A 57671-nucleotide genomic window follows, 5' to 3' on the forward strand; every position below is an offset into this window, starting at 1 on the left:
AACTTTTTACAAAATCACTTATCAAGATCAAAACTTCTACATATTTTACATCTATATCATTACTTCTTATCCTGGAGTACATTAATTTTAATTTATCCATAAATACAAGACTGTCTTTAAGTATCACCTTACTATTTTCTTCTCCGGCATTTTCCAGGTCTTTTATAAGGATTTCTCTAAACATATAACCCCTCATAATATATTCATCTAAATGTTTTTTCCCTTTATTACCTAAAAGGTTTATCATTTCATCTAAAAGGACAACATCATTTTCAATCATTCGAATTAATCTTTTCTTTATGGTTACTCTGCTTCTGTCCTTTAATAAAAATTCTACAATGTACACTATTGTTCCTGCCATAATTGTATATAACATCCTGTGCATATAACTATTTTCCGGTGACAGATATGATAAACTCATGAGTACTGCACTAATTGTTGCAAATATTACAACTGCAACATATGAAACTCTCATCAGACAGAAGGATGGATAAAAAGATAGGATTGCTATAATCAATCTCCCTTCAGTACTTGGAACTGCTAAAATTATAATACTTACAGTGAGTAATCCAAATACTGTCCCTAGTATTCTGTCCCAAATTTTCTTTTTAGAATCCTTTCCATAGGGCTGTGCTATAACTACCATAGCAGTCGGCAGCCAGACTGCTTTAACCATTCCAAATTTTTGAAATATAAATATCCCTATTGTAAAAGTTGTCGCAAGCTGTATAGCATGCCTCATCCTGGTTGTATTCAGAGACAAACTCTCTTTCAGATAATATAGTGTCTTACGATTTTTTTTATACTCCCTTTCAGACTCATTTTCTTTTTTAACCAACAAATTTTTACGATTTTTCAAGATAACTTTTGCTGTATTTACAGGAATTCTCAATGTTTTTATATCTATATCTTTATTATTCTTTACATCTTTTAAAAAAATTTCCAGTTCTAGATATTTATCCTGAGTAAAAGGCTCTTTTTTATTCTTTATTCTAAATCTTTCAATGAGCTGATGGAGAGAAAGGACAAATTCAAAACTTTTTTTCCCCTTTTCATCTCCTAAATATGATCCATAGGAAGTTTTATAAAATTCATCTAAAAATTTTTTATAAAATTTTCGTCCCTCTTCTCTTGCCCTTTGAATATTTTTTCCATTTCTGCAGGATTTCACCTCTTCTATGAGGGAATCCAAATAGTCTTCCACCGCCTGTTCCATCCTATCATTGGGATTATTTCTACAGAATATTCGAATATATAGATAACCTACTAAAATCCCTATTAAAACCCCGAGTAAACTTTTTAGATAATCATTTGGTTCCTTATTAAAAAATGAATAGATATAGATATACATAGCCGGGACATGGGCTAGAAATCCCCCCAGGTACTCCTCCAATGAGAAAAAAGCTGTAACCCCTACAAATATAAAAGTACATGCTACCAGAGCTGTGGTACTTTCCTTAGCAATATATGGTATGAGTACAGCCAGACTAAAAATTATCCATAGATTTATAGTTCTGATGGTTATTCTTTTTTTATCTTACGTTGTCAAATTAAATGCAACACTTTTCAATTTCACCCCAAAATACTTCTTTTGGGGTTTTCCAATTTAAACACTTCCTTGGTCTATTATTAATTTTGTTTACCGCTTTATAAAATTCACATCTCTTTATCTTACTAAAAATAGTCCCTTTAGGGAAAGTTCTCCTTAATAAACCGTTTGTATTCTCATTTGTTCCTCTCTCCCATGAGTGATAAGGGTTAGCAAAATAAGCTTTAATACCTAATGCTTCCTCTAATTCTTTAAATTTAGAGAATTCTTTCCCGTTATCCGATGTAAATGTTTTTATGTATTCTTTAGGTATATATTTAAAATTCTCTATTGTTGCCTCATTAAAAGTATCTGATTTTCTATTAATCATTAGCTCCGCTACAAGATATCTTGATTTCCTATCAACATAAGTCATCATAGCACCTTTTTTTCCTGCGCCAACGATAGTATCGCTTTCAAAATGACCAATCTCACTTCTATCATTCGCTTCTTCAGACCTTTCTTCTATCATCTTTTTATTAGGGATTTTACCCCTTGTTTCTTTCAATCCTCTAGGCTTTTGTTTGCCTTTTCTAGTTAAAAGGTATTTAGTACTCTCCGTAAGAAAATCAAGATATATTGCTCTATAAATTGTTTTAAATGAAATAGAATATTGGTTGTCTAATTTAGCTCTTCCTGATATTTGTTCTGGACTCCAACCTGATTCTAACTTTTCTTGAATATCTACCAAAAGGATCGAATCTCTTAATTTGTGCTTTCTTCCACAAAGTTGTTTTTTTTTTGTATAAAAACTGGGCTTTATTAGGAGTGTACTCACCATCAACTGAATTTCTATTAATTTCTCTATAAATACTAACTCTATTTTTCTTTAATTTAGCTGCAATAAAACTAATTGATTTTTTTTGCGCTAAAAATTTAAATATACTTTCTCTTTCTTCAATGGTAAAATGTTTATGATTCATAAATACTCCTTTAATGTTTGGTCGCACTTACATTATACCAAGGAAATATTTATGAATTTTTTTTGTTGCATTTAATTATACAATTCAAGTATTCAAACCCTTTAAATTAAAAAAATATCCTCCCACTGCTGATACAGCACTTAAAAATGAAGGTATTCCTCCTAAAAGGTAAGAGGCTATCCCATAGGCCGTAACTCCTATAAGTAATATTTTAAATGCCTCCCACAGCATTAATTTTTCATATAATTTTTTTAAAATTTTAATTCCTCCTCTAGCTTTCTACAAAATCTATTTATTATTATAAATCTTTATCCCTTTTGTGTCCATAAAACTTGATAAAGATAAAAAATTAATATCATTAATTTTGAAATATAACTTAAAATCAATAAATTTAATTTCCAATATTCATCGGTAATCCAATGTCCAACTGATTTTAAACTACTAGAAGTAACAGGCTTTCTAGGCACAAAAGAACCTCCTTTCCTGCTAATTTAAGTATAGCATAATAAAAAATTGTATGATATACTTGTGAGAAATATGTTATAGAACGTGGAGGTAAGTCATGAAAAAAGAGGTCCTAAGATATTTAAAATTATTTTTAGGTTTATTTATTTGTTCCTTAGGAGTAATTATTATTATTAAATCTAATTTAGGATTTTCTCCATGGGATGTCTTACACCAGGGGATATCCAAAGTCACTCACATCACAATAGGTCAGGCTAGTATTTTTGTTGGATTCATAGTTATAATTCTGGATTTTTTTCTGGGAGAGAGAATAGGAAGTGGCAGTATATTAAATATTATTTTAGGAGGTGTCTTTATGGACTTAATTCTTTCTCTGGACATAGTTCCTCTAGGTACAGGCGTACCCATAGGAATTTTTATGATGTTTTTGGGATTACTGGTACTCAGTCTAGGATGTTATCTTTATATCTCTACCGGTCTGGGATGCGGTCCTAGAGATGCCCTTATGGTTGCCCTAACCAAAAAAACCAGACTTTCAGTAAGAGCAGTAAGGAATATCATTGAGATCAGTGTTTTAAGTACAGGATACCTTCTTGGAGGATATGCAGGAGCGGGAACAATTCTCACAGCTATTTTCACAGGGAGTTTTATTCAGGGAGTTTTCAAACTTTTCAAATTTGATGTGAAATCTGTAGTTCATCGGGATATAAAAAGTGAAGTTGTTTCATTAAAAAGATTCATAGTTGATAGATAAAAAAATACTCCCAAACTTATTTGAGAGTATTTCTTATTTCATTGGATAAAAATATAAATTAATTTTTATGATAGACATTGATATTTTGAAATCTGCACTTAATATTTTCTAAATTTGAATATTCATGATCTACATTTGCTCTAAATTTTAAGGCTTCCCCTGTTTTTAAAGTTATAGATTCTTTCCCTATTTTCACTCTCAGAACTCCTTCAATAACAAAGACATACTCCTCTACTTCATTTGGATGCTTAGGAGATGCATGAACACACCCCGGCTCTAAGTCTACATATAATATTTCAAAGTTGTCGTTATAGGAAAACATGGTGTAAATCTTCATATTTTCATCGCATTCCATTATCGGTTCTATATCTAAAGGTGAAACAAACTGATAATTTAATTCGGGTTCCTTCATAAATTCTGAAAAAGGAACTTTCAGTCCTGAAGCAATTTTCCAGAGAGTTGTTACTGTAGGATTAGATATTCCCCTTTCTATCTGCCCCAGCATGGGCTTACTTACTCCTGTAGCAGCAGAAGCTTCATCTAAACTTAAATTCTGGCTTTTTCTTATGGACTTTAAATTTTGCCCAATTAATATATTTAATTCTTTCATAATAACTTACTCCTTAAATTTTTATATAATAAGTATAGCACAAAATATTTTTGTATGCTATACTAGCTTGAAAAGATGTTATAAGATACAAAAATATGTTTTAATTTAATGCGGAGGTAAAGTATGAAAAAAGAGATATTTAAATATTTGAAATTATTTTTAGGTTTATTTGTTTGTTCCCTAGGGATAATAGTTATCATTAAATCCAATCTGGGATTTTCTCCATGGGACGTATTACACCAAGGGATATCCAAGGTCAGTAACCTTACAATAGGACAAGCCAGTATCTTTGTTGGATTCATAGTTATAACTCTGGATTTTTTTCTGGGAGAACGAATAGGAAGCGGTAGTATACTGAACATTATTTTTCTGGGGACCTTTATGGACTTGATCCTCTATCTAGAGATAGTTCCCTTAAGTAATAATATGTTCACAGGAGTTTTTATGATGTTTTCAGGGATGTTTATACTCAGTTTAGGATGCTATCTCTATATTTCTCCCGGTCTTGGATGCGGTCCAAGAGATGCACTTATGGTTGCCCTCACTAAGAAAACAAAGTTTTCAGTAGGAACTGTGAGAAACATTATTGAGATCAGCGTCTTAATCACAGGATATCTTATGGGAGGATATGCAGGGGTAGGAACAGTTATCACTGCCCTCTTTACAGGAAGTTTTATCCAGGGAGTTTTTAAACTCTTCAAATTTGACGTGAAATCCGTAGTTCATAGGGATATAAGAAATGAAGTTGTTTCATTGAAAAGATTTGTAGTTAACAGATAAATAAAAGGTACTCTCATAGAATTTGAGAGTACCTTTTTTATTGCATTGAATTTAAGTGAAAGTTATATGAAATAATCTTTATGAATCTTACTTATTTCATTATTATTCCCACAATAAGTAAGCCAATAATAAATAATAATAATTTATAGTTATTGTCCTCTACACCATTATCATTTTCTAAATCATATATTTTCTGATGTGATATCTGATTCTCTTTTATTAAATTTTCGTTTTCTTTTCTAAGTTCCTTAATTTCCTCCATTACTGTTTTTAATTCTTTTTCAAGAATTTCATACTTTAATTTTGTCATCTATATTCTCCTTGATTATTTATTCCTTTTTTCTATCTATCCCTTAAAAACGAAAGAAAACTCTAGAATTCTTTACTCGTAAATCTTTTTGTTTCACTGAATAATTTCAAAAATTTAGTTTACCCTTTCTTTTTTTCATTTGATTCGACGAGAATAAATAGAAAAAAGTTTAAAAACATTAAAAAAAATTAATTTATTTTTTTACAATTTTTTATCTGGAAAAAAACAATAAAACACCTCTTAGTAAAATATTGTCCTGTTTATAATTTGAATGTTTTAATTGGTTCTAGTGTTTATAATAAAAAAATAAGAAGTCTTAGTTTATTATTAATGAATTCTAATAATTTTAAGTTCTTTTAATAAACATTTGGTTTTTAAAAAAAGCATTTTGGAAAACTTGCATTTTTTTTGCGTATAATATACTATAAATAACTTACCAATGTAAAAGTAGTGTAAAAACTATGTAAAAACTGTGTAAAAATAAATTTTAGGGAGAGTAAAAAATTATGAAGAAATTTAGTGTGTTATTAGTAGTGGTATCGATGGTGATCTTTACAGGGTGTAGTAATGTTGTGGCGACCAGGACAACTTTTGACATTGAATCTACAAAGTTAAGTGAAGACCAGGTGTTGACTATCGTTGAAAAGATCTTATCTGAAGAAGGAATGATGGTTTCCAACAGAGAACAACAAGAAACGTTTAAGATGGTAAAGGCATCACATATAGTAGATACCGATAGAAAATCCAGCACCAGTGAGCAGGTGGTAGGAATGACTCTTAAATATTTAGTGGGAACTGATGAGTTTAAATTATACTTTGTTTTAGATGATGGAAAGATGTATCTCTACGGGACTTTGAAAAATGTGAAAGATCAGATTGTAACAAAGAAAACTACATATATAGACATGACTCAGGACTTTGGTAATAGTTCCCTTGCTAAAATGAATAAAATAGCTGCAAGGATCAAAGAAGAAAGCGGGATTGAAGGAAGGGTATGGAACACTACCGGTAAAAGGTTAGGTTCGGAATACGGTGTAAACTAAATATAGAAAAGTAGGGGATATATCTTATCCTCTATCACTTTTCTAAGGATGGAGGAAGTATGAAAAAATATTTTAAAACACTTATATGTATATTTTTCTTAGGATCTTTAGTACTAATGGGAGCAGATATGGGTAAACCAGATACCCATGGAGCTGAATTTATAAGATATGAAAACGGCTCTATCAGCCATATTGTAAAAGAAATAACAGATGATAATGGGTATCTGATCGGAAAAGGGGAGATTGGAGATCTTCAAGATTTTGAACGCCTCAGTGAACTAGAAGTTTTAGATACTATTTATTTTGAAGTTTATTATTCAGAGGGGAAAAAAAGATTTATCTATGTACATGAATTTAATGATATATATACATATATCATCTTAAACTCTAGGGACAAAGAGTCTTTAAATGCTCTGGCTATAGAGACTATTGATTTAGTAAAGAATTTTGAGTTAGAATTTTTATAAAATAATAGAGATAATCTGTTAGAAACAAAAATAAAATAAATTTTTAGGGAGAGTAAAAATTATGAAAAAGAAGTTATTATTATTAGGAGCACTGATGTTATTATCTACAGGAGTTGTGGCAGATGATGAAGACAGAATTAGGGATATGAAAATTTCAAAAAATATAGTTAACAATGCTGGGTCAATGTGGTTAAACGGTAAATACCAGAATATTAACCCAGGAGAAGACGGATATCTTAATGGTAAGGAATATCGAGAAGAAATTTTGAACTCAACACTGAAAGCATTAGATGACACATATACGGTTATAAAAAATAATAAACTACAAGTGAGTAAAAATGACCTCGCAATACAAAATGCGAATTTAGAAGTGCAAAAGGTGGACGCTAAAATAGGTACTGTTAAAAGGGAACTTGGAGCAAAATATAGGGAAGTCAATACAAAAGTTGCTAAAAATGAAGAAATGGCTACATTAAATATGATAAATCAGAATGATGCTACAAACGGAATGATTAATGCTGTTGAAGAAAAACTTGGTGTAAAGGTAGAAACAGATGCTAACCCAAGCGAAACTGGTAAAAAACAAGCAGCAGCTTTTGAAGTGGTAGCAGGAGTAGTAAGGGAAAATAGAGATGATATTTCTGAAATAAAATCTGACTTCTCAAAGCATACACTAGAAGCTGAAAAAAGAGATAAGATCCAGGATGAACATATAGAAAAACTTAAAGACGCTGATATAAAATTTGCTGAAGCAGATAAAAAGTTTGCAGATACAGATAAACAACTTAAAGAAAAAGATGAACACTTGTCGAGAGTTGATGAAACACTTGCTAGCAATATGAACGATATAATAAAGCACAATAATGCTATCGCTGATCACAATAGTGCAATTTATGAGGATAGCTCATCATATGCAGTTAGAACTGGATCTAATATAAAAGCTGATAATAACAGAGATAGAATAGTAACTCTTGAAAATGCTAGGGCAACTACAGAGGAACAGACAACTATAAACACTGGTGATATAGCTACAAATAAAGCTGATATAGCAAAAAACACAGATAACATAGATAAAGTAGAAAAAGATCTTTATGTTACTGATGACAATGGCGAAGTCGTTGTAGGTGAAAACGGGAACAAAACAACTCAACTTGATGAATTCAGAGAGACTTCTTATGAAGCTATAACCTCGATGAATGGAGATATAAACAAGAACTCTAAGAGAATAGATGGACTAGAGAAAAAGGTAGATGGATTAGAAAGTAAGATGAATAAAGGATTAGCTATGGCAGCAGCTACATCTTCAATAGTCTATCCACACCTGGGAAGAGGAGACGTAGGAATTGGAGCAGGTATGGGTGGATATGGTGGTTCACAGGCTATCGCCATCGGGGTAGCTATGCAGCCAACTGAAAATGTAAGGATAAATACCAATGTATCTACTTCAGATACTTCTGACACTATGTACGGTGCAGGTGTTGGTTACAAGTTTAACATCTTTGGAAGCTAAAGCCAGGAGCCCTTCGGGGCTCTTTTATAAAAAAAGGGGCCAAAGCCCCTTATTATTCCATGATTTTTAAAACTTCATTCAGATAAAATACCTTTGAATTAGGGCATCCACCAATAGTTATTTTATTATGTTCTGCCATAAAAAAATTGATCTTTGAAGCCGTTGACATTGAAATGCCTACATCTTCTGAAATAAGTCTGTTAGTAAATACAGGATTTGCAATTATATAATCTATATATTCCTTTAAGATTTTATTTTCTTCAGCAAATTTTATCATTTCTTTATGTAATTTAACCATTTCCCTTACTTTCTTTTTAGATCTTTGACACTGTTTTATTATACAGTTCAAAAAAAACCTTATCCAAGGTTCCCAATTATCGCTGTTTTTCACCTGATCCAATAAACTATAATAATCATAAAAATCATCTTCAAATTCCTCTGAAATAAAGAACCCATTATCAACCATACCGGTTTTACCGACATATAGTGATAAAAGAATATTCCCAATATTATCAGTGTCAGTCCCGTAGGGGTTTAAAATATGAAATTTAGCATAGATCACAGCTGCTTTCACCAGAGAATCTAAATTAGATATTTTATTTTTGTCAACAAATTTTTCAAGTTCAAGTATCGCTGCCTTAACATCTTTTTCTAAATTTAATATGTTTTCATTTTTCTTACTTCCCGAAGAAATTTTAGACTCCAAAATATCCAGAACTCCAGAGTCAATTTTATCACATGAATATTTTTCACCTGCCATTAACGCTATATTATAGTTTATGGTTTTCTCCACTGAAGCAGAACAATGTTTTTTTAACCTACCTTCTAAAAAAGATCTTAAATCCACTTTTAAGCCGGATAATTTACCGGCATTTATTGTTCCATTATATGTCGCTATTTTATAATATTGATCTTTTATTCCTGATTTATAGATAGATTTATCTAAATTAAATAATGATTCTCTGGCTTTCACCGATAATTTTAGTAGATCTAGTTCCGTTTTAGTGTCCAATATTATTTTTAACTTATCTAAATCACATAATTCCATTTTAAACTCCTTGTTAACTATAATTTTATAAAAAATACATAATTGCATTATTTATAAGTATAACATATTATTTTATGTTTTATTATAACAATTAATCTCCTTCAAATTTCCTGATTTAATTTGTTTCTATACAAAAATTTCAAATAGATCATTTATAAATCTACATTTAAAATAGTATTTTAACTTAATGCTACCACTTTATTACAAACTTCATATTTTACAATTTAAACGATAAAAAAAGGAATTTTTAGAATTTTAAAGAAAATAATATTAATCGATAAAAGCTTTTCTATTAGAGAATATACTTGGACTTAGAAATTATAAAAACGGAGGTAATAAAATGAATAATAAAAAACAGAATTGGAAAGAGAAATTAGATTATGAATATGATGGTCATATCTACACTATGCAGGATACAGAGTTTGATAATTCTATTTTAGAAAGTTTTGACAACAACATGTATGAACTTTATTTAGCAGTTAGATCTACAGACCACACCACTAATAGATATAAAAAATTGATAAGAGCCATAGAAAATTTTAACAACCTCTGTGACGGGCAAAAAAATATTTTTGATCTGGATATAAGGTGTGAAGAGATCCGATAGAAAATGGAAGTGATCCTATGTATGTTGCAGCTGTACAGATAGAAATAAGACTTTCTTGGGCTAGATCTCTTAAAGATAAAAGAATGGTTATAAGAAGCCTTAAGGACAAGTTTTTAAAAAGGTTTAAGATACAGTTAACCGAAGTAGGACTTCAGGATATAAAAGAGAGAGGAATGGTTGCCTTTGCCCTTGTATCAGGAAGTCAGAAATCTGCTTTGGATATCCAGGGAAAGATGATAGGATTTTTTCTGGAAAACTGTCCGGAGGAGATAGTAGAAATAGAAAGATATCTCGATAAATATTAGATGGTAGTTATGAATATAAAAGGGAATTTTAATTTAACCCTTCAAAATTTCCTTATTGAGGTCTCCCCTATAAATTATATTTATTAAAATAACAAATAATAAAAAGCAAGTAGTTTTAAAAAGAAAATTATAATTTATTTCAGAAAAAAAAACAAATTAAAAAAAGGAACTTTATCCTTCTACTGGTATAGATATTTGTAATATTTTTTTATAATACAAGGAGGCAAAATATGGCAAAATTATTTGAAATTTATAAGTGTGAACTTTGTGGAAACATTACTAAGATCTATCATGAAGCTGGTGGTACTTTAAGTTGTTGCGGGGCAGATATGGTCCTTCAGGCAGAGAATACAACAGATGCTGCAGTTGAAAAACATGTTCCGGTTATAACTAAAATAGAAGGTGGATTTGAAGTTAAAGTAGGAGAAACTCTCCATCCTATGACTGAAGCTCACTATATTGAATGGATAGAGCTAATTGTAGATGATTGCTGGGTAACTACTGCATTCTTAAAGCCTGGAGATGAACCTAAAGTTACTTTTAAAGGATGTTCAGGAAAAAAAGTAGAGGCTAAAGCATACTGTAATCTACATGGATACTGGAAAGCAACACTTTAATATTGCAAAAATAGACAGTAAAACAGGGATTAATTTCCCTGTTTTTTATTTGACTAAATCTTAGAAAAAATTCTGAAAAAACACCTAGACCTCTATATATAGATTTTTTAAATTGACAACTGAGGAGATCTAAGGTTATTCTATATTATCTAAAAATCAAAAAAAATAGAAGGAGTATTGTATGAAGTTTAATTTACAAAAATTAGTGGGAAATAAAAATTACCCGTATATATTAGGATTAATTTTATTTATTATCTATGTAATTTTAATGAGGATATGTTACCGGTTATTAAATAAACTGACCAGAAGATCTCTGGTATACTATAAAATTAAAGTAGGAGATAAAATAACAGGTATCAAGATAGGAAACTATGAAATCATAAATAGTAAGATGCAGTTTGCCTTTGTAAAGATAGTTTTAAAAGGAGTTAAATTTTTAAGTTTTGGGATAATATTAATCTTTAGTTTACCGGCTTTATTCTATTTTAACCCCACTACAAAAGACATGGTAAGCAGTTTATTCACCTTTGTTTCCGATCCCATAAAGATGATATTATTAAATATCATAGGAATTATACCAAATTTTATAACCATTATTATTATTTTGCTATTTGTTAAATACCTTTTAAAATTTTTAAGATATTTAGCAGACGAGATCTCAACCGGATCAATGAAGGTCAATGGATTTTATCCGGAGTGGGCAAATCCCACATTTAACCTGTCCAAACTATTTATATATATATATATTAACTCTAACTATCGTATCTCCATACCTGCCTGGGGCCGGTTCACCTGCTTTTAAAGGTATCTCTATATTTGCAGGGATATTAATTTCACTGGGATCGAGTACATATATAGGAAATGTAATTGCAGGGTTTATCCTAACTTATATGAGATCATACCAAGTAGGAGACCGTATTAAAGTAAATGAAATAACAGGAGATGTGGTAGAAAAAACCATCCTTGTAACCAGGATAAAAACTCCTAAAAATGAAAGAGTAACTGTTCCTAATGCTTCTATTTTATCGGGGCATATAATAAATTATACTTATTCTGCTAGAAAATATAATATAATACTGCATACAAATATAACTATTGGATATGACATAGACTGGAGGCTTGTCCACAAACTGCTGGTAGAATCTGCTCAGTCAATCGATGGTGTATTGAGTACTCCAAAACCATTTGTCCTGCAAAAAGCCTTGGGAGATTTTTATGTTGAATATGAGATAAACTTATATACTTCTGAAGAAAAAAAGATGCAGAAGATCATGTCTGATCTTCATGCTAATATTCAGGATAATTTTCATGGAGAAGGGATAGAGATCATGTCTCCACACTATAGGGTTCATCGTAATAATGAAGATATAGCTATCCCAAATAAATACATCAAAACAGAAAATAAATAAAACTATAATAAACATTATAAGCTTTTATATAAAAGGTAGTAAAAAAGATTTTATTCTTTCTTAACTACCTTTTTTATTTCTCTTTATATTATCTTTGATAATTATTTAAAAAATATCTGGATAATTTGTAATTATTCCATCTACACCAAAAGAATCTAAGGTTTTTGCTTCTTCTGCTGTATTGACTGTCCAGGCATAAGTTTTGATATTGTTATTTTTTAGTTCATCTACGTTTATTTTACTTATAAATTCACCTCCGCAATGAACACTATAGAGATCAAAATTAGAAATATAATTTTTTATATTCAACAGACCTGCAGTTATAAGTAATCCTATTTGTATTTCTGGTTTTATTTCTTTGATCCTCTTAATTATCCTATGATCAAAAGATGAGATAATTATATTGCTATTAATTCTAGATTTTTTTTCTAAAATTTCTACAACTTTTTCCTCTATTTGATTGACCTCTCCATGGCGAACTTTAATTTCTATATTCAGTAATTTTTCTTTTGAAATAATATCTAATAATTCTTCTAAGGTCAACACTTTTTCACCTTTAAACTCCTTTGAAAACCAGCTTCCAATATCTAAAGTTTTTAATTTCGCTAAAGTTTGATCTTTTAAGAATCCATTTCCATCAGAAGTCCTCTCCAATGACCAATCATGAAAGACTACAACCTTATTATCTTTTGTCAGCTGAACATCCACCTCAAAGCCGTCACATCCTCTTTTTAACCCCTCTAAAATAGAGGCTTTAGTATTTTCCGGGGCATATCCAGATGCCCCCCTGTGTGCTATAATTTTCATCTTTTTCTCCTTTTTATTTTTATATTATTATTAATGTATATACCTAATGTTTAGTCTTGTCAATTTATATTTTCTCTCATAAAAATATTTGTCTAAAAAACTTTTATTTCGTGATAGAATAAATAATATAATTTTTATCAGAATTCAATGGGGATAAAGATTAAAGTAAAAATTTAAAAATGGGGGAAGAAATTTGGAAAAGATTAAGATTTTAGGGATGGAAGAAATTCCACTATATGAAAATATAAAAGTAATCGATGGTGCTTTTGTTTACGGAGAAGAAGTTGGGACATATACACTCGTTAAAACCCATTATAGCCACTATAATGAGCCATTGGTAGCAATATTAAATACAGATGATTCAATGAGTTCCGATGACCCCCAAAATAGTATCCCCAAAGATTATTTTATACTAGGTGAGATGGATACTCCAGTAAGAAAAGGTAACTTAGGTATTTTCTCATACAATGGAGAATGTATAGTCAGAAGATTAAAAATTTCAGGAAAAAATGCTGTTTTAGAGGCTTTTAATAAAAATTATTCTGATATCAGTGTGGAAGGTGAGGATGAATTTTATATTCTGGCAAAAGTTATAGAAGCTTCCAGAAATTTTTAATAAAATCATTTTTTAATTAATATATGCATTAAAGAAGAATAACATCGAATAAAAAAATTTAGTACCATAAGATAAAGAACTATAAAGGGAGATTAATATATGAAAATAAAATCATTACACCATATCTGTATCCAAACAGAGTGCTACAACGAGTCTAAAAAATTCTATACTGAAATTTTAGACTTTAAAGTTATAAAAGAAACTCCGGATTTTCACAAAAGGGAGTATAATACATGGTTGAAACTAGGTGAATTTATGATAGAGCTTCAAACGGCTAAAATATCAACAAATTTAAATAAATGGAGTTCTTTAAATGAAGGCCCGGTGCACATCTCATTTCTTGTAGAAGATATTCATGAGGCATATGAGGAGATCAAATCTAAGGGATATAATAATTTTAAACTTAAAAATGAAAAAGAGATCTATAAAGTTGAAAACGGATATCTTTTTAAGGTGAAAGCTCCAGAAGGAACAGAAATTGAAGTAAGAGACCAGCAGAAAATCTAAAAAATATTTTTTATGGGAGAAAAAATCTAGGCTGTGATCCGGTTTATTTTATTCTCCTTTTTTTATTATCTAGAAAATTTTAAAATTTATAAAACAACTTAAAAATTTTAAGAATCTGAATTGTGCTTATTCGGATGCAACGTCACGTTGCTTTTTTATTTAAAAATAAAAAGAGTCTTCCACTATTTGCAAAGTGGGAGACTCAGAGGAAAGTATAAGTAAATTTATTCTCTAAAATAAATCTACTAAGGAGGTTTCTATCCATCAATCCCTGGGAAGATTAATGAATATACTTTATAAAACCAACTATAAACTAATTTTAACTCAAATTAAACCTAAAGTCAACTTAAAAAATGAGGAATGTTAAAAAATTCTAAACCTTAATAACTATAAATTAATTTTTATGTATTTTTAAAGATATTCCATTGAATAGACCATCAATAAAAAATTACGCTGTAATACCTCTATAAATATATAAGGGAGCTCCGAAAAGCTCCCTATGTGATGAAATCTCTTAGGAGAGAGTGTAGTTTAAAAAAACATCTGTATTTCATCACACCATATTGTATAAAATTTTAATACAAAAGTCAATCATGAGACAACAACAATAGAAAAATATGACTTTAGAAGGTTAAAATAAAGCTTAATTGAAATAAACCTAAATATAATCAATTTATCAATTATCACACATTTTCTACTAAAATATTAAAGTTTGTGCTATATTATAGGCATTAAGTCTTTTTTTTAGATATAAAAGTATACTGGGAGGAAACATGAATTACATAACTTTAAAAAATAATAAAAAATTAGCCTATATCTCTGAGGGAGAAGGAGAAGTATTAGTTTTTATCCACTCATTTTTATGGGACAAGGAGATGTGGAGACCTCAAATAGATTTCTTCAAAGAGAATTTTAGATGTATCTCCATTGATTTAATGGGGCATGGGGATTCTTCTAACCTCTGTGAAAACAAAGAAAATTACTCTTTGGAAGAGATTTCCAATGACATTTTAGAAGTTTTAGACAGTTTGAATATAAAAAAATACCACTACATAGGATTGTCTGTAGGAGGAATGTTAGCTCCTTATATTGCAGAAGATATTAGAGCTACCAGCATGATCATAATGGATTCATATGTAGGAGCTGAACCTTCAGAGACCCAAGAAACATATTTTCAACTATTAAATAATATAAAAAATTTACAATATATACCTGAACCTATGGCAGAACTGATATCTCCGATGTTTTTTTCCCCCAAAACAACAAAGGAAAAAAATAAATTATATTTAAATTTTCATAATCATCTATTGAACCTGCCGAAAGAAAATATAGATACCATTGTAGCTACTGGATTTGGAATATTTGGCAGAGAAGATACTCTGAATAGATTAGAAAAAATAGATATTCCAACATTATATTTAGCTGGAGAAGTTGATATTCCTAGACCGATGAAGGAGTCCAAAGAGATGAGAGATCTTACAAAAAACTCAAACTTTAAAATAATTGAAGGTGCAGGACATATTTCAAATTTAGAAAATCCAAACAGTGTAAACTCAATAATTCAAGAATTTTTGAATAAAGTCAAATAAAATATAGATTTTTTTGAAAGATATAAAGGAAACCCTATAAAAAATAAGTATATTAATTTAGAAGTTTTTTTATTTGTTGATTTAAAAAAATGTTTAAGCTGCAGTGAGAATAGAAAAAAATAATAAACTTAGATTCAGTTTTTAATTTCAATAGAAAAATGGAGGTGACCTTATGATAACTATTGCTACAATTTTACTTTTGATAACTATATTATTTTTATATTTAAAAAATCAAAATAATAAAAAAGTTGAATATGTATATATAAATGAAAAGACGAAAAAATATCATTTAGAAGAATGTCCATATGCTAAAAATTTAAAGGGTGTTTCTTTAAAAGATGCAGTTAAAAATGGATATACACCATGTAAAATATGTAATCATAATCAACTCTAATAAAGTTTAACCCTAAAAGGACACTATGAATAGTGTCCTTTTATTTATTCATAGAATTTATTAAAGATTAACTTCTTTAAAAGAACACCTATAAAACACCATAACTTTCAGAATTAAGGGCTCTTTGATAACCTTTGCCATTACCTGAAAAATTTTATTAAATCTTCCCTGTTAATATTTTTATAAATTAAATGTATGTAAAGGGTAATATAAAATTGACCCTTTTGAGATAAAAAAGGCAGCTAATTATTGACCCACCCTAATATTACTCTGTACAATCTTTTTAAAGAGATGTACAGGAGGTTTGAGGTGGCAATTCATATGGATACATAAAAAAAAATTAGACGACTTCATCTAGTTGAAGGGGTTTCTATTAGAAAAATTTCTAGAGATCTTCATATTTCTAGAAACACTGTTAGAAAGTATATTAATGGAGATACAATTCCTGGAGAAAAAAGTTTTCTTCTAGAAGAAAACAAGTTATGACTAGAGAAGTCTTAGACTTTATTCAAGCTTGTATTCTTGAAGATAACGAGCATACTCATTCAAAACAGAGGCACACTGCTAATAGGGTTTGGGTTAGACTCAAAGAAGAGGCTGGGTTTCTTGGTTCATATTCTTCTGTTAAGGTTGCATTTAGAGAATTAAAAGGTAAAACAAAAGAGGTTTTTCTACCACTTACCTTTAATCCTGCGGAAGCTATGCAAATTGATTTTGGTTCAGCGCATATCTTTCTCAATGATGAAAAGCAGGAAATAAAATATTTTTGTGCTCGGTTAGCATATAGCGCTCATATCTTTACTAAGGCCTACTTCGCAGAAAAGAAGAATGCTTTTTAGATGGGATCATCTCTGCTTTTGAATATTTTGGTGGTGTTCCTAGAGAAGTTCTCTTTGATAATGCCAGAGTTGCTGTATCAGAAGGCTATGGAAAACATGTAACTAAAATAACTAAAGGGTATGAAACTCTCGTTGCTCATTATGCTTTTAAACCTAAATTTTGCAATGTTAGAAGTGGAAATGAAAAAGGTTTGGTTGAAAATTTAGTAGGACTTATCAGAAGAAATACTATGGTTCCTATCCCTAGAGTTAAAAGTTTGAATGAGTTAAATATCAAAATAAAAAAGGCTTGTGATAACTACTTAGAAAATCATAAAGTTGGCGGTGAAAGCTTAAGTGTTAAACAAAAATTCCAGATTGAAGCTAATAACCTTTTAGAGCTTCCTAGCCATTCACTAGATATTTCTAAAAGAGACTATAAAAGAGTCACTAAGTTTTCAACTGTAACTTTTGAAACTAATAAATATTCATTACCCTGTGAATTAGTAGGAACTGAGGTGATTTTAAAAACTGGTCATTCAGAAATACAATTTCTTCATAAAGGTAAAGTTGTTGCAATTCACCAGAGGATATTTAAAAAAAATAAGCATAGTTATCAATTAATTCACTATCTTAAAGCTTTAGAAAGAAAACCGCGAGCTGTATTTAATGCTGATCCAGTTATACAAAATATTCCTAAAGCAATTTTTGAAATGTATCACTCTAAAGGAGATTCAAAACTCTTTTTAGAATATCTAAGAGAAGAAGTCGGTCTTCCTAAAATCAACGACCAAATAGAAGTTCAAAGAAATAATTTAGGTAAATATGATAACTTAATTTCCCAAGAGGTGATCTAATGAGTGTAATTAGTGAAAAAATTAAACTTTTTTCCAAAGCTTTAAAACTATCTAGCTTCAAAGACTATCATGAGGTTCAGCGCCAAGCAATAAATTCAAAACAAGGATATGAAGAATTTCTGCTTACACTATTAGAAAAGGAAGTATAACTAGACAAGACAATAAACTTTTCAGGTTAAAGCGCGGAGCTAAATTTCCCTTTGAAAAAACGCTAGAAGAGTTTGAAGTTAAACGTCTTAGCTATTTAAAACCTTCAGTAGTAGGCGAACTCTCCAGCTGTGAGTTTATCAAAAAAAAAAGAAAATATAATAATGATAGGGAACCCAGGAACTGGAAAGACACATTTTTCTATAGCTCTAGGACTTAAAGCTTGCAACTGTGGACATAAGGTGTACTTTACTACAGCTGCTAACTTATCAAATAAATTAGTTGAAGCGCAAGAAAATAGTAATTTAGGGAGATTCTTAAGGCAATTAGCAAGATTAGATCTACTCATAATAGATGAGCTTTCCTACCTCTCCTTTAACAAACATCAATCAGAACTCCTATTTCAAGTGATTTCAGAAAGAAGTGAGAGGGGAAGTATTATAATTTCTACTAATTTAGCATTTTCAGAGTGGGAAGAATTCTTCCCTGATACAATGTTAACAACAGCTTTAATAGATCGCGTAACATTTAGAGGACATATTTTAAACATGAATGGTGACTCTTACAGGGTCTCTGCGAAATAGGCAGGGTGGGTCACTTTTTAATTACCCTTAGGTGGGTCAAAAATTAACTGCCACATGGGTCAATTCTTGATTGACATTTACATAAATGTATTTTTTTCTAAATATTCTTTTATTTTTTCTATTGGTACAGGTTCACTAAAGTAATATCCCTGTATTTGATCACATTTATAAGCTTTTAAAAAATCAAACTGTTCTTTTGTTTCTACCCCTTCTGCTACAACTTTAAAACCTAAATTGTGTGCCATTAAAATTATAGTCTTAACTATGATGTTATCCTCTTCGTTAGTTGTAATCCCGTCTATAAAATCTTTATCTATCTTCAATCTATCTATTGGAAATTTTTTAAGATAACTTAAAGATGAATAACCTGTTCCAAAATCATCTATGGCTAATTTTATTTCTAAATCTTTCAATTTTAACATCGTTTCCATGTTCTTAGATACGTCATCCATTAACATAGACTCTGTTAATTCCAGCTCTATATGTTTAAGATCTATTTTTTCTTTGTCTAAAACATCTTCAATCATCTTAGGAAGATCACTGTGTTTTATCTGGTATCCGGAAATATTAATAGATATATATATATTTGGGTCTACTTCAACAACTTTTTTTACTTCGGAGAAAACTTTTTCTAAGATCCATCTTGTCATAGGAACTATAAGTCCGCTGTCTTCTGCTATACTTATAAATTCATTTGGAGAAATAACTCCAAATTCAGGATTTTCCCAACGAATAAGCGCTTCACAGGAAATAATTTTTTTTGTTGCTACACTTACTTGCGGTTGGTATTCTAAGTAAAATTCATCCTCTTTCAATGCTTTTCTCATTTTATTTTCAAGATCAAGATTTTTCATAAATTTAGAATTCATATTTTCTCTATAAAATTTATAATTATTTCTTCCAGATCTTTTAGCATAATACATTGCTGTATCGGCATTTTTAATAAGTTCATTTAAAGAGTTCCCATCTAAAGGGTAAAGGCTTACACCTATGCTGGTAGTTATAAAAAGATCTTTGCCGCCAATATTGAATGGAAATTCGAATATATTTAATATATCCATTATTACGCTATTTAAACCATCTATAGAATCGAAAGATGGTATTAAAATTACAAATTCATCTCCACCAAATCTTGCTATAATTTCATTTTCCAATTTTGTTTTTTTTAAAGCTTTGGAGACTTTTTTTAAAAGCTCATCACCTGAAGAATGTCCTAAAGTATCATTTATGTTCTTAAATCTGTCTAAATCTAAAAACATAAAAGCCATCTTTATTTTATCTGGATCAGCATTTCTAACCATACTTTCTGCTTTACTATTAAAAAATTCTCTATTGGGTAAATCTGTTAATGAATCAAAGTATGCCAAATGCTGAATTTGTTTTTTTACATGTTCCTGGTTTGCAAGGTCTGAAAACATAGCTATATGATAATCAATTTTATTTTTATTCTTGTTATTTCGTATAGTTATTATATTTAACCATTCAGGTGATACTTCACCATTCTTTTTCCTATCCCAAATTTCACCTTGCCACCTTCCATTATGCTTCAAAGATTTCCACATCTCTTTATAAAACAATGGTTTATGATGATCTGAATTTAAAATTTTAGGATCATAACCTATTAAATCTTTTTTTAAATACCCGGTATTTTTTAAAAATTTTTTGTTTACAGAAATAATTTTATTATATCTATTTGTAACTATCACACCTTCAGGTGTATTTTCTAAAATTTCAGCAAATAATTTTAATCTTTTTTCAGATTCTTCAGTTTTATCCATTAAATTACCTATCTTATTGGTGTATTTAATTTTTTTATAGACATATATGCTCCACATTAAAGTTATTGTGTTAAAAAAAATAAAAATTATCCAATCCCATTTTATAAACTCATTTAAAAAAAATGATTTTCCCGGGATAAATTTAATTTTCCAACTTCTATTTGGAAAATCTATAAAGTTTTCAAAATAGAGATTTGAAGATTTATACAGTTCAAACCTTTTAAAATAATCCTTAGTTGTATAAATTTCAACATTTTTATTTTCTGTAGCATCATAGATCTGAAACTCTAAATTATTTATTTTTAACAGGTCTAAAGAAGAATCTATAAAGTCATCTATTTTAAAAACTCCTGAAATAAACCCCAATACTTCTCCTTTAGAATTAAATCCTTTTTTATATACAGGACTTAAAAGAAAAAATACATCTTTTTCTTCTTCCCCTTGAATTATCCTTATTTTTGATGACCCTATTATTTTTCCAATTTTTAATGAATTTAAAATTGCTTCTGCTCTATTTTTATTAGAAAATAAATCCAACCCTAAAATAGCCTCATTTCCCCTAAAGGGTTCAATATAATATACAGGATAATACTGCATTGATTTCCCTCTCTTTTGGACCTCGCCAGATTTTCCTATTTCAGTAAATTTAAAATTTTTATACCCCTGTTTTTGAGCTAATCTCTCATATCTACTTCTTTCGTCACCGTTTACTAGAGGGATCCATAAAAAAGCCTGAATTTTTACATTCTCCTCTAAAAAGTAGTTTGTAAAATTTTTAAATTGTTCCCTATCTACATTTTTAGAAGTTATAAATAATTGTTTTACAGTATTTAAAGTATCTATATTTTTACTCAACTCTGAATTAAAGATTCTCAAATAATTCTCTCTTTCTGCTCTAAATTTATGCTGAATAAATTTATTTTCTATAATTCCAATTTCATAAAATATTAAGTAGGATAATAAAAATCCAACAAAAAGAATAGAGTAAGATGGTATATAACTTTTATTAGTATTTGATCCCATAATAACCTCCATAGATTTCACTTAATTTGTCATCTATTTTAATAATAAAATTTTTTTCAGATCTGTTCCTTCCCTAACTCTATCTAAATTATAGTGATATAACACATTATTTCCTTTAAAAAACTTTGAATAAGCAATATAAAAGGAGACAGATTTTACTGTCTCCTTTTTATATTTTATATTTTTCCTCAATGGGATTTTTAGTTTATTATTAAAAAAATATTTAGACCCCTAATTCTTCTACATCAATATCTAAATACAATGCATATATCATTGGAATAAGCATCCCATATCCAAGTAGGGCTACAGACTCTCCGTCAACTCCAAAATAATATGGATCGTAACCACCTGCTGTTACCTTCCATTGAATTAAAAGGTCTATTTTCTTTTTTGTATCAGGATTGACTAAAGTACCTTTAAATTCTACAAAATTACCTTCTTCATCTTCAAAATGTAACCATTTTTCATTTTTGGTCACCTTATCCAATACTTTTCCAAATTCAACTTTTGGATACATATTGAGATGAGAACTTTTAACCCTTTCTATATACTCATCCTTCTTTCCACATCCAACAAATACGAAGACTATTGTTAAAATTATTAATATTTTTCTTCCCATTTTATCTTTCCCCCTTAACACTTTTTATTCCACTACTTCTAATTAAGATAATCGTGGATATTTTAACTTTTTTTTAGTGTTTTTGCAATAATTTTAATATTTTTTTAGTTATATGTATTACTTTAAACTTCTTATATAAAAAAATGCCCAAAATATTTTGGGCATTTTTTATTGAGTCAATCTTCAATATCTGCTGTTAATATTTCCAACAAATGACCGTTTAGGTCTCTAAAATAAACTCCACGGCCACCGTAGCGATTGTTGATCTTACCATCTTTATCTGAGTATGGTCCGCTACCGAAATCAATATTATCAATTTTTATACGCTTAAATATTTTATCAAATTGTTCATCATCAACTTTAAAAGCATAATGGTTTTTAGAAAAATGATCTCGTGTGTCAAAATCTAAAGTTAATGTTGAATTAACTTTTACCACTGCAAAGTGACCTAACTCTTTAATAAATTTAAATCCAAATATTTTTTCATAGAACTTCGCAGATTCAACATTATTTTTTGAAGGGACAATTGTATGATTTAATGTAATTTCCATATTTCACCACCTTTTTACATCATCTGTTTATTTTTAAATTTTACTATTTAACATCTCAATAAACCTTTTCTCTAAAGGATAAACTTTATATTTTCCCAACAAATTATTCTCTAAACAATAATTAAAAGTTTCTACCATCCCTTCTTTAAAACTGTAATCTATAGATCCGCCTTTTTCATTGAGTTTAGAAATATCCCCATATAAATTTTCAGTTCTAAAAGGAAACCAGTCTCTCACTTTAATATTACTGTCATCTATACCTTCAATTATGGCTTTTTTCCCTACCACTTCTTCCATAATTTTTAACATTTCTTTAAAATTCATATATTCATTTCCCGATATATTAAAAATATTATTGTTAAAATTATCATTTTTTACAGCTTTAAAGATATTATTAGCCAGATCTTTAACGTATCCAAATTGAATAATTGAATCTTTGGAAGGCACAAAAATTGGTTTTTCATCTAAAATTCGGTTAAAAAAATAAGTTTCTCTATCCAGATTATTCTCAGGTCCAAAAATATAAAAAGGTCTGAAAATAACAAAATTAGAATTATTTCTCGTGGAAAACTCTTTAAGTGTTTCTTCACATAAAAATTTATTTAGAGCGTAATTCCCCCAAATAAAATTTCCACCTATTTCGTCCTCTTCTTTTGCTGGTACTTTTTTTATATTTTGATAAACAGAAGCGCTGCTTATAAAGATATATTTTTTATACTTCCCCTTAAGAATCTCCAGAGACATTTTTATTTGCTCTGGTTCATAAGCAGATACATCGATAATGGCTTCAAATTTATGTGAGTCTAAAAGACAATGTAAATCCAAAAGGTTGTATAGATCTAAAAGAGTACATACCTCTTTCCTTTTATTTCTATCTCCCTTTAGATGAATTGCTCCTGAAGGATTGATTCGCGTACCTCTGTTAAAGACATATACCTGATATTTTTCAGCTATTAATTTTTCACATATATGTTTTCCTAAAAATTGATTCCCACCTAAAATTAAGACTTTTTTCATTTAACCCCTCCATGACTTATCTTAGACATTAAAAATAAATGATTATATTTGATTATTTTTTAATTTCCTTTTATTTGATTTACAATTTTTTATATAATATCCTTTATTTAACTATTATTAATACAGAAATATTTTTCTAATATATTGTAACTTTATTTTAATTTTGCTACAATTAATTATTAAGTAAATATTAAGCAAATGCTTTCAAATACAAGGAGGAATAATATGAAAAAACTATCAATTATGCTTGCAGCCATAGCAATCAGCGGAATAACTTATGGAGCTCAATTAGAACTTAAAGGTGGCTTTGAACCTTGGAGAGAAGGTAATAATTCATACTCAAGCTTTGATAAGGGAGGAAGTTTAGGAGCAGAACTATTATTCAATGCTGAAAACAGACCTTTTGACTACGGTATTGGAATGGAATGGAAATCTGAATTTTCTGGTGGAGATGGAAACAATGTATTAGCAGAAACAAAAGCAAATGCTTTTCCTATATATTTGACTGGTAAATATGGGATTGGAGAAGATTTATTTTATTTAGTCGGTAGAGCGGGGTGGTCAATCTATGACAATTCTAGTGCTAAAGATGGGTTCTATGGTGCTGTTGGTATAGGAAAAGAACTTGGAAACTTCACTTTAGAAGCGCTTTATGAGTCTATGGATCTAAGTGGTTCTTCTGACATGTATTCAGGTGATAGAGCTAACTTAGCTTCTATCAAATTTGGTTATAAATTTGGTGAAAACAAGAGAGACGTAATCTCAAGAGAAAAAGAAGCCGCTGCTAAAGCTGAATATGAAAAACAGCAAGCAGAAATAAAAAAATTGGAAGAAGAGAATAGGTTAGCTCAAGAAAGACAGATAGAAGAGCAAAATAGATTAGCTCAAGAAAAAGCCCTTAGGGAAACAATGCTTGATAAATACAGCTCTTTAGTAGTTACAGAAAATTACGAAACTAATAAATTAGAGTCTGATACTAATAACGAATCATTTTTTAAAAACATCGATAACGATTTAGCTGAGGAATCAGGAATACTTAAAGTGACAAGTTATACTGATAATAGAGGTTCTGAAGAATATAATAGAAACCTTTCCCAAGAAAGAGCTGATAGGGTAGCTGATAAAATTAAGGCCAACCTTAATAATGAAAATATTGAAGTTATATCTGAAGGATTAGGAGAAACTAATTTCTTAAATGATAATTCTACTCTTGAGCAAAGAAAAAATAACAGAAGAACAGAAATTAATTTTATAGCTGAATAAATATAATAATAAAAACAGGATGATTCTCATCCTGTTTTTTATTTTCATTATTTATATCTCGTCCTGCAGCTTAAAGTATAGGGTTATTTTTCTTAGAATAAAGTCTCATCCCATCTACTAATTATACCTTAAAAGTAATAAAATATCCTTAAATTACTCCTTTCATGTAGTATAATTAATATAGATAAATAATTATTGAATGTTCATAAAATTTGAGTACTCTGAAGATCCTCTAAATACTAGTAAACCTCATGAAAAATATTGTAAAAAAAGAATACTTTCAACAATAAAAAAAGGGAGAATTAAATGAAATTAGGTAATTTAAGTGAAATCGTTCAAAATAAAAATATCAGGCTGTATCTATTAAGTATTATAACTGGTATTTTGACAGGATTAGTAGTCGTAGCTTATCGCATTTCTCTAAATTTAATGACTAACCTCAGAATAAAAACTTTTTCTGAGATAGCTTCAGGTAAACTATATTTATTCGGAATAACTATAGTTGTTTTTATTTTTATTGCAATCACACTCAACAGATTAATTACTAAACATCCTATGATAAAAGGAAGTGGAATTCCACAAATAAAAGGGGTACTTCTCATGCAATTTGAATATAGTTGGATTAAAGAACTTTTTTATAAATTCATTGGAGGTCTTCTCAGTATTGGAAGTGGCCTTTCTCTTGGAAGGGGAGGACCGTCTATCCAATTAGGATCTCAGATCGGGTATGGGATTGGAAAAATTTTTAAAGTTTCTGATAAGAATAAAAAACATCTTATAAGCAGCGGTGGGGCTGTTGCAAGTTTTGTGTAAACTCTAAAAATCAATGTAAAATTTCTATAAAATAGAGAGGTATAATTACTTTAATTATTACTTCTCCTTTTTAATATATTAGAACTTTAATTTTTGTATGTCAAGATTAGAGCCTAAAATTAGCCTCTTTGAAAAGGTATATTTTAGATTGCACTTACTTTAATCGTTCTTCAAAAAATATTTGCAATTGGGAGTGAATTATACCCCAATCTCTTCGGCGCCCAGTCCATTTCTGTGTGATATCCATTGTAATAAGATAAAGGAGCTTGAATAGACTATCATCTGAAGGAAAAACAGATCTACTTTTACTTGGTTTTCTTAACTGTCTATTAAATCCCTCTATTGTATTAGTTGTATAAATTAGAGTCCTGATTTCTTGTGGATATTTAAAATATGTAGATAAGTTGGCCCAATTAGACTTCCAGGAAATAGCTATTTGTGGATATTTCTTCTTCCATTTTTCTTCAAAATTATCTAATTCAAATAGAGCAATATCTTCTGTATTAGCTTTATAAACTTTTTTTAGGTCTATCATCAGCTCTTTAATATCTTTGTAGGATACATATCTAGTCGTATTTCTAATTTGATGGATTATACACTGTTGTATTTCTGTATCAGGATAAACTGCTAAGATAGCATTAGAAAAGCCTGTCAATCCATCAACACATACGATGAGAATATCATTTAAACCCCGATTTTTTAATTCATTCATTTTTAGCAGCCAGAATTTAGCACTTTCATTTTCACCAACCCACATTCCTAATACTTCTTTCATACCATCCATATTAATTCCAATGGCTATGTAGACCGCCTTTTTAACTATGCGCCCTTCGCTACGAACATTGTAATGGATAGCGTCCATAAATACTACAGCATATCTTTCTTCTAGAGGTCTATCTTGCCATTCTTTGGCAACAGGAAGTATTTTATCAGTAATTCTACTGATAGAGCTTTCAGAGACATCAAAATCATACATATCAGCAACATGGTACTTGATATCGCTAAGAGTCATCCCTTTAGCGAATAAAGATGTAACTTTTCTCTCAAACTCTTGAGTTATTGAATTTTGATTTTTTTTAATAATTTGTGGCTCAAATTCATTATCTCTATCTCTAGGAACAGAGATATCAATTATTCCAGAACTGCCCTTTAAAGATTTTTTAGAATAACCATTTCTAGAGTTATCTGTAAGTTTATTTCTATAGTCATATTTACTATAGCCAAGTTGTTCCTCTAATTCTCCTTCTAAAGCATTTTCTAGCATTTGACCCATCATCTCTCTGGCTAATGCGCCAAGATCTAAACTGTCATAACTGGGTAATTTTTTTAGATAATCCTTAATTAATTCTTTTCGCGCAAGTTCATCAGGTGATAGATCTTTGTCTCTTTTTCTCATGAAAAAAACCTCCGTTTTAGTGTGATTTTATTCTACACCAATTTGGAGGTTTACACAAAATATGAGACAGACCCTATTTATCCTATCCTTTAAATAATGTGAATCCATCCAATTTTCATATTTCTTTTCCATATTTTTCTCCTTATTAAAATTCATTATTTTTTATTAAAATTATTTATTCTAATAAGGAATATTATATTGTTTTAACCATTTTCCTTCCCCCGTTATTACTTTTTGTACAGTATTTATACTTTGTAGATATCTCGCCCCGTGGCTTGTACTAGTGGTTCTAATTTCTGTCTACTCATACAACTGTACAATTATAAAGAAATCTTTTGTTTTTTAAAAAAATTTGCATATTTATCATAAAAGGCTTCCTCTATAGAATCTCTCTGAACTCTTAATCCATTATCTATAACTTTAGCTCCTAAACCTTCTATTTTTTTTATCCATTTATCCATCCATGACTCATCCCCTGAACCATAACTACCAAATAGCCCCAGTGTTTTTCCATTTAATTCATAATTAATATTATCTATAAATGTTTCCATTTCTAGACTCAGTTCTTCGTCTCCATAAGCGGCACACCCTAATATAAGAGTATCCTCTCCTTTGAGAACATTAGAATCAAAGTTATTAATATTTACTACCACTGCACCACTGAGTTTTTCTTTAAGTTTTAGTGCTACTTTTTCTGTGTTTCCTGTTTCTGTATAATATAAAATATATAACATTTCAATCATCCTTTATTTTTTATTTTTTTCTTCAAAATATTATAACAGATTTAATTTGAATTTTCGGTAACATTTGTTACTCTTTCAACTGATTTCTAAAAATAAAAAAGGAATAATTCTCTAATCTTTAACCCTTGTTAAGGACGCTAAAAAAATCATCTCTTTATTCAAAATTAACTCCTGCTTCTACAACCGCTTCTCTTACAGCTTCCTTGATCCCTTCAGAGATATACGTAGCTCCTGCAACATTATCTACTTCTAAACTCTGATTCATAATGATCTCTGGAATCACACTGTCCATGGCTGTCTTCGCTATACCAGGAGTATCCCCATGTTTTGTTACTATAATGTTTTTAATTTCCTTTCCATCCATAGTAACCTTGACCCATACCTCGCCTAAAAACCCTTGGCCTTTCCCCTTGTATTCAGGCATAGCGGTAAACTTATCGTAAAGCACTACAAGCACTGCAATACAAGCAAATACTATTAGGATCTTCTGCCTTATACTTTCAATCCTTTTCATTGTTAATTCCCCCTAAAAACTGTCTGAAATTTTATTTTTCTAAAAACGTCCTTTAATAACATCTTTTTCATCGAGAACACCGGCTTTTACCAAAGCATCCATATAAGAAGTATTTTCCCGTGACATACGTACTGTAGATCCCGCTATCCCGTCAAATGAATTTTGAACAGTTTTAGTTGCGCCGGCAGTTATATCTATTCCAAAATAATTATTTTCATTGATAGCTCCTGAATACCTCTTAGGAGACCAATCTATTAATGACTTTACTTCATTGACGTTTTTACCAATAAGATATTTTGCAACGGCATTATAGTTCCCATTCCAGCCTCCGTTGGAATGGAATCCGTATTTAGCATCCATCTTTTCAGGAACTCCGTTGTTAAACTTTACACCTAAAGCAGTTAGGACCTCAATAAGGGTTGAATTTTTATCCGTTCCCTTTAAAATCCCTCTCTTTTTAATTACATGGTTAAAAGGGTGAATTGCATATAAATTCTTCCCTTCCAGTTTAGACCAGTCTTTTGGTTTTAACATTCCACTTTTTGAAGTTTTTACCGTAGGAATTAATTCTTTATTGATAACTAGATCCTCAAATTTTGAATTAAAGTCAAAACCGGGTTTAAATTTAGTTTCTAACTGGTAACGAATAACAGCATCTACTATTGCAAGAGCCACTGTTCCATCATCATCTACTGCAACAGCATAGAATCCCATCTTATCGTTAGTTTTTATATCAAACATGGATATACCCTTCTTGTACTCAGGACCTGGAGTAGCTTTAACAGGATCTACGGAAAATTCCACCGATACGTCAGCTTCAGGGTTATTTCTAGCTATCCATTTTCCTTTTTTTGAAACTAAAAAGTCCATCTTTGCATCTGTAATTGTCCCATCCTTTTCCAATGTCAAGACTGTTTCAATCTTTTGTTTAGCTTCTTTTAGAGCCACACCCTTGGAGTGCCCCTTCCAGTATATCCCCTTATATGTTCCGCTATAATCCTTTTCATCTAATACTCCATATGCTGTCAGAGAAAAGATTAAGACACCTGCCCCCAATAACATTAATTTTTTTTTCAAAATAATACCTCCTGTCTTTCGTTTATTTATTCGCCTTTTCATTTGACAATAAAACGATTTTACCATAAAACATATTGTAAGTGAATAAAAAAATATTTTTATTACAAAATTTTTATAGGGAGAACAGGGGAGCTACTTATAGATCAGGCAGTGTTTATAATTTATTGACCAGTTTTCCCTAAAAAAATATAGATCAATAAATAATAATTAATTTTAGTTAAAATGATAATTTGTTTTATTAATTAGACTATAGAATTTTAACTCTTTAATGGTAAACAAAATACTAAAAAAGAGTAGGAGAATAATTTATGCAACTATGCCTCATTCGTTTCTCATTGTTTACTGTTTTAATAAAAAAACTTGCAAATATTTTAATTTCAAGATATACTTCTTTCGTAAAGTTTGTTCGTCAAAGTTTTTGACGACGAATTATAAGTTAGATAGATTATTAGGAGGAAAGAAATGAACAAGAGAAGAATAGCTTTATTAGCTGGATTAATGACACTGGGAATGGTATCATTTGCAATGGATGAAAATCCAGAAATGTTAAAAAAAGAGGTAAAACCATTAAGTATTTTTAGTATCAATGACAGGGTAAGATTTGATGAAAATAGATTAGAAGTAAAAACAAATTTCCACTTCAACGAAAATAACAGATTAGAAGCGAGAATTAGAAATTACAGTAACGTAGGTAGTGGAGATCTTGGAGATACTAGAGAAAGTGGTAATACCGCAGAAGATAGAACAGAGATGAGATTAAGATTACATACCCAAACATCTGTTGACAATATGGAAGTAAGAACAGAATTAAAAACAAATACATACGGCAGTGGAAAAGGTGGAAATAAACAATATTTCAGAGTTCAGCCAACATGGCACTTATTTACAGACGTTGAAGGATTAAGCTCATTAGTAAGAGCAGGTTTAGCGTTCCAACATTATTCACCAGATGAAGCATCTACAAAGAATGCTTATTCAATTTCAACATCATTTGAAAACTCATATACAATAAATGATTATTTAGAGATCGAAGGAAATATCTACTATGACTATACTCTAGGTGGGAAAAATACTCAAGATTATAACAATGTAAAGATAGAGGCATATGCATATGCCAACTATCCACTATATAGTGCTAATGATGTAAAAGTAGAAGCGTTATTCGAAGGTGGATTTGATCCATATTCATTCGGTGCAAGAAATTTTAATGATTTAAATGATGTAACTGGTAAAGATGTAGATGGTAAAGAATCTTATGTAATTTATGCAGAACCATCAGTTAAAGCTACTAAAACTTTAAGTGATAGGAACTCACTTTATTTACAAGCTGGATACTATGTAGAACAAAATGACGATAATTCTACTGGTAAAGTTGATGATACAGCATTCGTAAGAGTGGGATTTAAAAGCAAGTTTTAATTAAAATAATAAAAAGTACTCCTAAAATCAGGGGTATTCAGACTGTAGACGATTAAGTTTACAGTCTTTTTTTAGTCTTTGTTTGCGATTATTTGACCCCTAAAGGTCAAACAAATTCATATTTGTTTGGATTAAAATGATTAATTTATCAGGCTTTTGAAATAAAATAAAATTATGTTAGATACAATATGAATTTGCTTTTATACTTAATGATTGTTTTTATTAAAACAATCAAATAATCGCGGACAAAATTCTAACGAAATCGAAAACAAAGTAGTAAAAAATACCAAATAAAAGGACACTAAATTCATAGTGCCTTCTAAGGCTGATTTTATTACTCTTTAAAATGAAAGTTACAAAAAAATTAAAAAGTAATATTAAAAGACGCTTATAAAGTGAGAGATCCCTAGTATAGAATAAAACAAATGATGATTTGTCTCAACACTTTCTCATTTTTATTTATTAACATAAAAGGGTCTTTAAATTGACATTTTTGATTCATAAATATATACTATAATATAGTGATGAAAGTGTATCTATAGTAGATTAAAAAGGAGTAGGTGAAATGAAAAAGGTTTTTGTATTGTCAATTTTAATTTTAATGATGGTTGGTTGTTCTTCCAGTAATAAGAAATTAAAAGAGTTAAATCAGTCAAGATCATTGAAGTTATCTGAGACAGTAATAATTAAAGATGACATGTTTTTTAGTGATGTACAAAGCAGCATAAGAGGCGGAATAAATAGCCTTCTAGGTGATGCTATAGCAAATGGTATGGATAATAAAAAAGAAAAATTTATTAAAACTATGGAAACCAATGATATTGACATAAAAAACATAGTGTTTGAGTCGGCAAGTGAAGAACTTAAAAAAGCAGGGATAAATAATTCCAATGATTCAGAATTTGAATTACAGTTTGTTGTTAGATTATATGGTTTTGGTCAGAGGCAAGGATTTTCTAAAGAGTTAAGACCAATAATGGTTATTGAAGCTAAAATAATCAATAGTAATAATGAAGTTGTTTTTAAGGATGTTGAAAATATAACCACGATGAACTCGAATACTGAACATCATAAAACAGATGAATACATTGGAGATTACAATAAAATAGAAAATGCATTAAAAGGAGTATCTTCTATAGCTATATCAAATATTATAAAAAATTTAAAATAAGAGTAAATAAAATGGTAAGAAAAATGCAACGTACAATTTTGTTTCTATTAATTAGATTATTAAATCTAAATTCTTGAAAAAGAATAACCAAAAAGTCTACCAATTAAGGTAGACTTTTTTTAGTTATTTTAACATGTAATTTATTGTACATTTATTTAGTGTTTTTTCATTTTTTGTTTGTGGTCTATACTGTTTTATTGGTTCTTAGACTGTCCGCAGATACTCTTAAAACACCAAATTGGATAAACACTAATAATGCCAACGATTTATTTTTTTAAGAATATAATATAACCGAAATTATATTTAGTTTGATTATTTGCAGTAATTTTTAATTGTTCTTTTTCGGGACTCTTCCCCTTTTTTATCTATAACAACGACAAATACCAATGTGATTTAAAAAAGATGACTCCTGTAGAATACAGAAATCATCTTTTGATTGTTTAAAATTTTGCCACTCTTTTTTCTAGTGTCCTTGACAAAGGTTACAGTTTATTATCTAGGTGCCCTTTTAAGGTTTACTTTATTTATGTTGTTTTAATCTTCGATTGATATATTACCAAAATACCAAAAGCCTAAAGAAGCTCTTTCCCATCCTTTTACCTTTGAACCTACCATAAATTTATTTGTATAATAATATAATGGTAAACTTGCGTAATCATTTAAAAGCATATCTTCTGCTTCATGTATAAGTTTATCTCTTTTATCTCCGTTACTTTCTACTCTAATTTTTTCTAATAAAGTGTTATAGGCAGGCTTTATCCATTGAGCACTGTTTGATCCTTCTACTGATGAAAAAACTTCTAACATAGATAGAGCATCCGGGTAATCTATCGACCAGCCAAATCTTGCGACACCATTATATTCTCCTTTACCACGAGTATTTAAAAATACAGCCCATTCTTGATTTACTAAGTTCACATCAATATTCAAATTCTTCTTCCACATCGCTTGCATTGCTTCAGCTACTGCTTTATGATTCTCTGAAGTATTATATAGTAATTCTAATTTAGGAAAACCCTTCCCACCAGGAAAGCCTGCTTCCGCTAGATATTTTTTAGCTTTTTCTATATTTTCTCTTGTTGGAACATTCCATTTTGTTTTTTCTGCTAAAACATCTCCCTTTGAATCTTTAATTGCATTGGTTATAGGAATATAAGATTTAGCTGGAATTTCTTGACCTCTAGTAATGTTTTCTACGATAGCTTCCCTGTCGATTGCGTAAGTCAAAGCTTTTCTTACATTTATATTATCTGTGGGGTATTTATTATTATTAAAGACATAAAAATAAGTTCCTGTACCAGGTGTAATGTAAAATTCACTACTTTCAGCATTTAATTTTACTAATTCTTGGGATGGAATATTAGAAATAATGTCTACCGATTTATTTTCAAATGCTGTTAATGCTGTCGATTCATCAGATATTATAGGTGCTTCAATTTTTTCTAATTTTATATTATTGGCATTCCAATATTGTTTATTTTTAATTAATACAAATTTTTCACCAATAGAATACGATTCTAATTTAAAAGGACCATTTGATATAAATGTATTTGGATCTTTTGTCCAATTTTCTCCATATTTTTCAATAATATCTTTTCTAACAGGCAGATACGTATAAAATGCTGTTAAATCTAAGAAATATGGGGTAGGAGCATCTAATTCAACTTTTAATGTATAATCATCAATAACTTCTACACCTATATTTTCAATCTTACCATTACCATTGTAAAACTCTTCTGCTCCTTTTATGGGAAAAAATAACATAGCATATGTTGATGACGTTTCAGGTGATAATGCTCTTATCCAAGAGTATTTAAAATCATTTGCAGTTAATGGCTTTCCATCAGACCATTTAGTTTTCTTCAAATTAAAAGTATATGTTTTTTTATCTTCGCTGATTTTATAATTTTTTGTTATACCTGGTTTTAATTCACCACCAACCTCTCTAATTAGTCCTTCAAATAAATTGTTTATTAATGCTCCTGCCACTGATTCTGAATTTAACCCCGGATCCATAAATTTTGGATCGGAAGCCATTACAAATCTTAATTTTTGTTCTGTTTCTCTAATAACATTTTCTTCTTTTTTACCACCGCATCCTATGATGGATAAAGTTAAAAGTAATAATATAATTTTTTTCATTTCTTCCTCCTTATTTTTTATATTTTTATTTTATTCTTCAACAAAATTTTGATTTGTAAGGCTCTTTGTTTTATATATATATTTTTCTTTGTAATCTTTTAATAATTCAAAGAATTTACCACTCAAAATTAAAATCGTAGCAACATTAATAAACGTAGGAACCGCTGTAGTTATATCTGCTAAAAGCCATACTGTTCCTCCTGGCATACCAGAAGAAACTGCTATAACTACCATTAAGAATCCAGGGATAGGATAGAAGATCTTAAAGAATTTTAAAATTTTATTTTTCAAGGATATATTTTTTTTCATTAAATGTCTTAAAATAATCTCATAATAAGCATACCAACCTGAAGAGGTTGTTACTCCAAATAAAAATATTCCTGTTGCCAAAAATATCCTACTAGATGATCCCATACCAGTTTCAAATGCTGACAAAGTTAAGGATGCTCCAGTTAATCCACTATTCCATACTCCTGACATAATTATTACAAGAGCAGTAATACTACATACTATCATGGTGTCTACAAATACTTCAAATGCTCCCCATAAACCTTGTTTTATAGGATGATTTGTTTTTGCAGAAGCATGAATCATTGGAGAACTACCCCATCCAGCTTCATTACTAAATACAGATCTTGCAATTCCTGTCCTCATTACCGCTATAAATGCCGCACCTGTAAATCCTCCAACTGCAGCAGTACCATTAAACGCTCCTTCGAATATTAATTTAAATGCCGCTGGAAGGGCACTTATATTAGAAAAGATTATGAATAAACCTGAACCTACATAAAATAAACACATAAAAGGGACTAATTTTCCTGCTATTTTTCCTAACCCTGAAATTCCCTTCATAATCATAATATAATTGAAAACAATATAAATAACACTGGCTGTGAGAAGATTAATTCCAAATGTAGAACTAACAGCTTCTGATACTGTGTAGTTTTGTACCGTTATAAAGAACGTCGAGAATATCCCGCCTCCAAACATAAGAGCAAAGACATACCAATATTTAAAACCTTTTTCTTCTCCAAGACCTTTTTCCATATAATAAGTAGGTCCTCCATAAGGTGAACCATTTTCATCTATATTTCTATAGTGTACTCCTAAAGTAACCTCCGCCATCTTTATTATCATTCCTAAAGCAGCAGCAATCCATAACCAAAGTAATGCCCCTGGTCCACCTGTAGCTATAGCTGTGGCTACTCCTCCAATATTTCCGACACCAACCGATCCTCCAATTGCAGTACTTACTGCTTGGAAAGGTGTTATTATTCCTATTCCTTCTTCCTCCCCTTCGGTTTTTCTATTTTTTATAATTTTACCTATAGTCTGACTAAATATATGATTAAAGAATCTTATTTGAAAAAAACCACTTCTGAGTGTAAAGTATATTCCAGTTATAAATATAGTTAAAATTAAAGGTAAACCCCATAAAAATGAAACTAAACTTTCCATAAATGAATTTATCATTGTATACCTCCTTTATTTTTTGTTACTTGTATAAATTTTTCAAAAATTTTAAGCATGTCTTTATTCCCACGGGCTGTCATCATTTCAGGATGCCATTGCACTCCTAATAGAAATCTATCCTCCTTACTCTCAATAGCTTCTATTATCCCATCGTTGGTAGTAGCAACAATTTTTAATCCGTTCCCTATTTCATCTAAGGCTTGATGATGGAATGAGTTAGTTACAAGCTGTTCTCCAAATAAATCACTTAAGATACTATTTTTTTTGATATTGATTTTGTGGACTTTTAATTCAGGGAGATAGTCTTGAGTATGCTTGAGTATTTCTTTTGATATATTCTTTACATCCTGATGAAGTGTTCCGCCTTTAAAAACATTGATCATTTGCATACCTCTACATATACCTAGAATAGGCTTATTTGTAGCCAAATACTCTTCTAATATTATCCATTCATTTTCATCTCTTTCAGGAGAGACAAGTTTAGTACCTTCTAAAAAATCTTGATTATAATATCTTGGATTAATATCTAGTCCACCTGACATAAGAAGTCCGTCAACAAGCTCTAATTGACTCTTAATTACCTCTCTATCATTCAATACAGGTATTACAAGAGGAATTCCACCTGCTTTAACTATTGACTCAGCATAATCAATACAAACTGTTGTCCGGTGGTAGTGTTTTAATTCTTTTTCTTCTTCATAAGCTGATGTTATTCCAATTATAGGCTTTTTCATATTCCCCTCCAATTTTCATTTAAGTAGTCCCACTTACGCCTCTTCCAAATTTCTGAATACTTTTTTTACACTTACTACATATCCTTCTATACGGGATTCCCTTTGAATCAATTTCAGTAATAAATTTTTGCTTGCACTTTAAACAAATGACTTCTTTTTTTTCCATTAGTATCACCTCTTCAACATTTATGTTATTTTAAGTATTAGTGCATCACATTTTTGCTATAAAATTTAAAAATTAATTGAAATTTAAGATCCATTTGTTATTTTTTTATACTTTCTTTTTTTTTATTTCCTTTTTTAACTTGAATTGTATAATTAAATGCAACAAAAAAAATTCATAAATATTTCCTTGGTATAATGTAAGTGCGACCAAACATTAAAGGAGTATTTATGAATCATAAACATTTTACCATTGAAGAAAGAGAAAGTATATTTAAATTTTTAGCGCAAAAAAAATCAATTAGTTTTATTGCAGCTAAATTAAAGAAAAATAGAGTTAGTATTTATAGAGAAATTAATAGAAATTCAGTTGATGGTGAGTACACTCCTAATAAAGCCCAGTTTTTATACAAAAAAAGAAAACAACTTTGTGGAAGAAAGCACAAATTAAGAGATTCGATCCTTTTGGTAGATATTCAAGAAAAGTTAGAATCAGGTTGGAGTCCAGAACAAATATCAGGAAGAGCTAAATTAGACAACCAATATTCTATTTCATTTAAAACAATTTATAGAGCAATATATCTTGATTTTCTTACGGAGAGTACTAAATACCTTTTAACTAGAAAAGGCAAACAAAAGCCTAGAGGATTGAAAGAAACAAGGGGTAAAATCCCTAATAAAAAGATGATAGAAGAAAGGTCTGAAGAAGCGAATGATAGAAGTGAGATTGGTCATTTTGAAAGCGATACTATCGTTGGCGCAGGAAAAAAGGTGCTATGATGACTTATGTTGATAGGAAATCAAGATATCTTGTAGCGGAGCTAATGATTAATAGAAAATCAGATACTTTTAATGAGGCAACAATAGAGAATTTTAAATATATACCTAAAGAATACATAAAAACATTTACATCGGATAACGGGAAAGAATTCTCTAAATTTAAAGAATTAGAGGAAGCATTAGGTATTAAAGCTTATTTTGCTAACCCTTATCACTCATGGGAGAGAGGAACAAATGAGAATACAAACGGTTTATTAAGGAGAACTTTCCCTAAAGGGACTATTTTTAGTAAGATAAAGAGATGTGAATTTTATAAAGCGGTAAACAAAATTAATAATAGACCAAGGAAGTGTTTAAATTGGAAAACCCCAAAAGAAGTATTTTGGGGTGAAATTGAAAAGTGTTGCATTTAATTTGACAACGTAAGTACACTTCCTTTTCTTTTTATTTAATCACCTTTTATTAATTTTCTCTGATAACATAAAAACACATAAAAAACCTTTAATCAATGTCAATTGACATCTTGTTGTTAAACTAAGTGTCAAAATAGCTAAAATATTTAAAAAGAAGAATTCTTATTTTATAACTAACTAACTTGATGATAGGGCTTACAAATCAAGAGTACTTAAATTAATTTACCTTTTCTAACAAATAAAATTTTACTCTATTTATAGATTTGTTTAATGGATCAATTTTATTTTTACTTTTCTTCTAGGTATTTAGGAGTTCTTATTCCAAAAATAAGCTTCATATTAGTCAAAATTTCAACCATCTCATTTCTATATGTTTCATATTGAAAAATCTTTTTTTCATTGAAATTTTTTATAGTATTATCATAAATTTTTTCTATGCCTTCTTTTACTACCATTTCACCTAATTTTGTTAAATATAATGGTTTTTTTTAAAGACCACCTGTCATCTCTGACTTCTTTTCTAAATACCCCATTTTTTCTAATTTACTTACTATCTGATTAATTCTAGATTTAGTTAATGTTGTATACTTTAAAAAATTATACTGTATTTCTCCTGGATTTTTTTCTAAATAACGTAACAAGTAATACTCATTTTGATTTACATTATAATTTTCTACTACATTACCTAATAGTTCTTTTCCAGCCATTGAAATAATATTTGCTACTGTCAAAACATCTACAATGATTTCTTTATTTTCCAATTTTAATCACCTCATTTTTTTTATATAAAAAGCTTAATTGCTTTAAAATTTCTTATTAATAGGATGTACATTAAAAAAGATTTTTAGGATCTTTTTTTCAACAATTTTTAAAAGTATCTAACAAGTAGATAAACATTAGCTATAACTAAAGTTTGAATAGCTATAACGATTCCAAATTTCAAGAATTTACCGAAGCTTATCTTACATCCTGCTTTATTAGCTGAGTTTATAGCTACTACATTGGTTGCCGATGCTAAGATAGTGATGTTTCCTCCCAAAAGAGATCCCATAGATAGTGCCCACCAAAGTGACATAGTATTTTCTCCTACAAAAGTAGGTAACATAAAATGAATGATCTTAGAAACCATAGCTGCATTGGCTACATTTCCTATAACAGATGTAAACAAGGCTGAAATCCAAAGTATCATGGTGGCAGCATAGTGTAAATGACCATCAGCTAATTCTAAAACTTTATCTCCTACAAGGTCTACAACTCCTGTAGCTTCTATCCCTTGAATTAACATAAATAACCCCATAAAGAAGAATAGTGTGTCCCATTCTACATGTTTGAAAACTTCTACAGGTTCACTTTTCGTGATTAAGATTAATGCTACTGCACCAGTAAGAGCCATTATTGCTAAACCTTTATCGATAAAGTTATTCATTAAAAATCCAAAGATAACAAGAGCAAATATAGTTGCTGATTCTCTTAATAATTTAATATCTTTTAATGATCTAGAAGCATCTAGTTCCATTACTCTAGCTTTTAGATCTCTTGATACTTTCATCTTTCGACCATACATAAAATAAACAGTAATAATAAGTACTACCAATGAAATAATAGCAACTGGAGCTGTGTTAGCTAAGAAAGTATTAAAACCAATCTTACCTTCTACTCCTATGATAAGTTGAGTAGGGTCACCGATTAGTGTAGCTAATCCTCCTATATTTGCTGACATTATGAGGGTCATAATATATACAAATGGATCTATTTTTAGCTGGTTTGCTAATAAGATAGATACTGGAGCCATTAATAAGATAGTAGTTACATTATCTAAAAACGCTGAACATAAAGCTGTAATTACTGCAAGGAGGATAAGTAATAGAAAAGGTTCTCCCTTTACTAACTGTGCTACCTTTATTGCTAAGTATTGAAACACTCCTGTTTCTGAGATAAAATGAACTATTATCATCATCCCTACAAGTAAGAGAATTATCTCTAGTCTTGAACCGATAGCATTAAGTGCTTGGTGTTCGTTTATAATTCCTACAAGGGCCATAGAAAGACCACCTAAAAGAGTAGCTATTGGACCTGGAACTTTTTCTGTTATTATTAAATAAAATGTCGCTATAAATATAATTAAACCTATTGCTAACTGCATCTTTACTTTCCTCCTAAACTTATATGTGTAAAACTTTTTTGATTATATGTGATCTTAAAATTGTTCCGTAATATTTACCATTTTCAACTACATATATTCTGGTAAAACCCTTATTTTCCATAAGGAAACACATTTCCATTATAGGCGTTTTCCTGTCTACAATTGTTGTTGTTTTCCTATAAATATCTTCAATTCTAGTTATCTTTTCATTCTTTAAGTATTCCTCAAAAGGTTCTCCTATAGTTAAGAAATCTAAATCATCCATCACCAAAGTATACTTAGGCATTCCAAATAAGATTAACTCTCTTTCTGTCATTTCACCTAAAAAAGTTCCATCAGTATCTACAACTGGAAATCCTGATTTTTCTTCTCTGATAAGTCTTCTTGCGATATCATCTAAGGTATCGTTAGGGCTTACTGGTTTTATTGTATGATCCATAACATCTTCAGTGGTGATCTTATTTTCCACCTTTACATCGATATGATTTAATAGATCATATACCTCAGACCCTGTCTTGGCATTTTTCAATTTTTCTAAGAGGACCTTGTCTTTAACAGTTATCTTAGTGATAGAAGACATGATCTTTAAGATAACTTTACTCTTTAAAGTTTCAGCAGTGATCATAAAGAAGATTTTTACGTCATCTTGATTTCTCATATCTGCCGTATCACATTTAATAGGATTTTTCATGATACCTATAGAAACTAAGATATCGTCATATCCATCTATCCTACCATGGGGAATAGCAATACCGCTTCCCATTGCAGTAGAGACCATAGCTTCTCTATCAAAAATAGATTTCCTTATTAGATCTACAGATTCATTAAATGTTTTATCATTTTTAGCAGTATTGTCGATCATTTGACCAATAATCTCTTCTTTCGTATTTCCCTCTAAATTTAAGTAGATACACTTAGGATTTAGATAACTTGATAATTTCATATTAACCTCCAAATATATTTCTTTTCAAATATATAATTTTTTTATATTTTAAATAAGTTTTAATAAACTTATAAATAACTACTGTTTATTTGATCTCATATCTTTAGAATGATAATCCATACATAAGCTCTATTAACGCAACGGCTGCAACTACTTGTACAACGCCAATGATTAATCCATATGTTAGAGCTTTAGGTCCTTGACTAAATAAAGTACTAAATTTAACTCTCATTCCGATTCCTGCAAGTGCTATTATCTCAAATTTAGAACTTATAGAATGGAATATATTTGAAAGATCTCCATTGAATACTCCTAAAGTTTTTAGAGTTGTAAAAATGAAAAATCCAGTGATATACCAAGGTATGTTTAATTTTTTAAATCCTCTTTTTTTAGTTTCTTCTAAAGTAGTTTCATTTACTTCAACTTCAACTTCAATTTCTACTTCTTTCTCAATCTTAGCTAACTTACTATCTTTTGCAACTTTTTTACCTAAATAACTTACTAATACTACTATGAAGATAATTCTTATTATCTTAAAGATTGTAGCTAACTGTAATACTTCATTATTAACTAATTGACCTGCACCAATAACTTGACCTACCGATTGAAGAATACCCCCTATAAGAGCAGAAGTCATAACTGTGTCTCCATGAAATATTACTCTAGAAGTAAAAGGAAGTAAAAACATTAATACCGTTCCAACTAAGTTTACTATTGTAATAGATATTCCAAGATCATTTTGTTCAGGTTTAACAACTGGAGAAACTGCTCCGATTGCCGATGATCCACATACTGCGTTTCCACTACCCATTAGGTATGTAAATTTCTTCTTAAATTTCATCTTTTTTCCAATCCAGACAGAAGCTGCTACAGTTATCATCATCTGAATGATAATAAAACTTACACCTTTAACTCCAACACTGAAAACACTATAGATATTTAATGTTCCTCCTAAAAGAACTATAGAATAAGATAATAGGTTTGATTCTGAAAAAACAGATCCAGCAGCAAATTTCTCACTTTTAACTAACGTGTTTCCAAGAATAATTCCAAGTATAATTGCAAAACTGGCTCCTCCTAATTTAGGAAATATACCACCTAAAACAGTTCCAATATATGCAATAATAGAACAAACAATAAATCCTGGTATAATTTTTTTAATATTCATAATCTTTCACTCCTTTTATTAATATAGCTTTATTTTAAGCTGATTTTAACGATAAGTAAAATACTAATTATTGATCTTTACAATAGGCTATAACCTATGATCAAAAAAAAATAAACCTCATTAGGACTAAAAGTACAGATGCTTCGTAAGTTCTCATAGTGATTATTTGACTAACAAAACCACAAAGGTTTCTGCTCCTATGAGACTAAAAAAGGAACTGTTTATTTTAAATCTGGAAGAGATTGGAAGAAGGCAGCCACCGGATCTACTGTCTACGGCTATATAATTTATAAAGATTATAAATTTGAAAAACCCTATACTTATTAAGTAGGGATAATTTATGAATTATTCTAAGAAAAATACAAATTGAGGTGATTATAATGGAATATACAGCAAATTTAAGAGTGGACCTGAAAGAAATAAAAATAATCAGGACATTGATAGAGGTTGAGATAAATAGTAATAAATTGTTAAAACAATTATTAAAGAAAGTACAACTTGGAGAGATCAATATTTTAGAAGACTCATTAGAAATTTTGATAAAAAAAAAGGAAGTACTAACCTTTTTAGTTAATACTTCCTTTTTATTTCTTTAATTATCATAAAAATGATTTTTGCAACATTTTATCCTGTTGTGTTGTATTTATTTATATTATTGAAGTTATTTTAAACTTTTGTAATACTTCAAAAGTAATTTAATAATAGCCACTTTTTACCCATCTTTTATTTTCATCATTAGCATCATAGAATGATAATAATTCTCTGTGAGCATTGATGTAGGCCTCTTTTTTAGAATCAGCTATACATAAAGAACTCACATAAGGTGCTGCTTGTTCACTACCCTGATAGTGATGAGAACATGAATGATGATATCTTCCATATTCATCTTTTTCAATTTTTACCCCTATTCTTTGAGTATCAATATATACAATAAATTCTTCAATAAATTTATAACTTTGTACAGTTTCTTTGTCACTAAATATTTCTAAAAATTCTTTCATTACTTCCCCCTTACCTTATTTTTTAATAAATCCATTTTTTTGCAATAATAAGAGTTTAGCTTAAGTTTTAGTTTATTCAAAATTTAGTTTTTTTTAATTTTTATAAGATGTAATAAAAAAGAGTATCGGAACTTCTAGGAAATTTGAATTTAAGAAAGAGATATAATAACTATTTTAGAGCTTTCATTAATGAAGTCAGCAAAATCAAACTTAAAAGGACACTCCTAATTAAACTGTAACCATGAAACTGAACACACATAAAAAAGTGTCTGTTTTATGGTTTTTTGATATAATTTTTTTAATAAGAATTTAAAGGGGGAAAATATGTCCAAAAAATTATTTTCTGATAAAGAAGTCAGCAAGTTAGCTAAGAACAAAAACATTCTCAAGATTTCTAATAAATCAATTACATACAGCTTTGAATTTAAAAAAAAATTCCTAGAAAAGTTCTTTTAACAGATATTTCTTACTTAACTTACGGGAAAGGGAAAAGAGGTTACCTTTCAACAATAAAAGATGACTCCCGTGCAATACAGGAATCATCTTTTATCAATAGCCTAACTGTACCTTTTTTTAAAGTGTCCTTGACAAAGGGTACAGTTTATTTTGTTTTCCTTAAAAAGACTAACTGTATTTAAATAAAAAACGGCACTCAATGAGCACCGAATTAGTTTACTTAAATTTAGCCTTAACTATTGCTTCTGGCATCCTCCATAAAGGACTAGTTTCAAAGTCCACTAGATCACTTGGATAAGCATCATAATAGATATTTGTATATAATGGTACTTGTGGTATTTCTGTATTCATAACTTTCATATACTCTCTAAATGCTTTCTTATATCGGATCTTTCCTTCTTCACTTGATGGATCTGCATATCTCATTCTATCTAATAAATCATCTGATATAGGATATCTACTAGTATTACTTGTAACTCCTTGACCAAATGGTAAGATTCTATCTGCTTTACTTGCACTATAGTCTGTTTTAATTGCATATGAAGTACTTCCTGCGAATAAATGATATCTTCTTTCACTTGCTGGAGCACTACTGTATAAATGCTTTGATAAGATAGACCAATCTATAGCTTCAATATTAATTAACATACCAAACTCTTCCTGAATCTTCTTAGTCAATGTAAGGTTTACTGGGTCTACCCAAAAAGGTGTCATTCCAAAAGTAAGCTCTAATGGCTTATTTCTCCATAAGTATTTATCTCCTACCTTAGTTAAATGTACATAAGCTCCATCTGTTTTCTTAGCAGCCTGATCTAATAACCTTCTTGCTTCTTTTAAGTTAGCTTGTTCATCCCAGTTACCATCTGCATCTACAATATCATAACTCTTAAGAGTCGCTTCAAATCTACTAGGTGTTCCTAGTTTTTCATCATCATCATACATCATCCACATGTTTCTAGAGTATGGTGCATTAGTTTCGATAGCATAATCACCTATAAGTATTTGTCTGAACTTAATTCTATCTAGCATATAAGAAAATGCTTCTCTTACTTCTAATAATTGAACAGGACCAAAGTCTGTATGGAATGTAAGTTGTCCGCCACCATGTCTTAAATAAGTATTAGTAGCTAAATGTGGATCAGACTTAACAGTATTTATGTCTTCTTCTGAAGTTACTCCAGAGATCACATCTATTTCTCCAGCTACTAACTGATTCATTTTTGTTTCTTCAGGAACATTCTGCATTATAATAGTTTTTATACTTGGTTTATCACCTTCATAGTTTCCTATGTAATAAGGGTTGATAACAAGCTTAACATATTGTGAAGGAACATATTCAGAGATCATATAAGGACCGTTACCAACAGGTGTATTGATATTTGCTTTAACCCATTGTTGAGGTGTTATATTATCCTTTTTGGCTCCTGCTTCTATTATATCCTTACTAAGTGTATTATACATAAAATATCCATCTATAATGTAAAGAACATCTTTAATATAGTAAGAAACAGAATTATTTTCTTCATCAAACTCTATCCTATCTACGAACTGACTAAGTGTGCTAGTTGCACCAGTTGCATTAAGTGCTTCATTATTCATAAAGAAATCATATGTGAACTTAACATCTTTTGCAGTGAGTGGTTGACCATTAGAGAACTTTAACCCTTCTTTGATCTTAAATGTCCAAATCTCTTCAATATCCTTTTCATTAGATTTAGATTTAACTAAGCTTTCAACCATTGGTGATAAAACTCTTTCACCAGTTGGAGTAGCTGCATATAAACCTGACCCCCAAACTAATTTTCTAATATTGTTATCATCTACAGTATTTGTCCATCCTTCATAGAAATCTCCATTAAAGTTACCTGAAGCAACAACTAGAGATCTTTCTACAGGTTTCTTTTCTCCGCTACCTCCACACCCAATTAACCCTAAACTTGTCAGGACTAACAATATTAACATTTTCACTCTCATTTTTCTCCCCCCTATTATATTTGATCTAGTATAGATAATACTATATAATACTGGGAAATCAAATTAATAAAAAAATAAGTTTTATATTGTAATTCTAAGATGTATTTAATAAAAAGGGGTTGAAATGTCCCTTGAGGCTTGTCTCAAAGAAGAGCTTTTTTCTTAACGTTGTAAATCTTCATTTTCAGGACTTTTCCCCTAATATTATAGTTTTAGACTCTAAAAACTAAAAACAATCAAAAAAGAGCAGATGAATGAATATAGCATCTACTCTTTTTTTTCTCAAAGTTCTTAATTTATGAAATAAACTCTATTAATTCTCTTTTTAAAATTATCTCTACATCTTCCAATATATTTCAATTCATCATTTACACAGAAAAAATAAATACCTTTTTTATCTAAATATTTTGAACTTTTATTCAACCCAAATTTAGTGTATTTTAAATCACCATTTGAGTTAAAAAAAGAGTTAAAGAAAGTATCATTATTAATTTTTTCATTTCCTATTTTAATTTATTTAAAATCTAAATCTTTTTGTTAGTTAATATTTATAACTATTTTTACACCCTATTATAGGTTATTGAATTTATACCGTTAGTTATTTTATCATTTAACTTTTTCTTTTGGGGTGACAATTGTCGTTATAAATTAATTTTGAATATTTTTAATTTCAGAATATTAAAAAAAATAGGTGAATTGTTTTATCAACAACTCACCACAATGTATTTTAGATAATATTTCCTTTAAAAAAGTTATGAGAAACTATTGTAACTGCACCTATAGTATTATTTTTATGATTTAATTTGGATTTACTCAAATTAAGGTTTTTAAAAATAATAGGGAGACAAATTTTAGAAAGATTTTTTGTTAATAATTGGAAAAAAAGTTTTTTATTTTTACTAATATCTCCACCTATTATAACGTTTGAGATGTTAAATGTGTTTAGAAGATTTCCTAAGACAATTGCTAAAGAAAAAGTGGCCTCTTCTAAAATATTCAAGGCAATTTCATTACCGTTATTAATTTCAGTTAAAAAAGTGTCAAAAGTAATGTTTTCATCATTTTGCCTGGAGTTTTCTTTATATTTTTTTAATAAATATGGATTAGCAATAACAGTTTCAAGACATCCGTATTTCCCGCATTTACATAAAATATTGTTATTCTTTACATAAGAATGACCAATTTGCCCGGCTATAAAATTATCACCTAAAAAAAGTTCGTTATTTATACAAATACCAGTAGAAATTCCATTATCTATATTGATAAAAAGAATATTTTTTAATTCACGATTGAAAATATCTTTTTCGGCAAGAGTCATAGCTCTAACATCGTTTTCGATAAAAATAGGAACATTTATTTTATTCTTGAGCAAATTTTCAAGTGGAATATCTTTCCATTGATAAAATGATGAGTAATTAATTGTTTTAGTAACTGGATTAACTTGAGCTGGTAAAACAATTCCTAAGCCTATTATGGATTTGTCTTTTGAAAATTTAAGATAAATTTTATTTATCAAAGTTACTAGTGTATCAATATTTTTATCCTCTATTTCCAAAACTATTTCTTTAAAAATTTTACCATTCAAATCATTTAGAGTTGCAATAAGACTTCCTCTTTTTATTTTAATTCCTATTATAAATTTATATTCTGGATTTAATAAAAGGTAAACTCCTTTTCTACCAAGTTTATTAGAACTTACTATTTCACTTTCTAAAATTACTTTGCTATTAATGAGTTCTTTTACAATACTAGAAACACTTCCAGCAGAGATCCCTGTACATTTTTGTAATTCTACTCTAGTTAAGTTTTTTTTATAAAGCTGAGAGAGAATGAGCCCTCTATTTATTTTTTTGAGTGAATTTAATTTTAATTTCATAATACCACCTAATTTAAATATAGATTGAATAATAATAGATCTGTTGTTATAGAGTATAAACTATAAATTTAAATTTGACTAGTAATAAAAAAAATTGACAAATCTAAAAAAATAAAATATATATATAATAACATAATAATTATTTCAAGGTTGAAATAAAATTGAAAAGGGGGAAAGAAAATGAGTAAAAATGTGTTTTCAAAGTTACAACTTTTAGGGAAATCTCTTATGTTACCAATAGCGGTATTGCCAGTAGCCGCTATATTACTTAGGTTTGGATCAGCCGATTTATTAGATGTTCCATTTATAAAAGCGGCAGGAGGTTCGATATTTTCAAACTTGAGTTTATTGTTTGCAATTGGAATAGCTTTTGGAATAGCTAAAGGTAATCATGGAGCAGCAGGTTTAGCAGGAGCAATAAGTTTCTTTATAATAGAGGCAGGATCTAAGTCAATAAATGATAGTATAAAAATGGGAGTACTTTCTGGAATAATAGCTGGAATAATAGCTGGAAATATATACAATAAATTTGAAAATACTAAACTTCCAGAATGGTTAGGTTTTTTTGGTGGTCGAAGATTTGTTCAAATCATGTCAGCTTTAGTAAGTATAATAGCTTCTGGAATACTAGGTTATGGTTTCCCATTAATTCAAAAAGGAATAGATACACTAGGAATGTGGATGATAAAATCAGGAGAAATAGGTTTATTTATATATGGAGTTTTACAAAGATTATTAATTCCTTTAGGTTTACACCATGTGCTTAATTCTATAGTTAGATTTTTGTTTGGAGAATATACAAATTCAGCAGGAGAAGTCTTTATTGGCGATCAAGTAAGATTTTTTGCAGGGGATCCTACAGCGGGAATATATATGACTGGAGCATACGTTGTAATGATGTTTGGACTTCCAGGGGCAGCTCTTGCAATGTATAAATGTGCAAAAAAAGAGAATAAAAAAATTATATTAGGAGTATTAATAAGCGTTACTTTAACTACATTTTTTACAGGTATAACAGAACCTATTGAATTTTTGTTTATGTTTTCTGCACCATTATTATTTATATTACACGCTGTATATATGGGATTGGCTTATGTGATTACAAATTCTTTAGGTATACTTCATGGATTTGGATTTTCTGCTGGATTTATAGACTACATATTAAATTTTGGATTAGCGACAAAGCCACTTTTATTGCTCCCTGTAGGCTTAGGATTTTTCCTGTTATATTATGTTTCTTTTACTTATATTATAAAAAAGTTTAATTATCAAACGTTGGGAAGAGAAGAGGTTACATTAAAAAAATCTGAAAAATTAATATCGGTAGATGAGGAAATAGATAATTTTATCTTAGCTTTAGGTGGGATAGAAAATTTTATAACTGTAGATTCTTGTATAACACGATTGAGATTAGATATGGTAAATAGAAATATTATAAATCTTGAATTACTAAAAAAATTAGGGTCTAAAGGAGTTATAAAACCTGGGCAAATGAGTGTTCAAGTAATTTTGGGTGCAAAAGCTGAAAGAGTAGCTAATAAAATTAAAGAAAGAATAAATAAAATATAGGAGTGAGAAGATGAAGTTATTGTGGTGTGATTTACATGCGAATATACATTCTGAGCAATTAAAAGAAATAGATAAATGGTATAACTTTTCTAAGGAGATGACAGATTTTTGGCCAATTGCTTATTATCCATTTTATATGAGAAAGGACAGTTCAGGATTAGGTTTAGAAGATATACACAAGAAGTGTACTAGAGATTCCGATTGGGAAAAATTAAGAAAATTTGTAAATGAAAAATCCACAAAAGACCATTTATTATTTATGGGATATGAGTGGCAGGGAGCAGGATTAGATGGAGATCATAATGTATTTTATTTAGAAAATAATGAGAATTTACATGCTCCAATGAGGTATAAAGAGTTAATAGAAAAAATTCCATTAGGGAAATCTATAGCGATTCCTCATCACCTAGCATACTCTTCAGGAAATAGAGGGAAAAATTGGGAAACTCATAATAACGATTATTCTCCATTTGTAGAAATATATTCCTCTCATGGAAGTTCAGAAAGCGATATTACTAATATTCATATGGGAAGGCATGTTCATATGGGACCTAGAACATCAGGGAATGATGTAATGTCAGGATTAAAAAAAGGAGCTCTTGTAGGAGTTATAGCTTCAGGAGACAATCATGTAGTTCCGGCTATGTATGGGCATGGATTGATGGCGTGCTATGCTAAAGAGTATTCTAAAGAGGCAATTTTTGATGCTTTTCTTAATAGGAGGGTTTATGGTGTAACAGGTAGTAAAACGAAGTTATATTATGAAATAAATGGGAATCCAATGGGAAGTGTGGTAGAGGAGAGTAAAGAAGGCTATCAAAATAAAGTTGAAGTTGAATGTGGAAATGCTATAGATCGAATAGAATTTATTAGAAACGGAATTATAGAGCATACATATGTTCATAATGGAACTTGGGAAGAAAAAAAATTACCAAATAAAGTAAAATTTAAATTTAAGCTTGAATTTGGTTGGGGACCAGATTTAAGAGTTTATCCAAATTTAACTACAAAAATTTGGAATGGGAAGGTAGAAACAGATGGGGAAATTATTTCAGTAGAAAAATTATGGACCAGCCCAGGACAAAAGATATTATCTAGTAATAAAAATAATTGTTCTTTTGAGTTAACTACTAGAAAAACTACTCAAACTGGAAAGTGGATGGGAAGTTCTGGCATACAAACAGAAGGATTTATTTTTGAAGTAGAAACTGATATTAATTCAAAAATAACATTTATGGTAGATAGAAAAAAATATGAATATAGTGTTTCAGAAATACTAGAAGGAAGTATTCTTAATGGGTTAATGGAGGAAGCTAGAGAATTAACTTTTGATACATGGGGAATAAGTGAATACTATAGATCGGATCCATTTTGGCATAATGCTTATAAATTTAAGATAAATCAAGGATTTATAGAAGAAGCATATAAAAAAGAATATACATATGAAACAAATCTATTAAAAAGTAATAAAGACTTTTTTATGGTGAAAATACATCAAAAAAATGGTGAAATAGCTTGGTCTTCTCCAATATGGATAGAGAAAAAATAGTACAGAAAAATTTATTAGAGGTATTGTCGAAATAATTACTTTTAAATATTATTTAAAAAGGTTAGAATTAATTTTAACCTTTTTTTATCTTTCTTTAGAGAGCTCAATTACTTTCTTTTGATTAATTATTATGTTATAATGATTACAAAAATAGAAGTTGGAGGAAATTATGAATAAATCAACCAAAAAAACTAAACATTTAGGAGCACACGTTAGTGTTAGCGGAGGAGTTTTTAATGCCCCTAAAAATGCCTATGACATCGGCGGTACCGCCTTTGCAATGTTCTTAAAAAATCAAAAAAGATGGGTTGCTAAAGATTATGACGATAAGGTAATAAATAAATTTAAGGATGAGATAAAAAAATATAATTTTAACATCGATTATATCATGCCTCATGCTGGATATCTTATAAATTTAGCTAATTCTGATCCTGAAAAATGGCAAAAATCATTGGATGCCCTGATCGATGAACTAAAAAGAGGGGAACAATTAGGATTAAAATATGTGAATCTCCACTGTGGAAGCCATCTGGGATTGATTTCACTGGAGGAAGGCTACGATCTTATAGCTCGTGGAATCAATGAAGCTATTAAAGCTACAGAGTACATCACTGTAGTTCTTGAAAATACAGCTGGTAAAGGAAATACAATAGGCGGAGACTTTGAGGAGTTAAAAGGAATTATAGATAGAGTAGAAAATAAAGATCGTATAGGAGTCTTGCTTGATACCTGCCATACATTTGACTATGGGTATGACTTAGCTACTGAAGAGGGATATAAAAAGACATTCGAAGAATTTGAAAACCTGATTGGATTTAAATATCTAAAGGGAATCCACCTAAACGATTCTATGTATGGATTAGCCTGTAAAAAAGACAGACATGAAAGTATTGGAAACGGGATGTTAGGAATGGATTTCTTTAAAAGATTTATGAATGATCCTAGATTTGACAATATGCCGATTACTTTAGAAACAATAGATCAAACTATATGGAAAGAGGAAATAGAGCTACTATATAGTCTTATAACAGAATAAAAAGAAAAGAGTTTTTGCCAAGGCAAAAACTCTTTTCTTTTTATTCTCCAGAAAATTATAAAATCTCAGATTATGTATATATGGATCTAAGATTATGTTGCTTTATTGTTTTTCGAAAGTTCCCTTAACTATAGCAACCTTATTTTCTACCATTACCCTTCCTAAAGCCAGTACACCATCTATATCTAAATTTTCATCCAAGATAACCAGATCTGCATCAAAACCTTCCTCTATAAACCCTTTTCCCTTTAATTTAAATGTCGTTGCAGGATTAGAAGTAATAACCTTTATTATATCTTCTAATTTTAAATTCTCCTCTTCCATCCCTTCCTTTACAGCTTCATACAGGGTTTCACACTTTCCTAGCTTAACCCCCTTAAAATTTCCCTCTGCATCATATTCAGGCAGACTTCCCTGCCCGTCAGATGTATAGGTAATCTGAGAAATGTCGATCCCTGCCTCCATACACAGTTTAGTGGCTTTTCCGCACTTCACCTCTCCATCGGCTAAGAATTCTGGTGTTGTAGAAGTCGTGAAATCTAAGTTACCCCCTCTTTTACCATATTTTAATGCTGCCTCAAACAGGTATGGGTTTCTATTCATATGGGTAGGCACAAATTGTTTAATCGGCAGTGCACCTTTATCAATAGCCTCTAAAAGCAGGTCTGTAACTTCATGACTATCTCCCATATGTACTCCTATGATTCCAGCCTTTCCAGATAGGATCCCTCCTAATCTTGTATCAGATGCCACTCTCAGCAGTTCATCTGATGTAGGATGAGAAGACCTGTGGTCTGCCACTGCTAACTCTCCACAGCCAATTACTTCCTCTATCAAGATGATATCATCTGTGACCTTTCCCGTAAGAGTTCTCACAGGTATTTCATAAGATCCTGTAAGTACAAATGCAGATACTCCCTCTTCTTTAAGCCCCTTTGCCTTGGCTATTAAATTGGTCATAGTTCTTGTAGTCCCATCTGTCCCCAATACACCTATTACTGTAGTAACTCCGGCAGTAGTCATATCTGTTAACTGAATTTCAGGGGTTCTGGATTTAAAACTTCCCTCTCCTCCCCCGCCACATATGTGTACATGGGAATCGATAAATCCTGGAACTATTTTCTTTCCTTTTAAATCAATTATCGTAGCCAAATTTTCATCTATATCTATAGAACCCTCTATTTTTGCTATTTTGCTTCCTGCAATTAAAATATCTTTTTTACCGATATATTCCGGAGTATACACCTCTGCATTTTTTAATAACTTTATCATCTTCTCCCCCTTATCATAACTTAATTTCTTTTGATAGATCAATGTCATTTATAATTAACATTTTTTGCCTTAACTTCTTATCGATAAAAAAAGCGAAAAAATCCTAAGACTTAATCGCTTTTGTTTATTTACATCATTGAACCTAAAGCTAATAGTGCCATAGTCATTACTATAAATGCTATAAATAGAGGCATTACAAATTTCAGCCACTTTGTATATGATACTCTTCCTATTGCCAGTCCACCCATTACTACTGCAGATGTAGGAGTAAGTAAGTTTAATACTCCTGACGCAGATTGATACCCGGTAACTACAACATTCTTTGCCAGCCCTGAAAATTCACCTAATGGAGCCATGATAGGCATAGATAGTGTAGCTAATCCAGAAGTTGAAGGAATCAAGAACGACATAGGCAGATAGAATAAGTATGAGATTATAGCAAATGCTGTAGATCCTACACCAGTTAATGCCTGCTCTCCCCAATATAATACGGTATTTGTCATCCCACCGGCATTCATTACTATAGTTATTCCTCTAGAAATTCCTACAATAAGTGCTACTCCTAACAGGTCTCTGGCACCATTTACAAATACAGATACAATCTCTTTTTCTTCCATTCCATATATTTTTCCAATTAACACAGATGAAACCATGAATAATACAGTCATCTCTCCAAACCACCAGTCACCAAGGGGAACCATTCCACCTAAGATACTTCCAATTACAGGTAGGTTGATAATAAAGCTGTTCATATCTTCAAATATTGTGATATTGAACTTATAAGCCCATGGGATTACTCCTAAGATCATTATTATAAAAGTCCCACCAAATATCCAGAGGATCAACGATCTTTTCCCTGTTAATTCTGGAGTTTCCTGCTCATCTCCCCCTAAGAAATGATGTTCATTTTCTTTTTTCAGATCGTATACCAATGATTTTGTAGGATCATCCTTTACCTTTTTAGCATATCTCATAACATAAAATATAGCAAAACCAAGTAAAACTACCATCATTAATAACCTTAATCCCAATCCATCTCCGATAGAGATCTCAGCGAATCCAGAAGCTATTCCTGTAGCAAATGGATTTACTGTAGAGCACAGCACTCCTGTTCCTGCTCCTAACATGATTACTCCTACTGCTGTCAAGGCATCATATCCCGCCCCGATAAAAACAGGGATCAACAGTGGATAGAAAGCTATTGTTTCCTCTGCCATACCAAATGAGGTTCCTCCTGCTGCAAATATTGTCATTAGGATGGGTATCATTATCTTTTCCCTACCCTTTAACTTTTTAATAACCTGTCCAATTCCTGCATCGATAGCACCTGTTTTCATTACTATCCCTAAGAATCCTCCGATTACTAATACAAATAATGCAATATCTTTCGCTTCATAGAATCCCTTTATAGGAGCATTTATTACTTCCCAGAGTGCTTGAGGATTTGACTCTACCACCTTATATGTCCCAGGAATTGGTTGTTTTGTCCCTTCTACATAAGCATATTCTCCCGCTGGAACTATCCATGTAAATACTGCCACTGCAATTATTATACTAAATAATATAGTATAAGCTGTAGGCATCTGAAATTTTTTTTTTGCCATCTTTTCTCCCTCCTAAATATTGTTTTTTTTATCACAAATGTTAAATAACCTTACATTAAGTATAGAATATGTGCAATGTAAAGTCAATAACTTTCTTTGTTTTTCCTTAGAATTAAAGTTTTTTCTAATTATTAACAAAAAAATAGTAAATTAAGATCAAATACTGTACAATGTATAATCAAAATAAAAAGAAAATTTAGAAGGAGAAAAATATGAAGATAAATATGACAGAGGGAAGTATTACACGTTCTCTCTTAAAGATGGCACTCCCAGTTATGGGAACATCTTTTTTACAGATGGCCTATAACTTAATAGATATGATATGGATAGGAAAGATGGGTAGTGGCGCTGTAGCTGCCATAGGAAGTGCTGGTTTTTTCCTCTGGCTGAGTTTTGCTTTTATAAGCATCTCCCAGGTAGGAGCTCAAGTTAAGATAGCCCAATCTATTGGTGGCAAAAAACTAAAATTAGCCCAGAGCTATACTGTGAATGCTATCCAGTTAAATATAATTTTAGCCATTATTTATGGGCTAACTATGATTGTCTTCAAGGACTCTCTCATTGGTTTTTTCAGACTAGGTGATCTGACAGTTATCGATATGGCTAAAAAATACCTGGTCATTATAGGTATTGGAATGATATTTAACTTTACCAATCCTGTCCTTACAGCAATTTTCACAGGTTATGGAGACACCAAAACACCTTTTTATATGAATGCCATAGGCTTAGTAATCAATATGATCTTAGACCCTATCCTTATATTTGGGATGATGGGATTCCCTCCTATGGGGGTAAGCGGTGCTGCCATCGCTACCGTTATAGCACAAGGATCAGTTACATTGTCATTTTTTATCTATATTAAAAAATTTAAAACCCAGGTTTCATTAAAAGGTATATCGGAGCTTCCAAAAATAAAAATTGTTCGAGATATTGCTGCTTTAGGAATTCCCGTAGGATTACAGAGTGGTTTATTTACCGGCCTTTCCATGATAATAGCCAGAATTATCGCCTTTTGGGGACCTATGGCAATAGCAGTTCAAAAAGTAGGATCTCAGGTAGAGTCTCTGTCATGGATGACTGCCATAGGTTTCCAGGTAGCTCTATCTGCCTTTATCGGGCAAAACTATGGTGCAGACCAGCCAAAGAGAATATTAAAGGGATATAAGATATCCATGATTATTATGGCTACAGTAGGAGTTTTAACAAGTTTTCTTTTCTATTTCGGTGCTGAAAGAATATTCAGGATCTTTATTCAGGAGGAAGAGAGTGTCAAAAATGGTGTCGAATATCTAAAAATCCTATCCTATTCCCAGCTATTTATGTGTATTGAGATATTAACTGCCGGAGCTTTTAATGGTTTAGGAAAAACCAAACCTCCATTTTATATCACCACTTTTTTTAACATTGTAAGAATCCCCCTGGCATTGTTTCTTTCCCAAGATGGACTATTAGGATTAAATGGTGTTTGGTGGGCTATAACTATTACTACTTTATTCAAAGGAACCTTCATGGTAGGGTGGTTCATTAAGACAACTAAAAATTGGAATTTTTTCACTGAAAAAACCCAAATAATAGATAAACAAAAAGCAGATCCTATGAACATTTAGTTCATAGAGGATCTGCTTTTTAAATAACTATTTTATCTTCCTTCAAACACTGGTCTGAATCTTTCAAATACCTCTTTAACAGAGATTATATCTTTTATCTTCCATACATCTTTACCGGCGAAATAAATTCCACCTTCATAATCGCCCTCATGTCCTGCAACTAATTTTTCATTTACACAGAATGAATAATCACATTTCTTTAAACATTGAACACATTTTTCAGCTCTTTCCTGTGTTCCAGCCTTCAACCTGTCTACAAAAGGACTCACTATCGCATTGGCAGGTAATCCGGCACATGATTGAACCTGTACTACATCACCTTTTTTTGTATTTACATACATCTCTTTAAATTCATCACTAACTTCACACTCTGTAGTAGCTATAAATCTTGTACCCATCTGTACTCCTACAGCTCCCAGGTCCAGCATTCTTTTTGCATCTTCAGGTTCTATTACTCCTCCGGCTCCAAAAACAGGAATGTTTATAGCTTCTACTATTTCCTTTACGATATCCCAAGAATCAAGATCAGTTCCTAGATGTCCACCTGCATTTCCACCTTCAACAACAACAGCAGTAGCTCCTAATCTTTCTGATAATTTAGCAGCCTTTACAGATGATACAATTGGAAATATTGGTACATTTCTTTCCTTCCCTATTTTAAATATCCCTTTAGAAAATCCAGCACCGCAGACAATTAATTCTGCTCCTGCATCGATAGATGCATTTACTGCCTCTTCAAAATTACTTACAGCAACCATTACATTTACTCCGATAGCTCCTGCTTTCTCTCCCATATATTCTTTTGCTTTTATAATTTCACTTTTTAACTCATCCATTCCGATAGCTGAACCTGCAATTAAGCCTATTCCACCTTCTCTTGCCACAGCTCCTGCTAATCTTGACATCGATGCTCTAATCCCCATTCCACCCTGGATAATTGGTACTTCTATTTCTAAATTTCCTATTTTCATAATAAATCCTCCTAAAAATTGCTTATTATATAATAACACTTGTTATTATATATTGCAACGTTTTCTAAAAATACATTTTAAAATATTAAAATTCTATATATATCAAGGGGTACAGACGTTTTTTTTTATGTGCATCAACCATTTTTTTCATCCACAGTGTTATTTTAACCTTTATTGATTTTTAATGACTTCTAAATTACTATTAGCACTAGGAGAGGTATTTATTTCATTTACTTTAAAAGATGTTGTAACTATATATTCTTTTATATGCAAATACTTCACATGAGTATCTCCATTATAAAAACTTATAGCATACTTTACCTCCTCAACTCCTTGAATCCCAGAATTAGAATTTGATTTTGTAATATACAAAGTAAAATTATTACCAATATTACCACTACTTGTTATATTAGTTTTAAATTCTGTTGGATATGTCCCACTATTTTTTATACCATATTCAAATACATTAGGTAGTTTCAATATTTCTATTGTACGTCTCGTTCCATCATCTTTCCACTTTCCATTTTCATCTTCTTCCCTATAAAACTCTATCTTTTTTCCAACTAAATCAAAGTCAACACCATATTTCTTTCCTGTCTCTAGAGATCTCTTGGCTGCTACCCTAAAAAAATCTCCGATTTCATTCTGCACCCTTAACA

The 57671-nt window shown here is 30.1% G+C and carries 62 protein-coding genes and 1 pseudogene (2 of these 63 cut by a window edge); 30 read left to right on the forward strand and 33 right to left on the reverse strand.

Annotated elements, in window-relative coordinates:
- From NRK67_14045 to NRK67_14065, 5 genes are all read right to left on the reverse strand, one after another.
- Positions 1 to 1393 carry the 5' portion of an FUSC family protein gene (locus tag NRK67_14045; GenBank protein ID UUV18398.1) on the reverse strand. The gene continues 179 nt to the left of window position 1, outside the view, so only the first 1393 of its 1572 coding nucleotides appear in the window; it begins with the start codon at positions 1391 to 1393; the stop codon falls past the left edge of the window.
- A 157-nt stretch (positions 1394 to 1550) separates the two neighbouring features.
- Positions 1551 to 2279, reverse strand: a complete 729-nt coding sequence (locus NRK67_14050; protein ID UUV18399.1) for an IS30 family transposase — start codon at positions 2277 to 2279, stop codon at positions 1551 to 1553.
- A complete protein-coding gene (locus tag NRK67_14055; protein UUV18400.1) occupies positions 2215 to 2511 on the reverse strand; it encodes a helix-turn-helix domain-containing protein in 297 nt (98 codons plus the stop codon). Before NRK67_14055 ends, NRK67_14050 begins: the two co-directional genes overlap by 65 nt.
- Positions 2512 to 2595: 84 nt before the next feature.
- Entirely contained in the window at positions 2596 to 2742 is a 147-nt protein-coding gene (locus tag NRK67_14060) for a hypothetical protein (protein UUV18401.1), read from the reverse strand.
- A gap of 77 nt (positions 2743 to 2819) precedes the next feature.
- The gene (locus NRK67_14065; protein UUV18402.1) at positions 2820 to 2978 is read right to left on the reverse strand and encodes a hypothetical protein; all 159 of its coding nucleotides are present in this window, start codon (positions 2976 to 2978) and stop codon (positions 2820 to 2822) included.
- 95 nt (positions 2979 to 3073) lie between these two features.
- On the opposite strand from NRK67_14065, the gene NRK67_14070 reads away from it, so the two are divergent.
- Positions 3074 to 3730: a hypothetical protein gene (locus NRK67_14070; GenBank protein UUV18403.1), complete on the forward strand. Its 657-nt coding sequence runs from the start codon at positions 3074 to 3076 to the stop codon at positions 3728 to 3730.
- A gap of 58 nt (positions 3731 to 3788) precedes the next feature.
- Here the strand turns inward: NRK67_14070 and NRK67_14075 are convergent, their stop codons facing one another.
- Positions 3789 to 4340 carry an XRE family transcriptional regulator gene (locus tag NRK67_14075; GenBank protein ID UUV18404.1) on the reverse strand — a complete coding sequence of 184 codons (552 nt, stop codon included), beginning with the start codon at positions 4338 to 4340 and terminating at the stop codon, positions 3789 to 3791.
- Between the two features lie 123 nt (positions 4341 to 4463).
- Between NRK67_14075 and NRK67_14080 the strand changes: the two genes are divergently transcribed.
- Entirely contained in the window at positions 4464 to 5120 is a 657-nt protein-coding gene (locus NRK67_14080) for a hypothetical protein (GenBank protein UUV18405.1), read from the forward strand.
- 91 nt (positions 5121 to 5211) lie between these two features.
- Here the strand turns inward: NRK67_14080 and NRK67_14085 are convergent, their stop codons facing one another.
- Positions 5212 to 5430, reverse strand: coding sequence for a hypothetical protein (locus tag NRK67_14085; protein UUV18406.1), 219 nt, complete (start codon positions 5428 to 5430; stop codon positions 5212 to 5214).
- Positions 5431 to 5936: 506 nt separating this feature from the next.
- Between NRK67_14085 and NRK67_14090 the strand changes: the two genes are divergently transcribed.
- The 3 genes from NRK67_14090 to NRK67_14100 all read left to right on the forward strand — a co-directional run bounded on the left by NRK67_14090 (position 5937) and on the right by NRK67_14100 (position 8450).
- Complete coding sequence (locus tag NRK67_14090; protein ID UUV18407.1) at positions 5937 to 6473, forward strand: hypothetical protein; 537 nt, start codon at positions 5937 to 5939, stop codon at positions 6471 to 6473.
- 59 nt (positions 6474 to 6532) lie between these two features.
- Entirely contained in the window at positions 6533 to 6940 is a 408-nt protein-coding gene (locus NRK67_14095) for a hypothetical protein (GenBank protein UUV18408.1), read from the forward strand.
- A gap of 61 nt (positions 6941 to 7001) precedes the next feature.
- Entirely contained in the window at positions 7002 to 8450 is a 1449-nt protein-coding gene (locus NRK67_14100) for a YadA-like family protein (GenBank protein UUV18409.1), read from the forward strand.
- A 52-nt stretch (positions 8451 to 8502) separates the two neighbouring features.
- Here the strand turns inward: NRK67_14100 and NRK67_14105 are convergent, their stop codons facing one another.
- Positions 8503 to 9498 carry a hypothetical protein gene (locus NRK67_14105; protein ID UUV18410.1) on the reverse strand — a complete coding sequence of 332 codons (996 nt, stop codon included), beginning with the start codon at positions 9496 to 9498 and terminating at the stop codon, positions 8503 to 8505.
- A gap of 340 nt (positions 9499 to 9838) precedes the next feature.
- Here NRK67_14105 and NRK67_14110 point away from each other — a divergent pair, with 340 nt between their 5' ends.
- The 5 genes from NRK67_14110 to NRK67_14130 all read left to right on the forward strand — a co-directional run bounded on the left by NRK67_14110 (position 9839) and on the right by NRK67_14130 (position 12436).
- Complete coding sequence (locus NRK67_14110) at positions 9839 to 10105, forward strand: hypothetical protein (protein ID UUV18411.1); 267 nt, start codon at positions 9839 to 9841, stop codon at positions 10103 to 10105.
- A 17-nt stretch (positions 10106 to 10122) separates the two neighbouring features.
- Entirely contained in the window at positions 10123 to 10410 is a 288-nt protein-coding gene (locus NRK67_14115) for a DUF503 domain-containing protein (protein UUV18412.1), read from the forward strand.
- A 230-nt stretch (positions 10411 to 10640) separates the two neighbouring features.
- Positions 10641 to 11027, forward strand: a complete 387-nt coding sequence (locus NRK67_14120) for a desulfoferrodoxin (GenBank protein UUV18413.1) — start codon at positions 10641 to 10643, stop codon at positions 11025 to 11027.
- 181 nt (positions 11028 to 11208) lie between these two features.
- The gene (locus NRK67_14125; GenBank protein UUV18414.1) at positions 11209 to 11829 is read left to right on the forward strand and encodes a hypothetical protein; all 621 of its coding nucleotides are present in this window, start codon (positions 11209 to 11211) and stop codon (positions 11827 to 11829) included.
- Positions 11801 to 12436 (forward strand): mechanosensitive ion channel family protein, encoded by a 636-nt coding sequence (locus tag NRK67_14130; GenBank protein UUV19946.1) that lies wholly within the window; start codon positions 11801 to 11803, stop codon positions 12434 to 12436. The genes NRK67_14125 and NRK67_14130 overlap by 29 nt, the downstream gene beginning before the upstream one ends.
- Before the next feature lie 105 nt (positions 12437 to 12541).
- On the opposite strand, the gene NRK67_14135 is transcribed toward NRK67_14130, so the two are convergent.
- Positions 12542 to 13243, reverse strand: coding sequence for a glycerophosphodiester phosphodiesterase (locus NRK67_14135; GenBank protein ID UUV18415.1), 702 nt, complete (start codon positions 13241 to 13243; stop codon positions 12542 to 12544).
- A 193-nt stretch (positions 13244 to 13436) separates the two neighbouring features.
- Between NRK67_14135 and NRK67_14140 the strand changes: the two genes are divergently transcribed.
- The 9 genes from NRK67_14140 (at position 13437) to NRK67_14180 (ending at position 18755) form a co-directional block, all read left to right on the forward strand.
- Positions 13437 to 13859: a S24 family peptidase gene (locus tag NRK67_14140; GenBank protein ID UUV18416.1), complete on the forward strand. Its 423-nt coding sequence runs from the start codon at positions 13437 to 13439 to the stop codon at positions 13857 to 13859.
- Positions 13860 to 13958: 99 nt separating this feature from the next.
- Complete coding sequence (locus NRK67_14145) at positions 13959 to 14366, forward strand: VOC family protein (protein UUV18417.1); 408 nt, start codon at positions 13959 to 13961, stop codon at positions 14364 to 14366.
- 773 nt (positions 14367 to 15139) lie between these two features.
- Positions 15140 to 15955 carry an alpha/beta fold hydrolase gene (locus NRK67_14150; GenBank protein UUV18418.1) on the forward strand — a complete coding sequence of 272 codons (816 nt, stop codon included), beginning with the start codon at positions 15140 to 15142 and terminating at the stop codon, positions 15953 to 15955.
- Positions 15956 to 16127: 172 nt separating this feature from the next.
- Positions 16128 to 16349 (forward strand): hypothetical protein, encoded by a 222-nt coding sequence (locus NRK67_14155; protein UUV18419.1) that lies wholly within the window; start codon positions 16128 to 16130, stop codon positions 16347 to 16349.
- Between the two features lie 339 nt (positions 16350 to 16688).
- Complete coding sequence (locus NRK67_14160; protein UUV19947.1) at positions 16689 to 16835, forward strand: helix-turn-helix domain-containing protein; 147 nt, start codon at positions 16689 to 16691, stop codon at positions 16833 to 16835.
- On the forward strand, positions 16832 to 17188 hold the full coding sequence (locus NRK67_14165) for a hypothetical protein (GenBank protein UUV18420.1): 357 nt from the start codon (positions 16832 to 16834) through the stop codon (positions 17186 to 17188). The genes NRK67_14160 and NRK67_14165 overlap by 4 nt, the downstream gene beginning before the upstream one ends.
- Before the next feature lie 191 nt (positions 17189 to 17379).
- On the forward strand, positions 17380 to 18024 hold the full coding sequence (locus NRK67_14170) for a hypothetical protein (GenBank protein UUV18421.1): 645 nt from the start codon (positions 17380 to 17382) through the stop codon (positions 18022 to 18024).
- Positions 18024 to 18173: a hypothetical protein gene (locus NRK67_14175; GenBank protein UUV18422.1), complete on the forward strand. Its 150-nt coding sequence runs from the start codon at positions 18024 to 18026 to the stop codon at positions 18171 to 18173. The genes NRK67_14170 and NRK67_14175 overlap by 1 nt, the downstream gene beginning before the upstream one ends.
- Positions 18174 to 18302: 129 nt before the next feature.
- Positions 18303 to 18755: an ATP-binding protein gene (locus NRK67_14180; protein ID UUV18423.1), complete on the forward strand. Its 453-nt coding sequence runs from the start codon at positions 18303 to 18305 to the stop codon at positions 18753 to 18755.
- 77 nt (positions 18756 to 18832) lie between these two features.
- Here the strand turns inward: NRK67_14180 and NRK67_14185 are convergent, their stop codons facing one another.
- From NRK67_14185 to NRK67_14200, 4 genes are all read right to left on the reverse strand, one after another.
- Positions 18833 to 21556, reverse strand: a complete 2724-nt coding sequence (locus tag NRK67_14185; GenBank protein ID UUV18424.1) for an EAL domain-containing protein — start codon at positions 21554 to 21556, stop codon at positions 18833 to 18835.
- 223 nt (positions 21557 to 21779) lie between these two features.
- Positions 21780 to 22175 carry a hypothetical protein gene (locus NRK67_14190; GenBank protein ID UUV18425.1) on the reverse strand — a complete coding sequence of 132 codons (396 nt, stop codon included), beginning with the start codon at positions 22173 to 22175 and terminating at the stop codon, positions 21780 to 21782.
- A 176-nt stretch (positions 22176 to 22351) separates the two neighbouring features.
- Entirely contained in the window at positions 22352 to 22726 is a 375-nt protein-coding gene (locus tag NRK67_14195) for a VOC family protein (protein ID UUV18426.1), read from the reverse strand.
- A 33-nt stretch (positions 22727 to 22759) separates the two neighbouring features.
- Positions 22760 to 23743, reverse strand: a complete 984-nt coding sequence (locus NRK67_14200) for an NAD-dependent epimerase/dehydratase family protein (protein UUV18427.1) — start codon at positions 23741 to 23743, stop codon at positions 22760 to 22762.
- A 225-nt stretch (positions 23744 to 23968) separates the two neighbouring features.
- Here NRK67_14200 and NRK67_14205 point away from each other — a divergent pair, with 225 nt between their 5' ends.
- Positions 23969 to 25006 (forward strand): OmpA family protein, encoded by a 1038-nt coding sequence (locus NRK67_14205; GenBank protein UUV18428.1) that lies wholly within the window; start codon positions 23969 to 23971, stop codon positions 25004 to 25006.
- A 306-nt stretch (positions 25007 to 25312) separates the two neighbouring features.
- Positions 25313 to 25819, forward strand: coding sequence for a chloride channel protein (locus NRK67_14210; GenBank protein ID UUV18429.1), 507 nt, complete (start codon positions 25313 to 25315; stop codon positions 25817 to 25819).
- A gap of 154 nt (positions 25820 to 25973) precedes the next feature.
- Here NRK67_14210 and NRK67_14215 read toward each other — a convergent pair whose 3' ends face one another.
- From NRK67_14215 to NRK67_14230, 4 genes are all read right to left on the reverse strand, one after another.
- The gene (locus NRK67_14215; GenBank protein ID UUV18430.1) at positions 25974 to 27215 is read right to left on the reverse strand and encodes an IS256 family transposase; all 1242 of its coding nucleotides are present in this window, start codon (positions 27213 to 27215) and stop codon (positions 25974 to 25976) included.
- 320 nt (positions 27216 to 27535) lie between these two features.
- Positions 27536 to 27949, reverse strand: coding sequence for a flavodoxin domain-containing protein (locus tag NRK67_14220; protein UUV18431.1), 414 nt, complete (start codon positions 27947 to 27949; stop codon positions 27536 to 27538).
- 163 nt (positions 27950 to 28112) lie between these two features.
- Complete coding sequence (locus tag NRK67_14225; protein UUV18432.1) at positions 28113 to 28472, reverse strand: FMN-binding protein; 360 nt, start codon at positions 28470 to 28472, stop codon at positions 28113 to 28115.
- Positions 28473 to 28511: 39 nt separating this feature from the next.
- The gene (locus NRK67_14230) at positions 28512 to 29549 is read right to left on the reverse strand and encodes a hypothetical protein (GenBank protein ID UUV18433.1); all 1038 of its coding nucleotides are present in this window, start codon (positions 29547 to 29549) and stop codon (positions 28512 to 28514) included.
- Positions 29550 to 30011: 462 nt separating this feature from the next.
- On the opposite strand from NRK67_14230, the gene NRK67_14235 reads away from it, so the two are divergent.
- Positions 30012 to 30968 (forward strand): hypothetical protein, encoded by a 957-nt coding sequence (locus tag NRK67_14235; GenBank protein ID UUV18434.1) that lies wholly within the window; start codon positions 30012 to 30014, stop codon positions 30966 to 30968.
- Between the two features lie 601 nt (positions 30969 to 31569).
- On the forward strand, positions 31570 to 32139 hold the full coding sequence (locus NRK67_14240; GenBank protein ID UUV18435.1) for a hypothetical protein: 570 nt from the start codon (positions 31570 to 31572) through the stop codon (positions 32137 to 32139).
- 534 nt (positions 32140 to 32673) lie between these two features.
- Here the strand turns inward: NRK67_14240 and NRK67_14245 are convergent.
- From NRK67_14245 to NRK67_14260, 4 genes are read right to left on the reverse strand one after another with little or no spacing between them, the layout of a single operon-like run.
- A complete protein-coding gene (locus NRK67_14245) occupies positions 32674 to 34281 on the reverse strand; it encodes a peptide ABC transporter substrate-binding protein (GenBank protein UUV18436.1) in 1608 nt (535 codons plus the stop codon).
- Positions 34282 to 34311: 30 nt separating this feature from the next.
- Positions 34312 to 35754, reverse strand: coding sequence for an amino acid carrier protein (locus NRK67_14250; protein ID UUV18437.1), 1443 nt, complete (start codon positions 35752 to 35754; stop codon positions 34312 to 34314).
- Positions 35751 to 36488, reverse strand: a complete 738-nt coding sequence (locus tag NRK67_14255; GenBank protein ID UUV18438.1) for a gamma-glutamyl-gamma-aminobutyrate hydrolase family protein — start codon at positions 36486 to 36488, stop codon at positions 35751 to 35753. The genes NRK67_14250 and NRK67_14255 overlap by 4 nt, the downstream gene beginning before the upstream one ends.
- A 19-nt stretch (positions 36489 to 36507) precedes the next feature.
- Positions 36508 to 36654: a hypothetical protein gene (locus NRK67_14260; GenBank protein UUV18439.1), complete on the reverse strand. Its 147-nt coding sequence runs from the start codon at positions 36652 to 36654 to the stop codon at positions 36508 to 36510.
- A gap of 227 nt (positions 36655 to 36881) precedes the next feature.
- Here NRK67_14260 and NRK67_14265 point away from each other — a divergent pair.
- Positions 36882 to 37843: pseudogene (locus tag NRK67_14265) on the forward strand (IS30 family transposase).
- A gap of 287 nt (positions 37844 to 38130) precedes the next feature.
- Here NRK67_14265 and NRK67_14270 read toward each other — a convergent pair.
- The 5 genes from NRK67_14270 to NRK67_14290 all read right to left on the reverse strand — a co-directional run bounded on the left by NRK67_14270 (position 38131) and on the right by NRK67_14290 (position 42097).
- Complete coding sequence (locus NRK67_14270) at positions 38131 to 38298, reverse strand: hypothetical protein (GenBank protein ID UUV18440.1); 168 nt, start codon at positions 38296 to 38298, stop codon at positions 38131 to 38133.
- 33 nt (positions 38299 to 38331) lie between these two features.
- Complete coding sequence (locus NRK67_14275; protein UUV18441.1) at positions 38332 to 38604, reverse strand: MarR family transcriptional regulator; 273 nt, start codon at positions 38602 to 38604, stop codon at positions 38332 to 38334.
- A 107-nt stretch (positions 38605 to 38711) separates the two neighbouring features.
- Positions 38712 to 39986: an ArsB/NhaD family transporter gene (locus NRK67_14280; protein ID UUV18442.1), complete on the reverse strand. Its 1275-nt coding sequence runs from the start codon at positions 39984 to 39986 to the stop codon at positions 38712 to 38714.
- Positions 39987 to 40005: 19 nt separating this feature from the next.
- A complete protein-coding gene (locus tag NRK67_14285) occupies positions 40006 to 40929 on the reverse strand; it encodes a PTS sugar transporter subunit IIA (protein ID UUV18443.1) in 924 nt (307 codons plus the stop codon).
- A gap of 103 nt (positions 40930 to 41032) precedes the next feature.
- Positions 41033 to 42097, reverse strand: a complete 1065-nt coding sequence (locus tag NRK67_14290; protein ID UUV18444.1) for a YeiH family protein — start codon at positions 42095 to 42097, stop codon at positions 41033 to 41035.
- A gap of 380 nt (positions 42098 to 42477) precedes the next feature.
- Between NRK67_14290 and NRK67_14295 the strand changes: the two genes are divergently transcribed.
- Positions 42478 to 42693: a hypothetical protein gene (locus NRK67_14295; GenBank protein UUV18445.1), complete on the forward strand. Its 216-nt coding sequence runs from the start codon at positions 42478 to 42480 to the stop codon at positions 42691 to 42693.
- 99 nt (positions 42694 to 42792) lie between these two features.
- Here NRK67_14295 and NRK67_14300 read toward each other — a convergent pair whose 3' ends face one another.
- Entirely contained in the window at positions 42793 to 43098 is a 306-nt protein-coding gene (locus tag NRK67_14300; GenBank protein UUV18446.1) for a hypothetical protein, read from the reverse strand.
- A 324-nt stretch (positions 43099 to 43422) separates the two neighbouring features.
- Here NRK67_14300 and NRK67_14305 point away from each other — a divergent pair, with 324 nt between their 5' ends.
- Positions 43423 to 43554, forward strand: a complete 132-nt coding sequence (locus tag NRK67_14305) for a hypothetical protein (protein UUV18447.1) — start codon at positions 43423 to 43425, stop codon at positions 43552 to 43554.
- A 216-nt stretch (positions 43555 to 43770) separates the two neighbouring features.
- Here NRK67_14305 and NRK67_14310 read toward each other — a convergent pair whose 3' ends face one another.
- Positions 43771 to 45528, reverse strand: coding sequence for an ABC transporter substrate-binding protein (locus NRK67_14310; protein UUV18448.1), 1758 nt, complete (start codon positions 45526 to 45528; stop codon positions 43771 to 43773).
- A 727-nt stretch (positions 45529 to 46255) separates the two neighbouring features.
- Positions 46256 to 47404 (reverse strand): ROK family transcriptional regulator, encoded by a 1149-nt coding sequence (locus NRK67_14315; protein UUV18449.1) that lies wholly within the window; start codon positions 47402 to 47404, stop codon positions 46256 to 46258.
- A 180-nt stretch (positions 47405 to 47584) separates the two neighbouring features.
- Between NRK67_14315 and NRK67_14320 the strand changes: the two genes are divergently transcribed.
- From NRK67_14320 to nfo, 3 genes are all read left to right on the forward strand, one after another.
- A complete protein-coding gene (locus tag NRK67_14320) occupies positions 47585 to 48973 on the forward strand; it encodes a PTS transporter subunit EIIC (GenBank protein ID UUV18450.1) in 1389 nt (462 codons plus the stop codon).
- 10 nt (positions 48974 to 48983) lie between these two features.
- Positions 48984 to 50522, forward strand: a complete 1539-nt coding sequence (locus NRK67_14325; GenBank protein ID UUV18451.1) for a DUF3604 domain-containing protein — start codon at positions 48984 to 48986, stop codon at positions 50520 to 50522.
- A gap of 169 nt (positions 50523 to 50691) precedes the next feature.
- Positions 50692 to 51558, forward strand: coding sequence for a deoxyribonuclease IV (gene nfo / locus NRK67_14330; protein ID UUV18452.1), 867 nt, complete (start codon positions 50692 to 50694; stop codon positions 51556 to 51558).
- A gap of 102 nt (positions 51559 to 51660) precedes the next feature.
- Here nfo and iadA read toward each other — a convergent pair whose 3' ends face one another.
- Positions 51661 to 52830, reverse strand: a complete 1170-nt coding sequence (gene iadA / locus NRK67_14335) for a beta-aspartyl-peptidase (protein UUV18453.1) — start codon at positions 52828 to 52830, stop codon at positions 51661 to 51663.
- Positions 52831 to 52958: 128 nt separating this feature from the next.
- Positions 52959 to 54434, reverse strand: coding sequence for a YfcC family protein (locus tag NRK67_14340; GenBank protein ID UUV18454.1), 1476 nt, complete (start codon positions 54432 to 54434; stop codon positions 52959 to 52961).
- Positions 54435 to 54646: 212 nt separating this feature from the next.
- Between NRK67_14340 and NRK67_14345 the strand changes: the two genes are divergently transcribed.
- Entirely contained in the window at positions 54647 to 56041 is a 1395-nt protein-coding gene (locus NRK67_14345) for an MATE family efflux transporter (protein ID UUV18455.1), read from the forward strand.
- Positions 56042 to 56073: 32 nt separating this feature from the next.
- Here NRK67_14345 and NRK67_14350 read toward each other — a convergent pair whose 3' ends face one another.
- Both NRK67_14350 and NRK67_14355 read right to left on the reverse strand, forming a co-directional pair.
- Positions 56074 to 57015 (reverse strand): nitronate monooxygenase, encoded by a 942-nt coding sequence (locus tag NRK67_14350; protein ID UUV19948.1) that lies wholly within the window; start codon positions 57013 to 57015, stop codon positions 56074 to 56076.
- Positions 57016 to 57183: 168 nt separating this feature from the next.
- On the reverse strand, positions 57184 to 57671 hold the 3' portion of the coding sequence (locus NRK67_14355; GenBank protein ID UUV18456.1) for a prepilin-type N-terminal cleavage/methylation domain-containing protein. It continues 112 nt past the right edge of the window; only the last 488 of its 600 coding nucleotides appear in the window; the start codon falls outside the window, past its right edge; its stop codon occupies positions 57184 to 57186.

The organism is Fusobacteria bacterium ZRK30 (assembly GCA_024628785.1).
Classification (GTDB): domain Bacteria; phylum Fusobacteriota; class Fusobacteriia; order Fusobacteriales; family Fusobacteriaceae; genus Psychrilyobacter.

What these genes read in the sequence shown, in the direction of transcription:
- NRK67_14055 (UUV18400.1), bottom strand. Translation starts at nt 2,511, where the DNA reads ATGAATCATAAACATTTTACCATTGAAGAAAGAGAAAGTATATTTAAA.
- NRK67_14060 (UUV18401.1), bottom strand. Translation starts at nt 2,742, where the DNA reads ATGCTGTGGGAGGCATTTAAAATATTACTTATAGGAGTTACGGCCTAT.
- NRK67_14070 (UUV18403.1), top strand. Translation starts at nt 3,074, where the DNA reads ATGAAAAAAGAGGTCCTAAGATATTTAAAATTATTTTTAGGTTTATTT.
- NRK67_14075 (UUV18404.1), bottom strand. Translation starts at nt 4,340, where the DNA reads ATGAAAGAATTAAATATATTAATTGGGCAAAATTTAAAGTCCATAAGA.
- NRK67_14080 (UUV18405.1), top strand. Translation starts at nt 4,464, where the DNA reads ATGAAAAAAGAGATATTTAAATATTTGAAATTATTTTTAGGTTTATTT.
- NRK67_14085 (UUV18406.1), bottom strand. Translation starts at nt 5,430, where the DNA reads ATGACAAAATTAAAGTATGAAATTCTTGAAAAAGAATTAAAAACAGTA.
- NRK67_14090 (UUV18407.1), top strand. Translation starts at nt 5,937, where the DNA reads ATGAAGAAATTTAGTGTGTTATTAGTAGTGGTATCGATGGTGATCTTT.
- NRK67_14095 (UUV18408.1), top strand. Translation starts at nt 6,533, where the DNA reads ATGAAAAAATATTTTAAAACACTTATATGTATATTTTTCTTAGGATCT.
- NRK67_14100 (UUV18409.1), top strand. Translation starts at nt 7,002, where the DNA reads ATGAAAAAGAAGTTATTATTATTAGGAGCACTGATGTTATTATCTACA.
- NRK67_14105 (UUV18410.1), bottom strand. Translation starts at nt 9,498, where the DNA reads ATGGAATTATGTGATTTAGATAAGTTAAAAATAATATTGGACACTAAA.
- NRK67_14110 (UUV18411.1), top strand. Translation starts at nt 9,839, where the DNA reads ATGAATAATAAAAAACAGAATTGGAAAGAGAAATTAGATTATGAATAT.
- NRK67_14115 (UUV18412.1), top strand. Translation starts at nt 10,123, where the DNA reads ATGTATGTTGCAGCTGTACAGATAGAAATAAGACTTTCTTGGGCTAGA.
- NRK67_14120 (UUV18413.1), top strand. Translation starts at nt 10,641, where the DNA reads ATGGCAAAATTATTTGAAATTTATAAGTGTGAACTTTGTGGAAACATT.
- NRK67_14125 (UUV18414.1), top strand. Translation starts at nt 11,209, where the DNA reads ATGAAGTTTAATTTACAAAAATTAGTGGGAAATAAAAATTACCCGTAT.
- NRK67_14135 (UUV18415.1), bottom strand. Translation starts at nt 13,243, where the DNA reads ATGAAAATTATAGCACACAGGGGGGCATCTGGATATGCCCCGGAAAAT.
- NRK67_14145 (UUV18417.1), top strand. Translation starts at nt 13,959, where the DNA reads ATGAAAATAAAATCATTACACCATATCTGTATCCAAACAGAGTGCTAC.
- NRK67_14150 (UUV18418.1), top strand. Translation starts at nt 15,140, where the DNA reads ATGAATTACATAACTTTAAAAAATAATAAAAAATTAGCCTATATCTCT.
- NRK67_14155 (UUV18419.1), top strand. Translation starts at nt 16,128, where the DNA reads ATGATAACTATTGCTACAATTTTACTTTTGATAACTATATTATTTTTA.
- NRK67_14165 (UUV18420.1), top strand. Translation starts at nt 16,832, where the DNA reads ATGACTAGAGAAGTCTTAGACTTTATTCAAGCTTGTATTCTTGAAGAT.
- NRK67_14175 (UUV18422.1), top strand. Translation starts at nt 18,024, where the DNA reads ATGAGTGTAATTAGTGAAAAAATTAAACTTTTTTCCAAAGCTTTAAAA.
- NRK67_14185 (UUV18424.1), bottom strand. Translation starts at nt 21,556, where the DNA reads ATGGGATCAAATACTAATAAAAGTTATATACCATCTTACTCTATTCTT.
- NRK67_14190 (UUV18425.1), bottom strand. Translation starts at nt 22,175, where the DNA reads ATGGGAAGAAAAATATTAATAATTTTAACAATAGTCTTCGTATTTGTT.
- NRK67_14195 (UUV18426.1), bottom strand. Translation starts at nt 22,726, where the DNA reads ATGGAAATTACATTAAATCATACAATTGTCCCTTCAAAAAATAATGTT.
- NRK67_14200 (UUV18427.1), bottom strand. Translation starts at nt 23,743, where the DNA reads ATGAAAAAAGTCTTAATTTTAGGTGGGAATCAATTTTTAGGAAAACAT.
- NRK67_14205 (UUV18428.1), top strand. Translation starts at nt 23,969, where the DNA reads ATGAAAAAACTATCAATTATGCTTGCAGCCATAGCAATCAGCGGAATA.
- NRK67_14210 (UUV18429.1), top strand. Translation starts at nt 25,313, where the DNA reads ATGAAATTAGGTAATTTAAGTGAAATCGTTCAAAATAAAAATATCAGG.
- NRK67_14215 (UUV18430.1), bottom strand. Translation starts at nt 27,215, where the DNA reads ATGAGAAAAAGAGACAAAGATCTATCACCTGATGAACTTGCGCGAAAA.
- NRK67_14220 (UUV18431.1), bottom strand. Translation starts at nt 27,949, where the DNA reads ATGTTATATATTTTATATTATACAGAAACAGGAAACACAGAAAAAGTA.
- NRK67_14225 (UUV18432.1), bottom strand. Translation starts at nt 28,472, where the DNA reads ATGAAAAGGATTGAAAGTATAAGGCAGAAGATCCTAATAGTATTTGCT.
- NRK67_14235 (UUV18434.1), top strand. Translation starts at nt 30,012, where the DNA reads ATGAACAAGAGAAGAATAGCTTTATTAGCTGGATTAATGACACTGGGA.
- NRK67_14240 (UUV18435.1), top strand. Translation starts at nt 31,570, where the DNA reads ATGATGGTTGGTTGTTCTTCCAGTAATAAGAAATTAAAAGAGTTAAAT.
- NRK67_14245 (UUV18436.1), bottom strand. Translation starts at nt 34,281, where the DNA reads ATGAAAAAAATTATATTATTACTTTTAACTTTATCCATCATAGGATGC.
- NRK67_14250 (UUV18437.1), bottom strand. Translation starts at nt 35,754, where the DNA reads ATGATAAATTCATTTATGGAAAGTTTAGTTTCATTTTTATGGGGTTTA.
- NRK67_14255 (UUV18438.1), bottom strand. Translation starts at nt 36,488, where the DNA reads ATGAAAAAGCCTATAATTGGAATAACATCAGCTTATGAAGAAGAAAAA.
- NRK67_14260 (UUV18439.1), bottom strand. Translation starts at nt 36,654, where the DNA reads ATGGAAAAAAAAGAAGTCATTTGTTTAAAGTGCAAGCAAAAATTTATT.
- NRK67_14270 (UUV18440.1), bottom strand. Translation starts at nt 38,298, where the DNA reads ATGGTAGTAAAAGAAGGCATAGAAAAAATTTATGATAATACTATAAAA.
- NRK67_14280 (UUV18442.1), bottom strand. Translation starts at nt 39,986, where the DNA reads ATGCAGTTAGCAATAGGTTTAATTATATTTATAGCGACATTTTATTTA.
- NRK67_14285 (UUV18443.1), bottom strand. Translation starts at nt 40,929, where the DNA reads ATGAAATTATCAAGTTATCTAAATCCTAAGTGTATCTACTTAAATTTA.
- NRK67_14290 (UUV18444.1), bottom strand. Translation starts at nt 42,097, where the DNA reads ATGAATATTAAAAAAATTATACCAGGATTTATTGTTTGTTCTATTATT.
- NRK67_14295 (UUV18445.1), top strand. Translation starts at nt 42,478, where the DNA reads ATGGAATATACAGCAAATTTAAGAGTGGACCTGAAAGAAATAAAAATA.
- NRK67_14300 (UUV18446.1), bottom strand. Translation starts at nt 43,098, where the DNA reads ATGAAAGAATTTTTAGAAATATTTAGTGACAAAGAAACTGTACAAAGT.
- NRK67_14305 (UUV18447.1), top strand. Translation starts at nt 43,423, where the DNA reads ATGTCCAAAAAATTATTTTCTGATAAAGAAGTCAGCAAGTTAGCTAAG.
- NRK67_14310 (UUV18448.1), bottom strand. Translation starts at nt 45,528, where the DNA reads ATGAGAGTGAAAATGTTAATATTGTTAGTCCTGACAAGTTTAGGGTTA.
- NRK67_14315 (UUV18449.1), bottom strand. Translation starts at nt 47,404, where the DNA reads ATGAAATTAAAATTAAATTCACTCAAAAAAATAAATAGAGGGCTCATT.
- NRK67_14320 (UUV18450.1), top strand. Translation starts at nt 47,585, where the DNA reads ATGAGTAAAAATGTGTTTTCAAAGTTACAACTTTTAGGGAAATCTCTT.
- NRK67_14325 (UUV18451.1), top strand. Translation starts at nt 48,984, where the DNA reads ATGAAGTTATTGTGGTGTGATTTACATGCGAATATACATTCTGAGCAA.
- nfo (UUV18452.1), top strand. Translation starts at nt 50,692, where the DNA reads ATGAATAAATCAACCAAAAAAACTAAACATTTAGGAGCACACGTTAGT.
- iadA (UUV18453.1), bottom strand. Translation starts at nt 52,830, where the DNA reads ATGATAAAGTTATTAAAAAATGCAGAGGTGTATACTCCGGAATATATC.
- NRK67_14340 (UUV18454.1), bottom strand. Translation starts at nt 54,434, where the DNA reads ATGGCAAAAAAAAAATTTCAGATGCCTACAGCTTATACTATATTATTT.
- NRK67_14345 (UUV18455.1), top strand. Translation starts at nt 54,647, where the DNA reads ATGAAGATAAATATGACAGAGGGAAGTATTACACGTTCTCTCTTAAAG.